Source organism: Halorubellus litoreus (assembly GCF_037081675.1).
Classification (GTDB): domain Archaea; phylum Halobacteriota; class Halobacteria; order Halobacteriales; family Natrialbaceae; genus Halorubellus; species Halorubellus litoreus.
The window spans coordinates 434012-489508 of the sequence record NZ_JAZAQL010000001.1; the positions used below are offsets into that span (position 1 = coordinate 434012).

Sequence of the window (55497 nt, forward strand, 5' to 3'; positions counted from 1 at the left end):
AGAGCCTGGAGGCGGAGGTCGGCGAGTACGACCCCGAGGACGTCCCGGAGCACGACGCCGTCGTGGAGATGGTGGAGTGCTTCGAGGCGGACATGGCGGCGATGGAGCCCGTGAACCAGCTCGCGATCGACGAGTACGACGAGGTCAAGGAAGCATTGGAGGAGTTGCTGTCGGGGAAGGAGACGCTCGTCGAGGAACGCGACGGCATCCGCGAACGCATCGAGTCCTACGAGGCCCAGAAGAAGCAGACGTTCATGGACTCCTACGAGGCGATCAACGAGCAGTTCACGGACATCTTCGAGCGGTTGTCCGCTGGGACGGGGACGCTGCACCTGGAGGACGAGGACGACCCGTTCGACGGCGGGTTGACGATGAAGGCGCAGCCGGGCGACAAACCCATCCAGCGCTTGGACGCGATGAGCGGCGGCGAGAAGTCCCTGACGGCGCTCGCCTTTATCTTCGCGATTCAGCGGCACAATCCGGCGCCGTTCTACGCGCTCGACGAGGTGGACGCGTTCCTGGACGCGGCGAACGCGGAGCGCGTCGGGCAGATGGTCGACGAGCTCGCGGGCGCCGCGCAGTTCGTCGTCGTCTCTCATCGGTCCGCGATGCTCGACCGCTCCGAGCGCGCGATCGGCGTGACGATGCAGGACAACAACGTGTCCGCGGTCACCGGCATCGACCTGGCGGGCGGCGAGGAGGTGCCCGCGGATGACTAACGAGGACCGCGAGCGAAGCGAGGGGTCCTCGGAGACGCGAGCGGGGAGCGAAGCGACCCGCGAGCGCGCGGACGAGGCGACTGACGCCGACGAGCGCGTCAGCGACGAGACGGCCGAGGAGACGCCTAGGGCTGACGGCGGGAACGACCCGGCGTCGATGCTCGACATCGCGGGCCACGAGGACCGTGAGCGTCCCGGCGACGCGGACGACCCGTTCGGGGACGGTGACGACGCCGAGGGGAACGCGGACGCGGCCGACGCCGAGAGCGACGACCCGTACGCTGACGCTGCCGATGCGGCGGACGCGGCCGCGGAGACGATGGACGAGGTGTTGCCGGACGAGGACGCGATGGCTGACGGCGACGAGGACGAGGTCGAGCCCGTCGAGGTGCTCGTGAACCTCGCGGAGAGCGGCGAGATCGACCCGTGGGACATCGACGTGGTCACGGTGACGGACAAGTTCCTGGACGCGCTCGACGACGCGGACCTGCGGACGTCGGGGCGGGCGTTGTTCTACGCGAGCGTCCTGGTGCGGATGAAGGGCGACGAGCTCTTGCACGGGAGCGACGAGGAGGACGAGGAGGAGCTCGCGCCGTGGGAGCAGCCGTTCGCGGACGACCCTGCTGCGGCAGGCGGTGAGGGTGGCGAGGCGCCGAGCGACTTCGACCCGGTCGCGGCACTCGAGGACGAGATGGAGCGCCGGCTGGACCGCAAGCACGCGCGCGGGACGCCCGAGACGCTCGACGAGCTGGTGCGCGAGCTCCGGGAGGCCGAGCGCGGGTCGTGGTGGAAGCGCCGGCGCGAGTACGACACGAGCGACTCGCCGTCGGGGTACGGGCGCGGCGAGCAGACGCTCGACTATCGGTCGGCGGACGACTTCCGCGTGGACGACGAGCCGACGGAGGCGGACGTGACTGGGACGACCCACGAGGAGGACATCGAGTCCGTCATCGAGGACGTGGAGGCGACGCTCCGCGAGCACTACGACGCGGGCCGCGACGAGGTCCTGTTCCGCGAGGTCGCGGCCGCGTACGGGTCGCGCGTGCAGACGTTCCTCGCGGTCCTGTTCATGAGTCACCGGGGGACCGTGCGGCTCCAGCAGGACGAGTTGTTCGGCGACCTGTGGGTGCAGGACCCGAACGCGGCGACGGTGAGTGAGAGCGCGACCGCGGACTGACGTAGACCGGGTTCTGTGGCTGCCGGTTCGGTGGTCGTGTGGCGCTGTTACTGGATCTCGGTGGCGGCGGCACGCACCCCGCTACAGTGCCATGTCAAGACATGGCATGACTTATTGCGGTGGGGGTCGTAGTTCGTTCGCATGTCCCGAAGCGCAGGCGGGTCGTCGCTCATCGACCGACTCAACGACCGCTACGAGGGGACCGATCTCACCTGCCCCGAGTGCGGGTACCACGACGAGGACGGCAGTTGGCGTGCGTCGACCAACGGCCGCCGGATCGACTACCGCCACCTCTGTCCGAGCTGCGGGAACAACCGCATCCGGACCGTCACCCTTCGCGACTGACGCTCTCGGCGGTGGACCGTCGCGTTCACGGATGGTAACCACCTGACGCCACCCGGCGGGTTCCGGTTCGAATCCCGTCGCGAGCTGGCGTGGAGCTGGGTGCGTCTCCGCCAGTAACCGTGTAGTGGCGATTTTTGCGCCAGCCCGACGTCTGGTATGGTGTATCATGCCAAGCGAATCAGTCCTGCGGTCGATGTACGAGGACATGGTGACGGCGCGCTACTACGAGGAGCGCCTCCAGGAGGAGTACATGGAGGGCAAACAGCCCGCGTTCGACATCTCCGCCGGTCCGATACCGGGTGAACTCCACCTCGCCGCCGGTCACGAGGCCTCGGGCGCCGGCGTCTGCGCGCACCTCCGCGACGACGACACCGTCACCGCGCCGCACCGACCGCACCACATCGCCATCGCGAAGGGCGTCGACCTGAAGCGGATGACCGCCGAGATATTCGGGCGCGAGACAGGGCTCTCGAAGGGGAAGGGCGGCCACATGCACCTGTTCGACCCGGACGTGAACTTCGCGTGCAGTGGCATCATCGCACAGGGCTGTCCGCCCGCGGTCGGCGCGGCACTGGCGGCGAAGAAGCGCAACACGGACGCAGTCGCGGTCGCGTTCCTCGGCGAGGGCGCCATCGACCAGGGCGGGTTCCTCGAGTCGCTGAACTTCGCGAGCGTCCAGAACCTCCCCGTCGTGTTCGTCGTCGAGGACAACGACTGGGCGATCAGCATGCCCAAGGAACGCGTCACGGACGTCCGCGACGGCTCGAAGCGCGCCGACGGCTTCGAGATGCACGGCGAGCGCGTCGACCACGACGACGCCATCGACGTCTACGAGGCCGCCGAGCGAGCGGTCGGGCGCGCTCGCGACGGGAACGGCCCGACGCTACTGGAGGTACAGGTGCATCGCCGCATGGGTCACTTCATGGGCGACGCCGAGGGGTACCGGCCCGAGGCCGACGTCGAACGCCACAAGGCGCGGGACTCCATCGAACGACTCGCCGAGGACCTCCGGAAGTACGGCGTGACCGGCGACGAGGTCGACGAGATACGCGAGGGGGCGGAGAATCGCGTCGACCACGCCATCGACTGGGCGAAGGAGCAGCCAGAGCCCGACCCGAGCGCAGCGCACGAGGACGTGTTCGCGAACCCACCGGCGGGCGCGGCCGGCGAGACGTCTACGACCGCGGCGACCGACGGAGGTGAGGAGTGATGGCCCAAACGCAGGAGGCCGCCGAGCGCGAACTCACGATGAGTCGCGCGATGGTCGAAGCGGTCGCGAGCGAGATGCGCGAGAACGACGAGGTGTTCCTCATGGGCGAGGACGTCGCGGACTACGGCGGCATCTTCAGTTCCGCAACCGACCTCGCCGACGAGTTCGGGCACGACCGCGTGATGGACGTCCCCATCTCGGAGACGAGTTACATCGGCGCGGGCGTCGGCGCCGCACAGGCCGGGATGCGCCCCATCGTGGAACTGATGTTCGTCGACTTCTTCGGCGTCGCGATGGACCAGATCTACAACAACATGGCGAAGAACACCTACATGTCCGGGGGGTCGGTGAACGTCCCGATGGTGCTCACCGCCGCCGTCGGCGGGACGTACAACGACGCCGCACAGCACTCCCAGACGCTGTACGGGACGTTCGCGCACCTCCCCGGCATGAAGGTGGTCGTCCCGAGCACGGCGTACGACGCGAAGGGCCTGATGCATTCCGCCATCAGGGACGACGACCCGGTCGTGTACATGTTCCACAAGCGCCTGATGGGCCTGGGCTGGATGCCGTCGCCGACCGGCCCGAAGACCGACGTCCCCGAGGATCCGTACGAGATTCCGTTCGGCGAGGCCGACGTGAAGCGCGAGGGCTCGGACGTGACCGTCGTGACGCTCGGCCTTCACGTCCACCGCGCGCTGGAGGCCGCGGACGCGCTCGCCGACGACGACATCGACGCCGAGGTGCTCGACTTGCGGACGCTCGTGCCGCTCGACACCGACGCCGTCCTCGACTCCGTCCGGAAGACGGGCCACCTGGTCGTCGTCGACGAGGACTACCGGTCGTTCGGCGTGACGAGCGAGATAGCGGCGCTCGCCGCCGAGCACGCGCTCGACGACCTCGAGTCCGTCCGGCGCGTCGCCGTCCCGGACGTCCCCATCCCGTACGCCCGACCGCTCGAGGACGAGGTCATCCCGGGCGTCGACGACATCGAAGCCGCGGTCCGCGACACCCAGGAATGAGCGGGACGAGCGACACCGAGTCGGCGGGCGAACGCGTCGCGGTCACGCTCGCGTCCGTGTGGCCCGAGGACGCCGACGACATCGACGAGGGCGTCGTCGCGAACTGGTTCGTCCGCGAGGGCGCGACCGTCGACGCGGGCGACACGCTCTGCGAGATACAGATAGAGAAGGTCAGCATCGACGTCCCCGCACCCGTCGCGGGCGTCGTCGACGAGGTCGTGCTCGGCGAGAACGACGAGTTCACGCGCGACGACACCCTCGCGTACGTCCGACCGGCCTGAGGACCGCGTCGCCGTCACTCACCAGCGACCGCGTCGGCGTCCCCACTCGCTTCGCACGCGGCGCAGTCCCGGCGGTACTGCCAGTAGAGCAGCCCCGCGAACAGCGCGACGCTCGCGACGCCGAGGTACGGCCGGAGCGGGTCGAAGTGCGTCATGAGCGCGGACGAACTGAACAGCGCCAGCAGGACGGCGTTACAGATCGGGCACCCGAACGCGAGGACGCCGGCGGCGACGCTCCCCGCGGCGTACCCGTCACCGAGCGGGTCGGCGACGCGCGAGCGCTGGTAGACGAACGCGCCCGCGAACGCGGCGGTCGCGACGAGGAACGCGTAGTCCGCGAGCGTTCGCTCGACCATGCGGACGTAGACGGGGTTCGGAATGAGGCCCGTCACGGTCCCGAAGACGAGGAACGCGCCGACGCCGACGGCCACGGCTCTCGCGACGCCGGAGCGAACGACCGCGGAGGGACGCGGCAGCGACGACATCGGCCGTCGCCTCAGAGGTAGTCGCCGGCGAGCAGTTCCACGCGCTCTCTGGTCTCCTCCGGAATCGCCTCGGTCGGCGTGTTGACCGTGCCCTCCAACGCGGACCAGGCGTCGCTCTCGAAGTCCTCTGGCATCGTCCGCACGGCCTCCTCGACGACGGCGTTGATGGACTCCTGGTTCGCGGCGGCGTTGTCCAGCACTTCCTGGAGCGTCACCTCGTTGTCCGCCTTCCAGACGTCGTAGTCCGTGACGCCCGTGACGGTCGCGTACGCGAGTTCGGCCTCCCGTGCGAGCTTCGCCTCCGGAATAGCGGTCATGCCGACGACGTCCCAGCCCTGCTCGCGGTAGAACTCGCTCTCGGCGCGCGTCGAGTACTGCGGGCCCTCGATGCAGACGTACGTCCCGTCCTCCTCGACGGTGGCGTCGTGGTCCGCGGACTCGGCGGCGTCCGCGAGGTGCGACTTGAGCGCGGGGTCGTAGGGGTCCGCGAACCCCATGTGGACGACCATGCCGTCGCCGAAGAACGTGTGCTCGCGCTGGCTCGTCCGGTCGAAGATCTGGTCGGGAACGAGGAGCGCGCGCGGCGGGAGGTCCTCGCGGAGGCTCCCGACGGCGTTCGTGGAGATGACGCGGTCGACGCCCGCGTCCTTGAGGGCATAGACGTTCGCTTTGTACGGCGCGTTCGTCGGTGTGTGCTGGTGGTCGGGGCCGTGCCGCGGCAGGAACACGACGTCCTTCCCGTGGAGCGTACCGACGGTGAGGTCGTCGCTCGGTTCGCCGAACGGCGTGGTCACGCTTCGCTTCTCGACGTCTTCCAGGGGGAGCGCCTCGTAGATGCCGCTCCCACCGATGATGCCGATGGACATACCACGGCGTTCCCTCGCCGCGGATTTAAGTGCGACGAGTCGGTGGCGTCGTGGGGTCAGTCCCTCGACCGGCCGCGCTCGACGGGGTCGACGAGCGCCCGGACGCGGGCTGGGACGTCGATGGACACGACGACGCCGGCGGCGAGGTACGCGAGGACGGCGGCACCGACGGTCCACGCCGTCGACGGCTCGCCGAGGGCGCCACCGGCCGCGGCCTGGGCCGCGAAGAACGACGAGACCGCCGCGAGCGAGAGCGCAGCGGTGGTGCGAACGGCGACGTCGCGGTCGACCGCCACGGCGGCCAGCCCGAGCGTCGTGCCGCCGACGAGCCACACGGGGCCGACGTCGAGTGCGTCGACGACGAACGCGAACGGGACGAGGCCGACCGACAGCGCGAGCCAGTGCGCGACGAACCGCGCCGCGGCGGCGAGTACCGACCGGCCACGGGGCGAACTTTCGGGGGACACGACCGGTCCGTCGAACGCCTCGGCGAAAAATCCCGTCGATGGACGAGAGAGCACGTCCTCGACGTTGCGACGCGCTAACAAGGGCTACGAGCCTTCTTACGGGCCGGAAGCGTTTCGGTTCGTATGACCGAGAATCGCGAGTTGACCAAGGGAGACCTCCTCGGACCGATGGTGGCGCTGGCGTGGCCGATGATCGTCATCCAGCTGCTGCAGGTGGCGTACAACGTCGCGGACACGTTCTGGCTCGGCGCGCTGTCGGCGGACGCGGTCGGCGCGCTCAGTCTCGCGTTCCCCATCATCTTCCTCCTCATCTCGGTCGGCGGCGGGTTCACCGCCGCGGGCGCCATCCTCGTCGCCCAGCACACGGGCGCGGGCGGCGACGACGCCGCCGGGAAGGTCGCCGGCCAGACGCTCACGTTCGTCCTCGGCGTCTCGGTCGTCCTCGCCGTCCTTGGCTTCCTCGTCACGGACGCGATGCTCGGCCTGTTCCCCGCGGACCCCGAGACGAAAGCCCGGGTCATCCCGCTCGCCGCGGACTACATGCGGCTGTTCTTCCTCGGCAGCCCCGCGCTCTTCGGGTTCTTCGTCTTCGTCAGCCTGCTACGCGGGTACGGGAACACCCGGACGCCGATGCGGATCATGTTCGTCTCGGTCGTCGTGAACGTCGTCATCGACCCGCTGCTCATCTTCGGGTTCCCGGCGCTCGGGATTCCCGCGATGGGCATCGAGGGCGCCGCGGTCGCGACCGTCCTCAGTCGCGCCATCGCCGCCGTGCTCGGGTTCTACGTCCTCTTCGGGACGACCGTCGGCCCGACAATCGAACGCGCGCACCTCGTCCCCGACCTCGACTCCATCGCGGAGATCGTGCGCGTCGGCGTCCCCTCGGCGCTCGAACAGTCGATGGCGTCGCTCGCGATGGTCACCCTCACCGCGATGATCGCGACGTTCCCGCCCGCCGTCGTCGCCGCGTACGGCCTCGGGAACCGCCTCATCTCGCTCGTGTTCCTCCCCGCGATGGGACTCGGGCAGGCGACGAACACGGTCGTCGGCCAGAACCTCGGCGCGGACAAACCCGAGCGCGCCGCACGAGCGACGTGGCTCGCCGCGAAACTCGTCGCCGTCGTCATGCTCGTCGTCGCCGTCGTCGCGCTCGCGTTCGCCGAACCCATCGTCTCCGTCTTCCTCCGCACCGAGTCCGCGACCGCGACCGAGACCATCCGTCTCGGCGCCGAGTACCTGCGCGTGATGGCGGTCGCGTTCTCGTTCGTCGGCGCGTTCCAGGTGTTCCTCGGCGCGTTCCGCGGCGCCGGCGACACGAAGACCGCGCTCGCGTTCAGCGCCGTCGCACTCTGGGCCGTCCGCGTCCCCGTGACGTTCGCGCTCGCCATCGCCGGCGACTTCGGCGCGACCGGCATCTGGATCGCGGTCGCCGTCGGCGACGTCGTCGGCTGCCTCGCCGCGATGGCGTGGTTCACGCGCGGCACGTGGAAGGACAGCGTCGTCGACCGCGACAGCGATACCGACGACTCGAGAACGAGCGAATCGACGACGACCGACGACGCGACCGGCTCCCCGAGCGACCCCGTCGCGACCGACGACTGACGAACCCCCGCACCTGTCACCCTCCCGCAATCGTCCGCGGACCCTCAGTCGTCCGCGGCCTCGTCGTCCACGAGACGCCACTCGCCGGGGCCGGCGTCCGCGACGACACCACGCCGCTCCATCTCAGTGAGTACCTCCGTCATCCGGTTCGGTTGCGCGATCTCCATCTCGATGCGCTCGACGTCGTGGTACTCCGAGAGATAGTGGCGGATGTCCGCCTTCGAGAACGCGTCCTCGTCGGCGCGCTCCATGACGCCCGAGATGACGTCGATCATGTCCTCGATGAAGTTCCACGGGTACACCATCCACGCCCACTCCTCCAAGTTCTCGCCGACGTAATCCGGCTCGAACTCGCTCGTATCCAGCAACTGGAGCGTTGCGGTCCGGACCTCGCCCGCGTCGCGCTCCATCACGTACTCCTCGGCGCGCCGGATGCTCCCCCCGGTGTCCGCGATGTCGTCGATGATGAGGACGTCCTTCCCGTCCACACTCCCCTCGGGCATCGGGTACCGGACCTGGGGCTCGTCTGCCTTCTGCGCGGTCCCGACGTAGTGCTCCATCTTCAGGCTCGTCAGGTCGTCCAGCCCGAGGAAGTCACAGATGCACCGGCCCGCGAACCAGCCGCCGCGAGCGAGCGCCACGACCACGTCCGGCTCGAACGCGTCCCGCTTCACGTCGTTCGAGACGTCCCGGCACAGCGAGTAGATGTACTCCCAGTTCGTGATGGTGCACTTGAAGTCCTCCGGCAGGTCGCTCATGTCCGCGAATCGGCCGCGTCGCCACTTAACCGTTTACTCACAGCGATGATTCACCGCGACGTCGGCGCGACGAGAACCCACGCCGGAACGTGGCACGCCGACGGGCGCTTCCGCTCGCGAGGAACTACTCTATGTTCGCGAGTGCACCGTCGGCGAGCCCGCGGGTGTCGGCGAGGTCGACGTCGGCCCACGCTTCGACGTCGTACGTGACGTCGACGACGTCGTGGAGGCGTTCGGCGTCGCCGCGAGCGGCGGCCCGTTCGACGGCAGCGCGGAGTTGCCTGCGGACGCGGACCGCCAACGCCTCCCGGTCGACGTCGCGGGCGTCGACGTCGAGGATGTGCGGGAGGTCCTCGCCGTGCTCGGGTTCCTCGGGCCACGCCCGCGGGCCGGGCACGTACGCGGCCTCGTCGCCGTCGAGTGCGGGGACGACGAGCGGCACGGCGTCGGGTTCGACGCGGACGACGTGGAACGACTCCGCGGCCGCGTTCACCCGGTCCGCGAGCGCGTCGTCGTCCACCTCGCGACCGGCGCGGAACGCCGCCTCGTTCACCGCCCGCACGAACTCCGACTCGCTGAGCGCCCCGAACAGCTCGAGGACGCCCGCGAGCTCGTCCGCCGACAGCACCTCCTCGCCCCCGTCCGCGGCGTCGGATTCGGTCACGTCAAGACCGGTTCGCGCGCGACACCAAAACCGTTCGGGCGACGGCGTCGCGGGTTGCCGACGGTTCGAGCGACGTCGGCGAGAACGGCACAAGACACTTTTCGGGGCTGGTCGTGGTCCCGACGATGCCTGCCCGTCGTCGCGTTCTCGCCGCGCTCGCCGCCAGCACCGCGACCGTCGTCGGCGGTTGTCAGTCGTTCGCGTCACGCGACTCGACCCGGGGGACGACCGTGGGGGACGCGACTGCGGCGGAAGCGACCACGTTCGCCGAGGGCGTCGCCGACCCGGCGACGTCCTGCGGCGAGCGCACCGAGCCCCGCGACCCGTACTGGACCGCGGCCGGCCCCGGTCCACGTGACGGGTTCCGGCTCACCGCGAGCGCCGACCGGGTCGCGCTCGGCGACGACGTCACGTTCGCGTTGACGAACGTCAGCGACGACGCGCAGACGACGGGCGTCAGCAAGAAGCTCGACGTCCAGCGCGCCACCGGCGACGGCTGGCGCAGCATCTTCGGAATCGCACCCGACAATTGGGGTATCATCGACAACGCGGTGCGGCACGAACCCGGGAGCGGCTTCGAATGGACGGTCACCGTCTCGAAGCGAGGACTCACGGACGCCTTCGAGTACACGCCGACGTACCGCGTCTGTGGCCCCCTTGAGCCGGGGTCGTACCGGTTCGTCTACTGGGGCACCGGGCGGAACGCGGCGCACGCGGTCGGGTTCGAGGTCGTCGGCGACGCCGCCGGTGTCGGCGACTGAACTCGCGAGTCAGTCCCGGACGCGCTCGATGGCGCGGTGGCTGGCGTCGAGGACGGTCTCGGGGTGGAGGGGAACGTCGTGCCACGCGGGGAGGCGGTCGTCGCGGTCGGGCGCTTTGACGGCGGGCGCGTAGGCTTCTATCTGGTCGCGTTCGTCGTGGGCGTCGTACGCGAAGTCGTTGAACGCGGCGTCGGCGGCGTACTGGTCGACGAGCGCGCTCGCGGTGTCCCGATAGGTGTCGCGGAGCGCGTCGTAGTCCACGGGGACGTCGTGGTCGGCGAGCGCGTTGAACAGCGCGCGCCCGACCTGCTGGCTCATGTCCGAGAGCCCTGTCGGCCCGGAGACGGCGCGGTGGTCGTGCTCGTGGCGGCCGAGATCCACCTGCGCGGAGCGCTCGAAGCCTGCGTGCGCGTACGCGTCGGCGAGCGTCCCGATCTCCAGGCCGAACTCGCGTTGTGCGCGGACCTCGCGGGCGAGGTCGCTCGTCATGGCGAACTCGCCGGCGAGCGCGTACCGGAACGCGTCGAGGTAGTCCACGAACGCGTGGTCGGTCGCGTCGTCGAGCGCCCTGACGAGCGGGCGGACGAACAGGCGGAAGAGCCGGCCGTAGAGCTGGTCGTTCTCGACCCTGGCGTAGTAGCCCTTCGAGAACGCGTACTCGCCGGCGAGCGGCGAGAGGAGCTTCGGGACGTGCCGGTCGGTGTACGTCTTCGCGTCCGCGTCGTGGCAGGCGACGAACTCGGCGACGTCGGCGGCGTGCCCGAGCGCGAGCCAGACGTCGCGGCCCTTGCCCGCGGCACCGCCGAGGTCGTGGTCGGCGAGGACGGCGTCGACCTCGTCGCTGTTGCACCAGAGGAGGTCCGCGTCGAGGTCGAAGGACGCGAGCCAGTCCGCGAAGTCGCCGACGTGCTCGGGCGACGCCGACAGCGGGACGACGACCTTCCCGGGGTCGACGGCTTCGAGCGCCGAGAGCGTGCGCTCGGGCGCCAGCCCGGCGTACTCGCGTTCGGTCATCGGCACCACGACCGCCGCGCGCTCCGTCGGCGCCACCGGGTCAGCGTCCCCGTAATCGTGGAGGGTCGTCACGCGCTCCTGGACGTACTCCATCACGTGAGAGTGAGGCCCGGAGTTGTATAATCGGCGCGATGACGGAACGTCGCACCCACCGAGCGCACCAATGGGCGAGTCCACCACCGAGCGCACCCGTCGGCGAATCGAACTGTTTTTCGTATGAGTGGAGCGTGTTCGAACGCATGGACCTGCTGGACGGCGTCCTCTGGGTGCTGCGCGGGCTCTACCACGGCGTCGCGTGGCTGTTCCGAGTCCTCTGGGTGTTCGACTTCGTCCTCGCGCCGGTCAACTACGTGCGACGGCCGTACACGTGCACCGAGTGCGGCGAGCACTACGGCGGGCCGCCCGCGCAGTGCCGGGAGTGCGGGAACACGCGGTTCGCGGAGCGCTCGTTCTGGTGACCGAGACCGGCGAGGGCGCGCCACGCTGCGCTCGACCGGGGCGCCGTCAGTTGACGGCGCGCGCTTTCGTCGGGAGGCGGCCGGCGACGTGGAGCGCGACGAGGACGACGACGAGGCCGGCGACGAGCGCGGCGTACCCCTGGAACGCCGCCGTGAACGTCACGTCGAGGTCGCGCATCGTACCGAGTGCGACGCTGCCCGTGGACTGCACGAGCATCATCGTCCCCGAGTAGAGCGCGTACGCGCTCCCTCGGTGTTCGTCGGGGAGCGCGTCCAGGAGGTAGATGTCCATCGCGGGGAACAGCGAGTGGATGACGTACCCGATGGCGAGCGAGACGGCGACGACCGCGTACAGACCGGAGACGACCGTGAGCGCCATCAGGAGCGTCGCGAACCCGCCGAGGATGGCGAGGATGACGGGGACGTGCGGGACGCGGTCCATGAGTCTCCCGGTCAGCCAGAACGCGGGGACGCCCGCGGCGAAGATCCCCGTGAGGAGGACGCGGCCGGTCGGGCGCGCGACGTCCTTCGCGACGTCGAGGTACTGGACGTAGAAGTTGAAGACGCCGTTCCAGACGAACCCCGTGAACCCGAGGAAGACGACGCCGGCGACGACGAGCGGCCACTGTGCGCGCGCCCCGGCGATGAGGTCTCGGTCGTCCGCGCCGGCGTCCGGGAGTTCGGCGCGACGCGCGACGAGGTAGAACGCGGTCGTGGTGACCGCGGCGAACACGGCGATGCTGGCGAACACGAGCCGCCAGCGCTCGAACGGAACCGATATCCACGCCGCGGCGAGCGCGACGCCGACGAACAGCGGCGCGGCGACCGCCGCGACCTGACTGGCGGTCCCGTGGATACCGAGCGCTCGCCCGACGCTCTCGGGGAACAGCTCGGAGACGAGCGGGTTCGCGGCGATGAAGTACGCGCCGCTGGCGACGCCCATGAGGAGCGAGCCGACGTACACGCTCGGGAGCGACCACGCGAACGTCGTGAACGTCGCCGCGCCCGTCAGGACGAGGCCGGTGCCGAGGACGACGTGATGCCGGGGGACGCGCGTGAGCAGCCAGCCGGTCGGGATGCGTGGGAGCGCGCTCCCGAGCCAGACGAGCGTCGCGATGAGACCGATCTTGCCCTGGGACGTGACGTCGAAGGATGCGGCGAGCGCGTCGAGCATCGGCGCGAACGCGACGCGCGGGAAGTTCACGAGGAACACCATCGCGCACATCGCACCGAACAGTTTCGTCCGTCCCTGTGTCACGCATCGGCCTTCGACGGTCGTCCGCTTACGTATTTCGAACCGAAACTGGCGTGCCGGTTCAGATTCGAACGTCTCGCGTCAACACCTGGAGGGGTCACCGCAGGGTTTTATTACGTGAGTTCGTAGGCCGGAGCATGAAATCTGTCAGGAAGGCGCTCCGCGACGGCTCGCTGTTCAAGGATACGTACGAGCGACTGAACTGCGCCGAGTGCGAGAAGAAGCTCGGGACGAAGAACGACCCGGACGAGATCGGGACGGTGCGCGTCTGCGAGGAGTGCGGCGGCGAGTGGAAGGAACTGTAGAGCCACAGCGCGCGCTCGACCGTCGCGTCGAACGCGCTGACTACTCGAACGCGCTGACTACTCGAACGTCGCGTCGAACGCGTCGGCGCCGAGGGGGTCGAACGCGCCGGCGGCGACGTTGTCAGCGACGTGCGCGGTCGAGGACGCGCCGACGAGCGCGCTGGTGACGCCGGGCGCGGACCGCGCGAAGTTGATCGCTCGCTGGGCGGGCGTGTCGCCGTCGAGTTTCGCGTCGACGGCGTCCGGGATGGCGTCGGCGGTGGCGAGGTCGCCCTGGTGGAGGGACGCGGACGTGAACACGTCGAGACCGGCGGTGTTCGCGAGTTCGAGGACGCTGACGTCGCCGTCGGCGCTCGACTGGCTCTTCTCGGTGAACGCGCCCGCCATGTGGACGTTGAACGGCAGTTGGACCGCGCGGAAGGACGTGGCGGCGTTCCCGACGCGGTCGGCCGCGGCACGGGCGCGCGAGACGACTTCGGCGAGCGAGAGGTACTTCGGGTGGTCGCGGGGGACGCGGAAGCACTCCCAGGTCGCGACGCCGTAGTGCCGGAGGTCGCCGGTCGCGACGCGTTCCTCCATCGCGACGAACGCGTCCTCGATGGCGTCGTACACCGTCTCCCGGTCGTGCTCGGCGAGCTGGACCTCGGGGTTGTGCAGGTAGTACAGGTCGATGACGTCGAGGTCGAGCGCGTCGAGCGACCGGTCGAGCTGGTCGTGGACGAACGCGGGCGTCATCGCGTGCTGGCCGGCGACGAGGTCCTCGCGCTCGAGGGGGCCGTCGTCGACGAACCGCTCGCGGACGTACCGCCCGGGGTCGTCGGGGCGGTCGCCGTCGAACGGCACGAACCCGCACTTGGAGGCGACGAGGAGCGCCTCCCGGTCGACGTCGACGTCCGCGATGGCGCGGCCGACGACGCGCTCGCTGCGTTGCGCACGATAGTTCCGCGCGGTATCGACCACGCTGATACCGCTCTCGACCGCCTCGACTATCGCGTCGTGGTACGCGTCGTCGACCGCGTCCGTCGCGTCGCCGAGGTACGTGCCGAGGCCGATACTGGAGACGACGCCGTCCCCGAACCGCCGGAAGTACGTCCGCCCGAAGTCGTCGGTGTGACGGTCTCGGTAGTCCCACGTCGCCGTCTGCGTGACCATACCGGTCGCTAGCGGTGGTGGCGACAAAAGACCCGCGTTCGACCCGGTTCGGACTTCACAACCGTCATGAGGTCGACCGTCGTAAGCCGGCCAGTGACGAGACTACAGCCCGGAGGACACCTGTGAGCGCGCCGCGTCGACTCGTCGACGGACTCGTGCGCCGGTTCGGCGCTCGCGTCGGCGGATCCGGCGACGGCGTCGTCGTCGCCGCGGTCATCGCGAGCACGTTCTTCATCGGGTTCGGCGGTGGCGTCATCTACCCGATCCTCCCGAACCTCGGGGAGGTCCTCGGGTTCTCGTCGTTCCTCGTCGGCCTCATCCTGAGCGCGAACCGGTTCTCGCGGCTGTTCGCGAACGCGCCGGCGGGCGCGCTCGTCGACCGCATCGGCACCCGGAAACCGTTCGTCGTCGGGATGGTCGTCCAGGGCGTCGCGACGCTGGGATACGTCGTCGCGATGCTCGCGCCGTTCCCCGAGGGCTGGTTCATGCTCGCTCGCATCCTCTGGGGCGTCGGGAGCGCGCTCGTGTTCGCGACCGCGTACACGATCGCCTCGGACGTCAGCGACGCCGGGTCCCGCGGCGCGAACATGGGCCTCATCCGCGGTGGCGTCCTGTTCGGGTTCCCGACGGGCGTCGTCGTCGGCGGCGTCGTCAGCGAACTCGCGAGCACCGTCACCGCGTTCGCCGTCGCGAGCGCGTTCGCGTTCCTCGCCAGCGTCGTCGCGTACGCGACCGTCCCCGAGACGCACGTCGACCCCGGCGAGTCGACGACCGCGAAGCCGTGGGACGTCGACACGAGCGTGCCCGCGCTCACCGTCGGCATCGTGAACTTCGCCGTCCTCTTCGTCTACATCGGTGCGCTGTTCGCGACGCTCGTCCTCTTCCTCGCCGAGAACACCATCACCGTCTTCGGGTTCGACGCGCAGGGGTCGTCGGGCATCTTCATGGGCGTCACGGTCGTCGCCGCCGGCCTGTCGATGTACGCCGGCGGGTACGTGAGCGACCGGCGCGCGTCACGCGTCCCCGTCCTCCTCGGGTTCCTCGCCGCGACGTCGCTCGGGTTCCTCGGGCTCGCCGCGGCCGACTCCGTCGGGACGCTCGCGCTCGCCTGCCTCTGCGTCGGCGTCGGCCAGGGCGGCACGAGCGGCCCGCTCATGGCGCTGCTCGCGGACCTCGTCCCCGAGGACCGCATGGGGCGCGCGGTCGGGACGAACAACGTCTTCGGTGACATCGGCGGCGGATTCGGGCCCATCGTCACGCTCCCGCTCGTCGACCGCCTCGGGTTCGCGCCCATCTACGTCGCCTGCGCGATACTCCCCGCCGCCGCCGCGGTCGTCCTCCTCGCCGGCGTCCACCGGGAGACCGGGCAGTTCGTCCCGATGGTCGGTTCTCACTCCGACGAATCCGTCGACTGATCGAACGGTCACCCAGCGAGGTCAGTAGTCGCCGGCCATCGCGGTGAACAATCGCTGCGAGAACTCCTCGCGGCTGACGCCGTCGCTCGGCCCGATACCGTTCATGTGGTCAAGCGAGAGCTGGCCGCCGCCCATGCGTGCGTGCCCGCCGGCCTCCGCCATCGGGATGCCCTCGACGGCGGCCTGGAGCGCCTCGCCCATGTGAACGCGGTCGTCGCGCGAGCGCCCGGAGACGTGCACGGTCCCGTCGTGGTTCCCGAACACGACGACGGCGGTGACGCCCTCGCGGTGCGTGAGCTCGTCCGCCGCCTGCGGGATGGCGTCCACGTTCGGGACGTCGTCGAGGTCGCAGACCGCGTACGACCCCTCGACCTCGTGATTCATGATGGCTTTCGCCTTCGTCTGCAGGACCTCCACGGGGACCTGCGGGTTCGCGATCCGGTCGAGCAAGTCCTCGTTGATCGCGGGGTAGAGGTACGCGCTCGCCTCGAACTCGTGCTCGCTACAGCCCTTCGTCAGGTGGTTCGTGTCCGACTGGATGCCGTACACGAGCCCGGTCGCGAGATGCGGGGAAATGGAGAGGCCGTCGTCCGCGCCGACGGTCGCGTCGAGCTCCTCGAAGTAATCGACGAACAGCGACGCGCACGCGCCGACGTCCGGCCGGACGTCCGTCACGCGGCCGGTGCCGTCGCCGGGGTGATGGTCGACGACCGCGAGCGGGTCGACGCCTTCGGCGCCCTGGAACCCGCGCGGTTCGTTGTGGTCGACGAGGACGACGTCGTCGTGGAGGTCGCCGCGGGTCTCGATACAGTCGAGCTCCAGGTCGAGGACGGTCCGGAACGCGCGGTTCTCCTGGTGTCGTATCGACCCCGGGTACTGGAGGACGGGGGTCGCGTCGGCGTTGCGAGCGATGGTCGCGGCAGCCATCGCCGACGCCATCGCGTCCGGGTCCGGGTTCGGGTGCATGAGGATGGAGACGTCGTCGACGCTCCCGAACGCACGCTTCAGTCGGCGTGCCGGATGCTGTCGTCGCTTCCACCACCAGGCGAGCGCGCCGAGCGCGCCGAGTGCGACGACGGCGACGGCGGCGAGCGCGGGCATCGAGAGCTCGTCACCGACGAACTGGAGAGGGACGTGCGCCGGCGACGCGTCGAACCGCAGTGCCATGACCGACCACATAGGGCCGGAGGCAAAGAAGGTTCCCCCATCGGGCGAATCGCCGCGTTATCGGTCGGTCGTGTCGGTGTACGCGTCGATAGCGGCGGTATAGCCCTCGCGGTACGTGGGGTACCGGAACTCGTAGCCGAGGTCGCGGAGCCGCGAGTTGTCGACGCGTTTCTCGGCGCGGATGCGGCGTTCGGCGGCGGCGGAGAGGTCGCCGTCGGCGAGGCGTTCGGTCGTCGTCTGCTTCTCGGGCGCGGGTTCGCCGCAGGCGTCGGCGAGGTGGTCGGCGAACGTCCACTTCGAGACGGGTTCGTCGTCGACGACGTGGACGACGTCGCCGCGAGCGCGGTCGGTCTCGAGGAGGAACCGGACGGCGCCGGCGGCGTCGTCGCGATGGATCATGTTCAGGTAGCCTTCGGTGACGGGGCCGTCGACGTACCGCTCCAGCCGGTACCGGTCGGGGCCGTAGAGCCCGGCGAAGCGCGCGACGGTGCCGTCGATGCCGTAGAGACGGTCGGCGGCGAGCGCGACGGCTTCGGCGCTCGCGAGCACCCGCGTCTTCGCGGTCGTCGGATCGATGGGCGTGGACTCGTCCACCCAGTCGCCGCCGTGGTCGCCGAACACGCCAGTGCTGGACGTGTAGACGAGGCGTCGCGGCGGGTCGTCCCGGGTCGCGTACTCGCCGAGCGCGGTCTGGAGGCCGTCGACGTACACCTCGCGGGCGACGTCGGCCCCACGCCCGCCCGAGGAGGCGGCGAACACTAGCGCGTCGGCGTCCGGGAGCGCCGCGACCGATTCGGCGTCCGTGACGTCCGCCTGCACGCCGTCGAAGCCCGCGCCCTCGATGGCGTCGAGCCCCGATTCGCTCCGGCGGACGCCGACGACGTCGTGCCCGCGGTCGACGAGCTGGCGGCCGAGTTCGATACCGACGTACCCACAGCCGAGGACGACCACTCGCATACGCGACGGTCGGGCGAGCACGAACTTGAACCCTCCCGTCTCGCGGCGGCGATGGCGACCGGCGGCCGGCGACCTCGCCGTGCGCGGTCAGCGCTGGCGGCTCGCGACCCCTGACCGCATCGGTCAGCGCTGGCGGCTGGCGATGACGTGCTGGATGTGGACGTACTCGTCGAACGACATGGGTGCGCGGCGCTCGATCTTCTGCTGGACCTCCTTCGCGTCCAGTTCGATGGCGAGGTCGCTCTCGACGGCGTCGACGTCCATGACGCCGGTGGTCATCCCGAGCAGGAGGTGATCGCACGCGATCTCGACGACGGTGTCGGGGTCGGCGACGCCGTCCTTCAGGGAGAGCACGGCCGCGGCGTCCGCGAGCGAGAGGCCCTCGGGGAGGTCGGCGTCGGCGAGCCGTTCGACGGCGTCGCGGTCGAGGCCGGTGGCGTCGACGACGGCGTCGACGCCGTGGCTCTCGACGACGGCGGCGAGGTCCTGGGCGTACTCGGCGCGGAGGTCGTCGACGGAGAGCCCGTCGACGTCGTGGCGCTGGTCGTGGAACATGGACGGTCGTTGCCGCCGCGGGTACAAATCTCCATCACACTCGCCGCGACGACAGCGAGTGGCGGTCGACGCGTTCGCGGTCTCGTTCCTCGCCGTTTCGTCGACGGCGTCGCTCGCGCCCGGTCTGGTGTCGGGGACTGGGTTCGGCCACCCGGGTGAGTCCTCGAACGCGACGAGGTTCCGGTCGCCGAGGCCGCCGCGACCGGGTGGGACGACGACGGCGACGGGGACGGTGGCGCGCGCGGTGACGCGGTCGGCGTACCCGAGGCGGTCGTCGACGCCGTCGCCGTCGACGTCCACGGCGACCGCCGCGCCGTCGCGGACGTACGTCGTCCCGCCGGCGCCACTGGCTGTGCCGTCGCGCGCTCGGACGGCGAACGTCGGGTACGTGGCGTTCGCGTCCACGACCCAGACGTTCGCGGTCGCGTACCAGTGTCCGGGGACGGGCGCGAGCGGGAGGCCGAGGAACGACGCGTTCGTCGAGTTCGTGGCGCCGCCGACGAACTCGCGCGTGGCGTTCTCGGCGACGCCGCCGGCGCGCGCGTCGAGGTACGACCGGAGTTCCGCGACGAGGTCGTCCGCGGGTCGGACGGTGCTGCTGGCGCGCGCTCGCCGGAGCGCCGCGGCGACGTGCGTTCGCGTCGCGTCCCGGAACTGCGCGTCGACGGTACTGACTCCTGCGGTGTCCGCGGCGCGCTCTGCGGTCGCGGCGACGATACGGGCGGTGGCGCTCTCGTTCACGATGGCGCGACCGCGAGCGGCGGTCGTCGAGTAGGTCGCGAACGCGTCCGCGACGGCGGCGCTCGCGACGTCTCGTTCGAGCGCGGTGCGTGCGGCGAGCGTCGACGCAACCCGCCCGCGGGTGGCGGCGACGGACGCGGCGACCGCGTCCCGCACGCGATTCTCGCGTCCGGTGAGCGCGTCCGTCCGGTCGGCTTCGGGGACGTCCCCGGCGCGCTCGAGCTGGCGGACGGCCGCGCGGAGCGTCGTCCCGCCGGCGCCGGGTGCGACCGCGTCGACGACGCGCGACGCGACGTCTCCCGAGGGCACGGTGAAGACGTTCACGTTCCGCGCGGCGAGCGGATGCACGCTGCTGGCGCGCGCGACCGACGGGACGCGCTCGGCGTCGACGCCGTCGACGACGAGGTACGACGGCGACCCCATGACGGCGACGTCGACGTCGCCGACGAGGTGGTTCGACGCCGCTGGCGGCGGGTCGTCGTCGGTATCCTGGATGGCGCGCTGGACGGCGGCGACGCCGCCGACGGCGCGGTCGGTCACGTCCGCGACCGTCCGGTCGACCGCACGGCGAGCACGGGAGAGGACGCGTTCGTCGGCGCGCACCCTCGCTTCGAGGCGCGCTTCGACGCGAGCGAGGTACGCGCGTTCGGCGGCGACGGTGGCGAGCGCCGCGACGGAGTCGTACTCGGCGCGCGCCGGTGCGAGCGCCGCTCGGCGGTCGCGGACGGCGTCGAGGAGGGCCGCTGTCGCCGGGTCGCCGGTGAGCGCGCTCTCGCGCTCGACGGCGACGGAGAGGTTCCGGACGTCCTCGCGGAGGGTGGCGACGGCATCATAGACGACCGCTCGGGTCCGGTTCGTCGTCCGGCCGCGTGCCGGAATCGTCCGCAGGCCGGGGTCGCCGACGGCAGCACGGCCGGCGATGCTGTCGACGCCGCCCTGGACGGCGAGCGCGCGGTCCGCGTCGCGCGCCACGTCCACGAGGTTCGGGTCGACGTCGGAGCGCTCGCGGAACGCCGACGGGACGGCGCCGGTGACCGCGTCGAGGTCGACGCGGTCGCTCGCGTTCGGCCGGTGACTGGCGTGCACGGCGACGCCCACGCGCACGCGACCCTGCGTGGTGTCGGTCGTCTCGGTTCTCTCGGTCCGCTCGGTCGTCTCGTTCCGTCGCGTCCACGTGGTCCGCGCCGTCCGCGTGACGGTCACCGACCGCGTCGCGGCGTGGACGCGCGTCTCGTCGGCTCGCGGCGCAGGGATGGGACCGGACCCGTCGGCGACGGCGACGTCCCGGCTCGTGGTCGTCGAGCCGGCGGTCCAGTTCGGGCCGGGCGACCGCGGGTCCGGCGTCGGCGCGCGCTCGACGGTTCGCGTGCGGACCGCCGGCCGGAGCGCGGCGTCGTAGCTCGCACCGACGACGGCGTCGAGTCCCGGCCCGTCCTCGCCGGCGAGGAACGCGGCGAACGCGTCGTCGGCGGTCGCACCCACCGACACCGAGAGCGCGCTCTCGGGGCCGGCGTCGGGTTCCGGTATCGCGGGGACGTCGGGCGAGGTGTACGCGAACGTCCCGCCGGGATGCGACCCGAGGACGGCGTCGAGGTAGCGTTCGGCGTTCGCGCCCGGGCGCTTCCACTGCTGGGTGAACTCGCGGACGCCGACGCGAGCGATGGCGCGCCGGTACGCGCGGACGCCGGCCGCGTCCGCCCTGCCGAACGTGCCGCGCTGGGTCGCGAGCGCCGCGCCGTTCGCGGCGAGCGCGACGTGCCGGGTCGCGAGGACGTTCCCGACCGGCCCGCCGGCGTACTGCGCGCCTCCGCGGAGCCACGCCAGCGCGTAGAGGCGCGCCGCGAACTGTCGACCGAACCCGTGGCCGGCGACCGCGCCACGCGAGAGGCGTTCGTCGTACGCCGCGACCTGGTCGTGGAGCGCGAGCGCGGGCGATGCGACCGTCACGGCGAACGACCGTTTTTCGCGGCGGACGACGCGGTCGTCGACGCGCACGGTCAGGGAGACGTTCCGGACGGCGACCGCGACGGTCGCGTTCCCCCGCCCGGACAGCGAGACGCGTCGCTTCGCGGCTCGGAGGTCGTCGGGGTCGTCGACGTCGGGGAGCGAGAGCGTGGCGGTCGCGTCGCCGACGCGGACGGTCGTCGCGGCGAGCGCACGCTCGACGCGAACGTATCCGCGGACGCTCAGCGCGTCACGGTACGGGCGACTGTCGTTCAGGACGCGCCCGTAAGGGGTGTCCGCCGGCGAGACGACGGGGTTCGCGGCGCCACGTGCGAGCGCCGTCGAGACCGCCGTCCTGAGCGCGGTGCGCGCGCCGGCGGTCGCTCGCTCCACCGCGACCGCGGCGTCGGGCCGCGCGGGCTCGGGCGTCGGCCGGGAGACGGTGGCGGCGACGCCCGCGGCGGCGACGAGCAGGAGCGCGCCGACGAGCGCGAACGGGACGCGACCGCGGTCGTCGTCGGCGAGCCTCACGGCGACCACGTCCTGACGGTGAGAACGACGACGCGCGGCCTGGCAGCGGCCGCGGCCTCCTCGGGGGTCTCGTACTCCGAGCGCACTGCGGCGACGTACCGGTCGGCGAGCGATCGCGAGAGGAGCGCGTTCGCGCGCTGGACGCGACCGCCGGCGAGCGCGCCCGTCGGCTCCACGTCCAGCGCTCCTCCGAGCGTCCGGTACCGCGAGACGACCGCGGACCGCGTCGCGGGGTCGCGGAGCGCCCAGCGCGTCCGCGACGGCGCCAGCACCGTGGGGACCGTCGCGTCCGCCACGGTGCGCGCAACCCCCTGAACGCCGTCCTCGGCCGCCGCACCTCGAACCTCGCCCGGGTTCGGACCGCTTCCGACGGGCACCCGGATGCGAGCGACCGAGACGTCCACGTCCCGCGGCACCGCCGGCCCAACCGTCGCCTCCCCCGACGCTTCGCTCCCAGGGAGTGGCGCGTACGACGCCGTGACGTTCACCACCGCGTCGAGACCCGCGAACGTGGTCCGCGTTCGGTTCGCGACACCTGCCCGGAACCGGTTCCCGGCGTCCGGCGAGCCGCTGGTGTCGACCGAGCCGCTCCCGGGAACACCGAAGTCCGCGACCGCTGCACGAGCGAGTAGCGCCGCGAGCGTCCCGTGGGTGCGTCGGTCGCCGGGAGCGTCGACCGTGGTGGTCGTCGTGGACAGCAGCGTCGTCGCGCGGTCAGCGGTCCGCGCGTCGTGAGCCTCTGGCGGCGGGGAGGCGGCCGCGAGAACGCCGACGGCGGCGGAGACGAGGAGGAGACAGCAGACGACGTCGAGCGTCGTGCTCGACGCACGGTCGCTCCGAGCGCGAGGGCGGTCGCCGCTGGATTCGCTGTCAGTCGAACTCATCGCCACACCACGACGCGGAGGCGGCCGGTGACGACGACGCCGGGGGCGACGCGAACGGCGACGGGTCGCGTTGCACTCGCAGCGTCGGGCGGGCTCGCCGGGCCGACGCGCCAGCGGTCGTCGTCGGTCGCGAGCACGAACGCGGCGTCGTAGCCGTCGGGCGCGGTCGAACGGGCGTCCGCGAGGTCGCCGGGGCGGACGACGCCGTCGGTCGCGAGCGCGTCCACGGCCCGCTGGAGCGTCGGCTCCGCGACGCGCGGGTCCGCGGGCTCGGGGAACGCACCGTAGAGCGAGCTCGCGTACAGCGCGAGCGCCGCGCCGACGACCATCGTCGCCGCGAGCGCCGGCAGCGGGCCGGTTTGCCCGCGTCCGTCCCGAGATGAACGAGTGCGGTCGGCCACCTCAGGCGAGGACGAGCGTGACACGAACCTCACCCCAGTTGACGCGGCGGACGCGGACCGAATCGCTCGCGGTCCGCCAGTCGGCGTCGCGTGCGTCACGCCGGGCGGTCTCGGCCGCGGCAGCGAGCGCTCGCGGCGACTCGAACCTCTCGCCGGGTGGGGCGCCGCGGGCGACCGCCGCGAGCGCGGACCCGGGCGGCGCGGGCGTCACCGGCGCGAACGCGAACGTGGCGTGGGACGAACCCGCCGACGACCGCAGCGAGAGCGAGCGAGCCGTCACCCGGACCGCGTTCGCCGAGACCGGGTGCGTGGCCGTTCCCTCGTACTCGCTCGCGGCGAGAGCATCCACGGTGTTCGCGGCCGCGGACGCGTCCGGCGGCGGTCGCGTCGGGAGGTCGGCTGCGACGCCGACGACGACGAGGCTCGCGGCCGCGAGCCCGAGGAACCAGTACGTCGCTCCGGGAGCTACGTCGAGCATGCCGACCGTCGCCGCCCAATCCGTCTTCAACCCTCGGCGGCCTCGAGCACCAGCACCTCGAAAGCGCCGGTCGCGCGCTCAGACGAGCGCGCCGGTGGCGACGACGCCGACGGTGAACGCGCTCGCGGCGGTCGGGAGTGCGGTCGCGAGTTCGCGGCCGACGGCGACGCGGTCCGGGCCCGCTTCGAGGACGACGGCGAGCGCGGCGAGGATGCCGGCGAGCGCGAGGACGTACGCGCCGACGGCGACCCCGAGTGCGCCCGGGTCGACGCCGGTGCCCGGTGCGTCGCCGAGGACGGCGTCGGGCGACGCCAGGCCGTCGGCGAGCGCGACGGTCGCCCCGCCGACGAGCGGCCCGAACAGGCGGCCCGTGGAGCGGAGCGTGCTCGTGACCGCCGCGAGGTCGTCGCGGCACGCACGCTCGACGTCCGCGAGGTCCTCCAGGTGGTCCGCGACCGCGACGACGGCCTGGCCGGCGGGCGCGCCCTGCGCGGCGGCGAGCGAGAGCAGGTCGACGACGGCGCGAGCGCGCTGACTCGGCACGTCGGCGAGCGCGCCGTGCTCGCCGAGGAACGCCTCGCGCGGGCCGACGCCGAGGCGCTCCCGGACGCCGATAGCGGTCTCGAACACCGCGCCGGTCTCGTCGCCGACGTCCGCGCCGGCGGCGAGCGCGTCCTCGACCGCGTCGCCGTTCGCGACCCGGCGGCCGACCGCGTACGCCGCGTCAACGAGCCCGTCCTCCACGGCGAGGGCACGCTCGCGGACGGACGCCGCGGCCGCCGTGAGCCGCCCGGCAGCGACCCCGCAGCCGACGCCGGCACCGAGGACGCCGGCGAGCCACGGCGGGACGAGCGCGGCGACCCCCGCAAGTGCGGGGACGCCGAATCCGCTCGTCGACGCGAGCGCGAACGCGCCACCGCCGACTGCGGTGCCGGCGAGGGCGCCGACGGCGAGCGCGGGCCAGCGTCGCGCCGGGACGGCGGGATGGTCGCGGTCGACGCGCGGCGGCGGGAACGCGACCGGGCGGTTCGCGAGCACCCACGCCGTCGCCGCGAGGAGCACGAGCGGCAGGAGCACGTCGTACACCACGACGACCACGGGGAGCGACGCCGGAAGGCCTGCGGCACCGGCGGCGGGGAGGACGGCGACGAGCGCGAGCGGGAGGAGGACGCCGAACGCGTACAGCGCGTTCACGGGCCCGGAGAGCGCGGTCGTGTAGGCTCGAAGGCGGTCGCGCGTCCCGTCGAGGACCGCCTGGAACGCGCGGTCGACGCGTCGCCCGCGGTCGCCCGCCGGGGCGTCCGGCGCGCTCGCGAGCAGATGGCAGGCCCTGCGGAGACCAGGTGCGTCGTCGGCGTGCGCATCAGCGAACGCGAGCAGCGCGTCGTCGAGCCGGTCGGTGCGCCGGCAGCGCGCGGCGAGCGCCGCGGCGAGCGCATCGTCGCTTGCGTCGACGGCGAACGCGACCGCGGGTTCGAGCGCCGGCTCGACGTGCAGTCGGAGCGCGAGTCGCGCGACCAGGTCCGGTGCGCGACCGAGCGCGCGCCGCCGATGGAGCGCCGCGAGCACGACGGGGAGTTCGTGGACGCCGTGTGCGACCGCGACCGCCGCCGCGAGCGCCACCGGCACGACCACGAACGGTGGAAGCCGAACGAACGACCCCGCGAGGACGACCCCCACGCCGACGACCGCCGCCGCACCGTAGCCCGCGCGCACAACCGTCTCGCCAGCGGTCGGCACGTCGAGCGTCGCGAGCGCGCCGCGGAGGTCGGCGCTCGCCTCGACGGCAAGCGGCGCGAGCGCTGCGAGCGCGTCGAGTGCTCGCGGAAGCAGTCCCGAACCGGGGTTGGCGGTCACGGCGACCGCCTCGTCGTCGTCCACGCGCTCGGACCGTGCGCGCCGCTCCGGGCGCGTCGCGCGAGCACGGCCTCGCGGTCCGCGAGTGCCTCCCTGACGTCCTCGTAGGACTCCGTCGCAGCGGCGAGCGACGCCACGAGCTCGCTCTCCCCGGCCTCGATGCGTCCCGTCGGTGCGAGGTCGCCATCGTCGTCGAGCGCGAACAGCGGTTCGAACGACGCCGACGCGCCGTCGCCGACGACCTCCTCGATGCGAGCGACGCGACGCTCGGCGCGACCATCCACCGCGACGCGCCGGCACGTCACCACGCAGTCCGTCACTGCGAACGACGACGCGGACACGCCGAGGTCCTCGACGACGCGCTCGCGTATCTCGCGCGCCCCGTCCCCGTGGATGGTTCCGAGCACCGCGTCGCTGCTCGCGCCGACGCGCATCGCCTCGTAGAGCACGCGCGCCTCCTCGCCGCGGACCTCGCCGACGACGAGCGCGCCCTCCCCGAGTCTGAGCGCGGTCCGGAGCGCCGCCGCCGCGTCCAGGCCGTCGCCGCGCTCGCTCGTCCGCAACGACTGCACGTCCCTGTCGTCCGCACGGAGCGCGTCGACGGGGAGTTCGGGCGTGTCCTCGACGAACACCGACCGGGTCGTCGGCGCGAACTCGAAGCAGAGCGCCCCCAGGAGCGTCGTCTTCCCGGCACCGCGAGCGCCCGCGACGAGCGACGCAGCAGCGCGACGGGCGGCGAGCGAGAGCAGCGCCGCCGCGTCACTCGGGACGGTTCCGTTCGCGACGAGCTCCGGGAGCGTGAACGCGTCGGCGTCCCCACGCCGGAACGCGAACCCGACGCCCTCCGCGACCGGTTCGCGGACGCCAGCCACGCGGACCGGCGTCCCGCCGATACTGGTCGCCGCGTCCACCGTCGGCGACGCCCGCGAGAACGCCCGGCCGCTCTCCGCGCGGACGCCCGACGCGAACGCGCTCGCGCCGTCGACGGTCACCCGCGCGTTCGTCGGCACCGAGTCCGCGTCCCGGAGGCCGACGTGCAGGGCCGGCCCCTCGTCCGCGCTCGGTGCGTACACGTCCGTCACCGCCGGGTCCGCGAACGCGTCCTCGAGGACGCCGTGCCCGGTCGTCTGCCGGCGGAGCGCGTCCACGACGACGTCGTCGGGGTCGCCGTCGACGACCGCCGCCGCCGCCCGTCGCGGTGCGCGCTCGCTCGCGCCGACGTCACCAGCGGCGAGGCGCTCGTACGCTCGACGGAACGTCTCCCGGCCCGACCGGTCGAGCGTCGCCCACGGCGGCCGGACGTGGTAGTGCGGGCGACCGCGGTCGTCGCGGTACCGGGTCGCGGTCGCGCCCGTCGAGAGCGACCGCTGCTCGACGACCGACCACGCCTCGGGCGCGTCGAGTCTGACGCGAGCCGGTGCGACCGTCGGGCCCTCGCGGACCACCATCGCGTCGTACGCCCCGAGGCCGTCCGTGGCACCGAGGCCCTCCGCGGCGACGAGGAGGCCGGACTCCGCCGCCCACGCCGAGACGGGCGGGGAGCGAGCGCGCGCCTGCCGTGCTGCCGCGAGCGGGTCGCGGCGCGCGGTCGACGCGAGCGGGTCGTCACGACCGGCGACGCGCGCGGCGAACGCACCCGCCGCGGCGAACAGCGCGCACGCACCGTCGCCGTACCGCCGCTCGAACCCGCGCGCTCGGACGGCTATCGACTCGACCGCCCGGTCGCGGCACGCGTCGACGACCGTCGCACGACACCCCGGCGCGGTCGTCAGGTCACCGTCGGCGTCGCACTCGCTCGCGTCGACGCGCAACGCATCGCCCTCGACGGTCGTCGTACACCCGCAGTCGCCACCACGTTCGAACATGCCGACGCTGGCCGCGTCCCGTCGTTTAGACCCTCGCCTTCGGCCCGCCGACCATCGTCGACCGCTCCGTCGGCCGGCGCACCGAGCGCGGCGACGCGGACGCCACAGGCCGTGGCCGTCACGACGACACGGTACGACCCCGGCGAGTCGAACACGAGCACGTCGCCCGCGCCGTCGTCGCGGTCACTGGCACCGCGGTCAGCGCCGACCGCTCTGACCGCGACAGGGAGTCGTCGGCCACCGCGACGCCCCGACGCGAGCCGATAGCGGACCGCGTGCGTCGTCACGCGAACGGCGGCGACCCGCGCCGTCCCGACGGTCGCCGCGGGAACCGAAACCGCGACCACGCGACGCGACCCCCGCGGCGCGGCCGCCATCGCAGCGACCGCCCCCCGAACGCGGTCCGCGTCCGCTTCCACCGCCGAGACGGCAGCGTGCTCGCGAGCGACCCCCATCCCTGGCGCGGCCACCGCGAGGAGTGCGACCGCGAGCGCGACCGCGACGACCACGCGAACCGTCACAGCGCGTCCCGGAGCCGCGCCACCAACCCGGGCTGCTCGCGGTCGTCGTCCGCGTCCGGCTCGCCGTACGGCGCCCGCGGCGACGACGGCGGCCACGGCACGTCCCCACCCGACCCACCACCAGCATCCCCTGCATTCCCGTCCCGGACCCGGGACTCATCGCCATCGCCAGTCCGCTCGTCGCGTCGTCCGATGGACGCACCACGCTCACCGTCCCGCACAGGACGCCGATCACCCGACGCACCCGCACGCTGATCACCCGACGCACCCGTACGCCGATCCCCCGACGCACCCGTACGCCGATCCCCCGACGCACCCGCACGCGAACCCCGGCCGCCACGGCCCGCCCCACCAGTCGACCCGTCGACCGCGCGTTCCAGCGCCGCGACGCGCTCCCGGCAGTCCTCCGCCGTCGCCACCGCCGCATCGGCGCGCTCCTCCACGCGGTCGTTCACCGCCCGCACGCTCCCCGCGTACCCCCTGAGCGCCTGCACCGCCGCCTCCAGCTCAGCCACCCGGTCCGCGAGCGCCGCCACCTCCGCGTCCGACGGCGCCCCGTCACGGCCCCCACCGGACCCCGAACCGTTCGCTCCAGCGTCCTCACTCGACTCGTCAACGAGCGCATCGTCGACCGCCGCAAGCCGATCCGCGAAATCACCTGCCATACCCCCTCATCGCCGCGGCCTGCCGTATCAAGCCTCGGCCACCCAACCACGCGCTCACGCACCCCCTCGAACCCGCGTCTTGCTGTCGACTATGGGGAAGGTCTATGTGCCCACCACGGCAACGACCGAAGCATGAAAGTGGTCCTCATCGGCGTCGGGCAAGCGGGTGGAAAGCTCACCCAGCGCCTGGCCGAGTTCGACCAAGAGATGGGCTTCGGCGCCGTCAAAGGCGCACTCGCCGTCAACACCGCCGAAGCCGACCTCCGGAACCTCGACATCGAGACGCAACTCGTCGGCCAAGACCGCGTGAACGGTCACGGCGTCGGCGGCGACAACGAACTCGGCGCCGAAGTCATGCAAGCGGACGCCATCGAAGTGATGGACGCCCTCGACGGCAAGATAACCGCCGAAGCCGAAGCCATCTTCGTCGTCGCCGGCCTCGGCGGCGGCACCGGCAGCGGCGGCGCACCCGTGCTCGCCAAAGAACTCCAGCGCGTCTACAGCGTCCCCGTCTACGGCCTCGGCATCCTCCCCGGCCGCGGCGAAGGCGCCATGTACCAAGCGAACGCCGGCCGCTCACTGAAGACCCTGGTGCGAGAAGCCGACTCCACGCTCCTCGTCGACAACGACGCCTGGCACGACTCCGGCGAAAGCGTCGAAGAAGCGTTCGCCAGCATCAACCAGAACATCGCCCAACGCGTCGGCCTCCTCTTCGCGAGCGGCGAGAACATCGACGGCGTCGCCGAAAGCGTCGTCGACTCCTCGGAGATCATCAACACCCTCCGCGAAGGCGGCATCGCGTGCCTCGGGTACGCCAGCGCTCTCGGCGGCGACACCGCCGAAGACAACATCAACGCCGTCACCACCATCACCCGGAACGCCCTCCTCACCGGCACCAGCCTCCCCGACGCCACCACCGCCGACAGCGCCCTCCTCATCGTCGCCGGCAAACCCGACCTCATCCCACGCAAAGGCGTCGAGAAAGCGCGAAAATGGGTCGAGGACGAAACCGGCAGCCTCCAGGTCCGCGGCGGCGACTTCCCCCTCGAAAGCGACCGGCTCGCCGCCCTCGTCCTCCTCGGCGGCGTCGAACGCTCCCGCCGCGTCGACGAGTTCATGGAACGCGCCAAAGAAGCACGCGAACGCCAACAACAAGACGAAGTCGACCACGTCGAACAATTCCAGAACGACGAACTCGACGACCTCTTCTAAACCAACCACCTTTTTGCTGCGTCGGGTCGCCTTCGGCGACCACTCCTTGCAAAAACGTGGGCGAAAAACTTCCCGAGCGACTCGCTCGCTGCTCACGGCTACGCCGTTCGCTTCTCGCGGGACTCGCTTCGCTCGCCCCGCGTAGCGCTCGCTCGCGCTCGGTGGGTGCGCTGGCGACGACCGGAACCGCAACCCACCGCGACCGCACCGCCACCGCGACCGCACCGCCACCGCGACCGCGACCGCAATCACACCGAGTTACTCGTGTTCGCGTTCGACCTCGCGGTACGCGTCGGTCGTCGACGCGTCGTCGCGGTCGTCACGGCGCGTCCGTTCGACGGTCTCGCGTGCGTCCTCGAGCGTCTCGGTCTCGAGGAGCCGTTCGAGTTTCCGCTCGAATTGTTCCTCGGAGAGTTCGCCCCGCGCGTAGCGTTCGCGGAGCGTCTCCATCGCGTCGCGCTTCGACGTGCGACCGTCAGTGGCGTCCGTGTTCGTGGTCGACGTGGCCGACTCAGTCGCCGCTTCTTCGTGCTCTGCATGGTTCTCTTCGGTGAGCATCCCGACGAGCGGGACGACGACGCCGTACCCGATGATGAACGTCACCCACCAGTTCTCGACGCCGAGGAACAGCCCGGCGAACGCGACGCCGAGCACGAGGAGCGAGACCACGCCCGTGTACGAGGTCGACGGGGAGTCCGCAGGCATACTGACACGTTCGTGGAACCATCGAAAAAGCGTTTTCTCTCGCTTGGCCGACCGAGCGCGTCCCTCAGACGAGGCTCGCGCCGTCGAACTCGGTGCGGTCGTAGTCGATCTCCATGAGGTCGAGGATGGTCGGGGAGATGTCGTAGAGGTCCGTGTCCGTGATGTTCGCGTCCGGGTCGTCGACGAACAAGCTCGCGTTCTCGAAGCTATGCATGCCGTTCCGCGGGCCGGTGCCGAACACGTCCTCGTGGCCTTTGAATCCAGCCTTGAGGTCGAATCCGTGGTTCGGGATGACGACGAGGTCGGGCGCGATGTCCTCGTGGTCGCCGCGGAACGCCTCCTCCTTCTTCACGACGCGCTGCGCGACCTTCTTCCCGTCCGGCCCCTCGAGCGCCTCCAGGTCCGCCTTCAACTCGTCCCGAACCGACTCGTACTCGTCCTGCGGGACGCTTCCGCGCGGCTCCCGACCCTCGAGGTTCACGTAGAACCGACCCGGGATGAGCGAGTACGCGCGCGTGTCGTCCGCGATGTCACCGAGCTCCTCGTGGTCGTCGTCCTCGTAGGACAACCAGCCCTCCTCCTCGAGCCACGCGTTCAGGTGAACCTCGTAATCCTGGCTCGTGAACCCGTGGTCCGACGCGACGAGCATCGTCACGTCCTCCGGAAGCTGGTCGCGGAGCTTCCCGAGGTACTCGTCGACCTTACTGTAGAACTCGAGGAACAACTCCTTGTTCTCGGTGTCCTGCTCGTAGTCCTTGAACAGGAAGTGATTCACGCGGTCGGTCGTCATGAACACGCCGAACAGGAGGTCCCAGTCGTCCTGCTCGACGTAATGACTGAACGCCTCGTAGCGCGCATCCACCGTCGCGTGGGCGTTCTCCATGAACTCGGACTTGTCCTCTTTGTGCCCGAGTTTCGCGTTCGCGTCGATCTTGTAGTCGATGGATTCGAGGTACTCGCGGAGTTCGTCGGGGTACGCAGCCTTGTCGATACTCGGCGACAGGAACCCGCTGACCATCCGCTGGACGTCGCGCTGCGGCGGGAACGTCACCGGGACGTTCATCACGGTCGCGTCCCGGCCGTCGTCACTCACGCGGTCCCAGACGCGGTCCACCTGGACGTCGCGCCCCATCGGGACGTACGTGTCGTACGACCCGACCTCGCGGTCCTGGAACCCGTAAACGCCCGTCTCGCCGGGGTTCCGGCCGGTCGTGAGTGCCGGCCAGCACGCCGAGGATTCCGGCGGGACGATGGAGTCGATGGCGCCGGCGCTTCCCTCGGTCGCGAGCTCGTTCAGGTTCGGGAAGACGTCGGGGTTGTCACGGATGAGACTGTACGGTACCCCGTCGATTCCGAAGAAGGCGACGCGGGGTGCGTCGTCGCCGCGAAGCCGGTCGAAGAGACCCATACCCGCCAGTTACAGGGAGGGATACAAGAACTTTCTTTTAGCACGGGACATCGCCGCTGTCGGGGACGTGCATCGCGAACGTCCATCGCGTGTACGTCGCGCGTTCCTGTGGCGGTCAGTCGTCGCGACCGAAGTTCGTCGGGACGACGGTGGTGTGCGCGATACCGACACCGGGGCGCTCCGGGGTGGTCTCGCGGGCGTCGTCCAGGTTGGCGTCGTCCGAGTCGGCGTCCTCCTGGTCGGCGTCGTCCGGGTCGATGGTGGGGTGACGTGCGGTGGCCATGACGGTTCGAACTACGGCCCGACACCACATATTATTACCCATGCTCATAACGCATGGGTTCGGGCGGGACGCATAACCAGGACGAATCACGCGCGACGACGACGCACAGCACGCCGCGAAAGCACGTACCGCATCACGCCGCGAGAGAAAGGACCGCGAACCGCCCGACCGGACTGTCCTCAGAAGTTCTCTTCGTAGAGGTCCATCGCGTGCTCGATCGCGTCCTTCGCCGCCGCCTTGTCCTCCCAACCGAGCGTCTCGACTTCCTTGCCCTCCTCGAGGTTCTTGTACGTCGCGAAGAACTCGTCGATCTCGTCGAGTTGCTGCTGGGGGATGTCCTCGAGGTCCTCGATGTGGTCGTAGCGCGGGTCCTCGGTCGGGACCGCGATGACCTTGTCGTCCTGCTCGCCGTCGTCGTCCATCTTCATGAGCGCGACGGGGCGAGCCTCGATGATGCACCCGGGGAACGTCTGGTCCTCGACGAGCACGAGCACGTCGAAGGGGTCCTCGTCGTCGTAGTACGACTGCGGGATGAACCCGTAGTCGCTCGGGTAGTGCACGTTCGAGTGGAGCACGCGGTCGAGGACGACGCCGGGGACGTCCTTGTCGTACTCGTACTTGTTCCGTTCGCCCTTGAGGCACTCCACGACTGCGTAGATCTCCTCGGGCGGGTTCGGGCCCGTCTCGAGGTCTTCCCAGAGGTTCGTCATTGCAGGCCGTGACTGCGAGAGAGAACGAAATAGGCCCTTCGGTTCGCTGGCACGACGGCGCGTGGATTCCCGCTCGAGGCCGAACTCCCCGGAGTCAGACAGGTCAGCACGCGTGGACGAGCGTGCGTCGGTAACTGAGAAGGAGTCGAGAGGGCATGAATATGAAGGCCCAATCTGTCGGTCAGCAACCCGATGGCCATCGGCAATTACTGGGACTAACGCGCCGAGGAGGAGCCGTTTTCGCCCGACAGAGCGCCGAAGCGGCCGTCCGAACTTCGAACAGTTGAGAACTGTTAAATAGCTTGATGACATTTACCTAGGCATGTCAGAGGCGCAATCCGTGACCGGCAAACAGGGCATCGCACGCGAACTTACCGCATTCCAGCACAACATCCTCGTCATCCTCGGGAAGGAACCGATGTACGGGCTCGCCATCAAGCGAGAACTCGAGGACTACTACGGGACCGAGGTCAACCACGGCCGCCTGTACCCGAACCTCGACGAACTCGTCGGCATGGGCCTCGTCGAGAAGTCCGAGCTCGACAAGCGCACGAACCAGTACGAGCTCACCGACGACGGCTACGCCGCCGTCATGGACCAGATCGAGTGGTCGCTCTCGAAGCTCGTCACCGACGACGAGCGCGCCGAGGAGCTCCGCGACCTCGTCGACGAACAACAGTAAGCGTTCGCAGACGACCGACAGGCACCTCGACCGCGCGAGCGGTCACCAATCGGGCACTCGTTCTTTCGCAGCGTCGAACGCGTAGCGCACGCTCTCGCGCAGGACCGCGGTCCCCTCGTCGTCCAGCCACGCGTTCCGCGGGACGTACTCGGTCTCGAACTCGCGGAGTTCCGTCGCGGTCAGGTCCTCGATGGGTTTCGCGTAGTGGTTCCCGGCGAAGTCAGCGAGCACGCTCGCGTTCGCCGCGTGCACGTCGCCGTGATTCTCGCGGACTGCTTCGACGAGCGCGCGGTTGTGGTCGTCGACGTCCTGCCAGTCGTCGGGGTCGCCCGCGCCCGACAGCGACACCTCGACCGCGCGGTTCGTGTCGTCGATGCGGTCGGGGCGGATGGTGCCGTCGTCGAGCCATTCGTCGGGATGGAGAACGAGCGTCTCGCCGGTGTCGTCCTCGCGGACGCGCGCCGTGAATCCGTGTTCGGCGAGCGTCTCCTCGCGGTCCGTGCGGTACGCCGCGGCCTCGCCCTCGTCGACCGCCTCGCGCGCGAGCCGCGTCAGGCGTTCCGCGTGGTCGACGACTGACCCGGGAAGCTCCTCGTCTTCGACGTGCTCGGGTTCGGCCGTGGCGTCCTCGGCGATTGCGGGCTCGGCCGTGGCGTCCTCGGCGCTCGCGGCCTCCTCGGTCTCGCGTCGGTCTCGCGTCGGAGTTTGGTCCTCAGGCATTGTCGAGTGCGTCGTTCGCTAGTTCGTCGGCGCGGTCGTTTATCTCCCGCGGAACGTGCGATATCGTCCAGTCGTCGAACGCGCGGAGGAGTTCGTGAACGCGGACGCGGTACTCGCGGAGGTCCGGGTCGTTGACGCCGTACTCCCCGGTCACCTGCTTCACGATGAGTTCGGAGTCGCCGCGGATCTGGACCTCGTCGTACCCGTAGTCGCGCGCGGCTTCGAGGACGGCGACGAGCGCCTCGTACTCGGCCTGGTTGTTCGTCGCGCGCCCGATGGTGTCGCTGCCTTCGGCGACGATACCGGCGTCGGTGACGATGACCCACCCGACGCTCGCTGGACCGGGGTTGCCGCGGCACGCGCCGTCGAAGTACAGGTGCGCGCGACCGCCCTCGTCGTCGCGGACGACGGCTTCGATGTCTCGTGGGTTCGAGCCTTGCACGACGAGTTTGTCGTCGTACGCGACGGCGGTGGCGTCGCCGTGGTGCGCCCGATAGTGCTCGTGCTCGGTGTTACCTTCCTCGATGGTCGCTCCGGCGTCGGCGAGCGCCTCGCGGGCGGCGTCGACGTCGCACTCGATGACCGGCATTGACCCTTGGTCACCCGTTCTCAGTGATAACGGTTCTGATTCCGTTCCAATGTCAGTCGAATTAAAACCGGCGCCGTCTTCCGATTCGGCTGCTCCCCTGTCAAATTCTGTCGTTCAGGAGCGGTCAGATACCGGCCGAAGCTTTAAGTTAGCTGGAACTACTACTATAAAAGTGCGATGACACGGTCCACCCGCCAGCGGGAGCGAGACCTCGAGGCCGACGAGTCGGAGGAGCAGGAAGGGGTTCGGGAGTGCCCCGAGTGCGAATCCGACAACCTGGTCAAGAGTTCGGACAGGGGAGAACTCGTCTGCGACGACTGCGGGCTCGTCGTCGAGGAGGAGCAGATCGACCCCGGTCCGGAGTGGCGCGCGTTCAACCATCAAGAGCGACAGGAGAAGTCCAGGGTCGGCGCCCCGACCACGCAGACGATGCACGACAAGGGGCTCACGACCACCATCGACTGGAAGGACAAGGACGCCTACGGGCGCTCGATCTCCTCGAAGAAACGCAGCCAGATGCATCGGCTGCGCAAGTGGCAGGAGCGCATCCGGACGAAGGACGCGGGCGAACGCAACCTCCAGTTCGCGCTCAGCGAGATCGACCGGATGGCGAGCGCGCTCGGCGTCCCACGGTCGGTCCGGGAAGTCGCGTCCGTCATCTATCGACGCGCACTCAAGGAGGACCTCATCCGCGGGCGCTCCATCGAGGGCGTCGCCACCTCGGCGCTCTACGCCGCCTGCCGGAAGGAGGGGATTCCGCGCAGTCTCGAGGAGATCAGCGAGGTATCGCGCGTCGAACGCAAGGAGATCGGGCGGACGTACCGCTACATCAGCCAGGAGCTCGGCCTGGAGATGAAGCCCGTCGACCCGAAGAAGTACGTCCCGCGGTTCTGCTCGGAACTCGAACTATCCGAGGAGGTACAGACGAAGGCGAACGAGATCATCGAGACGACCGCGGAGAAGGGGTTGCTTTCGGGGAAGTCGCCGACCGGCTACGCCGCCGCAGCGATCTACGCCGCGAGCCTGCTCTGTAACGAGAAGAAGACCCAGCGCGAGGTTGCCGACGTCGCGCAGGTCACCGAGGTCACGATCCGGAACCGCTACCAGGAGCAGATCGAAGCGATGGGCATCCACAGCTAGCCCGTCACCTGCAGTCCCGAGCCCACTTCTTTCGCAGTCTCGCCCCGCGAGCGACTGTGGAGTACCCACGTCGCGAGCGTACCGGATGCGAACGCACTTCCATCCGCGCGAAGATGTACGGAACGAACGCATGAACGACGACGAGACCGATCCGGAACCGTGGCTGCCGCTCCCGGTCATCGCGGTGTTGGTGCTCGCGAGCATCGTCGCGGGCGCCGTCGGATTCGTCGCGCTCGTCGACTCGCCCGCGGCGGCGATGGCGGCACTGCGCGACCCGGTGTTCTACGTGTTCCTCGCCGTCGGCGGTGGCACCGCAGTCGCAGCCCTGTTCGCGCAGAATCGGTGAGGGTGCTGCGACCCAACGCCTTACGGTCCCGCGCCGTGGACGTGTGGGCATGTCGTACGATATCGAGCGGTATCTGAACGTGCGGTCGGCGAGCGGGGCGTCGTTCGGCCCCGAGGGCGACCGGTTGTCGTTCCTGATGGATACGACGGGGACGTCGCAGGTGTGGACGATGGACGCGCCGAAGGAGTGGCCGGTTCAGCGGACGTTCTACGAGGAGCGCGTGACGTTCGCGTCCTGGTCGCCCGAGCGCGACGAACTGGCGTTCGGGATGGACGAGGGCGGGAACGAGCGCGCGCAACTCTACCGGCTCAGTGGCGACGGGAGCGAGGTGGTGAACCTCACGGGGCGTCCGGACGCGAAGCACCGGTGGGGCGGGTGGAGTCACGACGGCGAGCGGTTCGCGTTCACGTCGAACCGGCGCGACGAGAGCGTGTTCGACGTGTACGTGCAGGGCCGCGACGAGACGGGGAACGAGGCCGAACTCGTGCACGAGGGCGACGGCTGGTTGACGCCCGCGGGCTGGTCGCCGAGCGACGACCGGTTGCTCGTCCACGAGGCGTACTCGAACGTCGACCAGGACGTGTACGTGCTCGACCTCGAGACCGGCGACTTCGAGTGCATCACGCCCCACGAGGACGAGATACGCTTCTCCAGTCCGTCGTTCGGGCCCAACGGCGATGCGGTGTACTGCTGTACGGGCGACGGGAGCGACACGCTGTACCTCGCGCGCATCGACCTCGACACGCTGGAGCGCGAGGTCGTCGAGGACGGCGGCGACTGGAACGTCGACGGCGTCAGCGTCGACCACGAGTCCGGGCGGTTCGCGTTCTCGCGGAACGTCGACGGCTACACCGACCTCACCGTCGCCGAGTTCACTGGGCCGACGGAGTACGACGCGTTCCCGAGCCCGGATCTCCCCGGCGGCATCGCCGGCGGCGTCTCCTGGGGGCCGGACGCCGAGCAGTACGCCATCACGGCGACGGGTGCGGCCGTGAACACGAACGTGTACGTCGTCGAGACCGAGACGGGCGACACCGAGCGGTGGACGTACGCCGCGACCGCAGGCATCCCCGAGGACTCCTTCAGGGAGCCAGAGCTCGTGCACGTCGAGAGCTTCGACGGCGTGGAGGTCCCCGGATTTCTGACGCTCCCCGAGGACGCCGCGGACGGTGACGCCGCGTCCGGCGACGGCGACACGCCGGTCGTCGTGAGCATCCACGGCGGCCCGGAGAGCCAGCGGCGCCCGTCGTTCAACCCGGTGAAGCAGTACTTCCTGAATCGCGGGTACGCGTACTTCGAGCCGAACGTCCGCGGGTCCACGGGGTACGGCGAGACCTACACGCGGCTGGACGACGTCGAGAAGCGGATGGATTCGGTCGCGGACGTGAAGGCGTGCGTCGAGTGGCTCCACGACCACCCGGCGGTCGACCCGGACCGCATCGCGTGCATGGGCGGGTCCTACGGCGGGTTCATGGTGCTCGCGTGCATGACCGAGTACCCCGACCTGTGGGCGGCGGGCGTCGACGTCGTCGGCATCGCGAACTTCGTCTCGTTCCTCGAGAACACCGGCGAGTGGCGGCGGAAGCTCCGCGAGGCCGAGTACGGGAGCCTCGAGCACGACCGCGAGTTCCTGGAGTCCATCAGCCCGATCAACAACGTCGAGTCCATCGCGGCGCCGCTGTTCGTGCTCCACGGCGAGAACGACCCGCGCGTCCCCGTCGGCGAAGCCGAACAGATCGCCGAAGGGGTTCGCGAGCAGGGCGTCCCCGTCCGAAAATTGATATTCGACGACGAGGGACACGGGTTCAGCAAGCTCGAGAACCGCGTGGAGGCGTACTCGGCGGTCGCGGACTTCCTCGACGAACACGTGTAGGCCGCTGAACCCGGTGTAGGAATCCGCTCTGGCGTTCTACGTCTCCTTCCGCCCTCTTCGGCACGGAACCAACCATTATGGTTGGGAAGCTGGCACTATTTCGCGTATGTTGAACCTCCGAAGTTACCTGTTGGACGTCAGGTCTGCGTTCGACACCTACTGGTGGCTCCCGACGCTCGCCCTCCCCATCGCCTTCTTCGCCATCCCCGTCTACCTCTACGCGAGCAAGGCGTTCGGGACGACGTTCGCGCAGATGCTGCTGTCGTGGTACGCTATCGTCGGTTCGGGCATCGTCATCGCCGCCGCGCTCGGCCACCTGCTCTGGTCGCGGGTCGCCGGAAACGACGACGACCATCCCGTTCCGTGACGCCGGTCCCACCGGTTCGTCCGCCCAGTGCACGCCACGGAACCGACGTCGAGTGAGAAAATTTACAATACCTGATAGTCGTTGGCGAGACATGGCCCCCGCCATACGAACAGAGAACCTGACGAAGCGATTCGGCAGCCTCACGGCCGTCGACGCGCTCGACCTGCACGTCGAGGAAGGCGAGATATTCGGGTTCCTCGGCCCGAACGGCGCCGGGAAGTCCACGACGATCAACGTCCTCTTGGACTTCCTCCGGCCGACCGAAGGTCGTGCGGAGGTCCTCGGGTACGACACGCACAGCGACCCGATCGCCATCCGGCAGCGCACGGGCGTCCTCCCGGAGGGATTCTCCGTCTACGACCGCCTGACGGCGATGGAGCACGTCGAGTACGCCATCGAGACGAAGCGCGCCAGCGACGCCCCTCGCGACCTCCTCTCTCGCGTCCACCTCCAGGAGGAGGCGTGGGAGCGCAAGGCCGGCGAGTTCTCGAAGGGGATGACCCAGCGCCTCGCGCTCGCGATGGCGCTCGTCGACGACCCCGACCTCCTCATCCTCGACGAACCCTCCTCGGGACTGGACCCGACGGGCATCCAGGAGATGCGCGACATCATCCGCGAGGAGGCCGACCGCGGCACGACCGTGTTCTTCTCCAGTCACCAGCTCCCGCAGGTCGAAGCGGTCTGCGACCGCGTCGGCATCATGCGCGACGGCTCGATGGCCGCGGTCGACACCATCGACAACCTCCGCGACGACGTCGGCGGTGCGACCACCATCGAACTCGAGGTCGACCCGATGCCGGACGCGGACGCGCTCGACCTCCCCGCCGTCGACGGCGTCGAGCACGCGACCGGACGCGGGGACGCCATCGAGGTGACGTGTAGCGACCCGCGAGCGAAGGTCGACGTCGTGAAGCGCGTCGACGCGGAGACGACGGTCACGGACATCGTGAGCGACGAGACCGACCTCGAGGAGCTGTTCAACCAGTACACGTCCGGCGACGCCGTGGAACGCGACGACCGCGAGCAGGAGGCGGAGGTGACCGCCTGATGGAGAACCTCACCGCGATCGCACGCCGGGACTTCCTGGACGCCCGCCGGTCGAAGCTCGTCTGGGGCGTCTTCAGTCTCTACGGTATCATCGCGCTCCTCATCTTCGTCGGCCCGACGCTCGTCGCCGACAACGTCGAGTCGTTCGGTATCATCAGTATCGTCTCCTCGGTCGGCCTGTTCCTCCTGCCGTTCATCGCGCTCGTCGCGGGCTACCTCGCGATCGCCGGTGAACGAGAGAGCGGGACCGTGAACTTCCTACTCGGGCTCCCGAACACCCGCAAGGAGGTCGTGCTCGCGAAGTTCCTCTCGCGCGGTGGCCTGATGCTCGCCGCGACGATGCTCGTGTTCCTCATCGGCGTCGTCGTCGCCGCCACCCAGTACGCCGACCCCCAGCTCGTGCTGTTCGCGCCGACGCTCGCGTTCACCGCACTCCTCGTGCTCGTCATGGTCTCGGTCGCGGTCGGCATCTCCGCAATGACGGGGTCGCGGTCGAGCGCGATGGCTGGCGCCGTCGGGTTCTACTTCGTCACCATCCCGTTCAACCTCATCCCCACCATCTCCATCCCCGGCCTCATCCGGTACGTCACGAACGACCTCCTCGGGATGGCACTGGAGGGCGACATCTTCCAGTTCATCCAGGCTGCGATATCGCCCGCGATGGCGTACCAGCAGGGACTGAACGTCGTCACCACTCGGCTGTACTTCGACCGCTTCGAGTCGAACCTTCCGCCGGAAGCCCAGGAGCAGGCGCTCGCGCGACTCAACGACCAGGCGTGGTACCTCGCGCCCGAGGTCATGGTCGCCATCATGCTCGTCTGGCTCGTCGTCCCCCTCGCGCTCGGCTACTGGCGGTTCAAGGACGCGGAACTCGGGTGACGGTCCTCGGACTCGTCGCCGGAGTCGTGCTCGCCCCCACCTGAACCCTCGAAAGGCATGCTTCTCTCGGCGGTAACGGAGTGAAAGGAACTATCGGTGGCGCGTCAGATGACGCCGGTCTTCCGTGCGACCTCGCGCGCCGCGTCCTCGTTCATGCCGTCGCCGAGGATGGTGTAGCGGTCGCGGATCGCGTGACAGGTCGTGAGCGACTCGATGACGACCCCGGGGTCGATGCCGAGTTCGTCCGCGGTCGTCGGTGCGTCGATGGCGGCGAGCGCGTCGCGGATGTCCCGCCAGATGCCGCGGTCGCCACCGTGGAGGTACGCGGTCATGATGGAGCCGACGCCGACCTGATGGCCGTGGAGCGCGGCGTTCGGCGCGAGCCGGTCGAGCTGGTGACTGAACAGGTGCTCGGCGCCCGACGCGGGACGGGACGACCCGGCGATACTCATCGCGACGCCCGAGGACATCAACGCCTTCGTGACGACCCACGCGGACTCTTCGAGGCCCGGGCGGACCATGCTGGCGTTGTCGACGAGGATCTCCGCGGTCATCTCGCTGAGCGCGGCGGCGTACTCGCTGTACTCGACGTCCTGGAGGCGGTTCGCGAGCCGCCAGTCCATCACGGCGGTGTAGTTCGAGATGATGTCCGCACAGCCCGCGGTCGTCAGGTCCCACGGCGCGTTCGCGAGCACGCCCGTGTCGGCGACGACCGCGAGCGGCGGGTCCGCCGCGACGGAATGGCGCGTGTCGCCTTCCGGAATCGAGGAGCGCCCGGAGACGATGCCGTCGTGACTCGCCGCCGTCGGGACGCTCACGAAGCCCTTGTCGCAGTGGTCGCTCGCCATCTTCGCGATGTCGATTGGTTTCCCGCCGCCGACGCCGACGACGTACCCGATGTCGTCGTTCCCGGCGGCTTCCGCGACCTCCTCGACGGTCTCGAAGCTCGCTTTCTCGACGGTGACGACCTCGGGGTCGATGCCGCGTTCCTCGTACTGCGCGACGATGGGTGCGGCGGCGACGTCGCGCGGCGTCGGACTCGTGACGATGAGCGGTCGGCCCGTCAGGTGGATGTCGTCAACGACCTCGACGGTCTGGGAGAGCACGTCGTGGCCCACGACGACGTTCCGCGGGAGTCGAATCCACGTCGACTTGTCGAACATACCCGCAACGACGCCCGTAGCGCGGAGAAACCTTTCGCCTCGACGACCCGCGCTCGCGGCGCGTCGCGCGGCCTCGAGCACGCGCGAGTTCCCACTCGATGGGTTCGAGACCAGTGATTAAGGCGGACGGTCGTGTACGCGAGGAACGAATGGCACAGCACGAAGAGCGGTCGCCGTCGGCGAGTCTCGGGTTGCTGGACGCGACGATGGTCGGGATGGGCGCGATGATCGGCGCAGGCATCTTCGTCCTCACGGGCCTGGCGGCGGACATCGCGGGCCCCGCAGCGATCCTCGTGTTCGGACTGAACGGCGTCGTCACGTCGTTCACGGCGCTGTCGTACGCCGAACTCGCGTCCGCGATACCGAAGAGCGGCGGCGGCTACGCGTTCGTCGAGGAGGTGTTCAGGGACTCGATCGCGTTCCAGATGGGGTGGATGCTCTGGTTCGCGTACATGATCGCCGGGGCGCTGTACGCGCTCGGGTTCGCGGGGAACTTCCTCGAGTTCGTGCACTTCTACTGGGAGGGGCTGCCGTCGGGCGCGCTCCTCGGCCCGGTCACCTGGAAGGTCCTGTACGCTATCGGGCTCGTCGGGTTCCTCGTCGTCCTGAACGCGGTGTCGACCGCCGCCAGCGGCGGCGCGGAGACCGTCGTGACGATAGTCAAGATCGTCATCCTCGTCGTGTTCTCGGCGTACGGCGCGAACGCGGTGGACCTCGCGGAGTTCGACCCGTTCTTCACGAACGGGACGGTGAACGCGATACTGCCGGCGATGGGGTTGACGTTCATCGCGTTCGAGGGGTACGACCTCATCGCGACCGTCACCGAGGAGGTGAAGAACCCGCGGAAGAACATCCCGCGAGCGATCTTCCTGTCGCTCGCGGCGACGATCGTCATCTACCTCGTCGTCGTCCTCGTCGCTATCGGGACGCTCGGCGCGGGCGGCCTCGCCGGCGCCGGGGAGCGCGGTATCGCGGAGGCGGCGAAGGGCTTCATGCCGGCTGACATCCCGATACTGCAGAACGGCGCCTCGGTCATCGCGTTCGGCGCGGTGTTCTCGACGGTGTCGGCGCTGAACGCGGTCGTGCTCGCCTCCAGTCGGGTGGCGTTCGCGATGGGACGCGACCGGTTGCTGCCCGCGGGAATCGGCCGCATCCATCATCGCTTCGGGACGCCGCTGATCGCGGTGGTGGCGAGCGCGGTCGTGATGCTCGTCTCCGTCGCGTTCGTCCCGATCCGGCAGGTCGGGTCGCTCTCGAGCCTGTTCTTCCTGCTGTCGTTCGTCGTCGTGAACGCGAGCGTCATCAAACTCCGGCGGGAGCGCCCGGACATGCGTCGGCCCTACGAGATGCCGTTCTATCCGCTGCCGGCGGTCGCGGGCATCGTCGGGAACCTCGTCCTCGGGTACTACCTCGTCACGGCGAACCTGACGACGGCGGGGCTCGCGTTCGGGTGGCTCGTCCTCGGCGGGGTCGCGTACGTCGCGCTCGGCCGCGTCGGCCTGCGGCGCGAACCGGCCGGTGGCGCGAGCGAGGGCATCGACGTCGATACCGGTGGTGGGTCCGACGCCGCGGGCGACGCGGACGCCGGGAGCGCGGGCGACGAGTCCGGTGTCGGTGCGAGCACGCGCGGGGAGGCGACCGCGCATCGGTCGCTCGACCACGTCGACGCTGACGCCGAACTCGCGACGCGGGACGCCGCCGGCTACGACCGGACGGACGCGGGCGACTCGCGTGGTTCCGACGAGGTGGGAACCGACCCGGAACGTGAAGGCGATGGCGAGTCGAGGGGTGAACGATGACGAACGGACCGCTGCGCGTGGTCGTCGTGGGGAGTGGCCCGGTCGCGCTCCGCGCGATAAAGCAACTGGACGACCACGGGCACGACGTCGTGGTGGTGGAGCGAGACCCGGAGCAACTCGCGGAGCTCGAGGCGGCGTACGTCGCGACGGCGATCGAGGGCGACGCGACGCGACCGAGCGTGCTCGCGCAGGCGGACGTGGAGCGCGCGGACGTCGTCGCGGCGCTCACGGACACGATGGGGACGAACGTCGCGGTGTGTACGACCGCGAAGCGAATCGACCCGGGGACGCGGACGATACTCCGGTCGACGTACCCGGATATCGAGGAGTTCGCGCCGTACGCCGATCAGGTGGTGTTCCCGGAGCGCGCCGGCGGCCGCGTCGCCGTCACCGCCATCGAGGAGGACTTCGGGGCGCTCACGGGCCTCTCTGGTGACCTGGAGGTGTACGAGCTACGCGTCGCCGAGGACGCGCCGGTCGCGGGGAAGCGACTGTCGAGCGTGTCGCTGCCCCAGGGGAGTCTCGTCGTGAGCGACGAGAACGGCGACACGGTCGCGAGCGCCGACACCGTCCTCCAAGCGGGCCACACGTACGTCGTCGCCGTCGAGGGCCGGGTCGCGGACGAAGTGATGAACCTCTTCCGCGGGTGACGATGCCGGACGCTCCGAGCGACGACGCGGCGAGTGCGCCAGAGTGCGAGCACGACCCGGCTGTCGCGTACGAGGTCGGGTTCGGGTTCGCTGACGGCGTCGACGGCGTCGAGGACGTCGATTCGGCGTGCGCGATGCGCGCCACCGTCCACGAGGTGCCCGTCGGGAGCGCTGACGCCGACGCCGTCGGCTGCGCGGACGAATCCTGCGAGCACTACCACGAGCACGTCGCGGCGGACCTGCGCGCGACCGCGGCACGCCACAGCGGGAACGTCGGCGCGGACGGGTCGTGTCGCGTCGACCGCGACGCCGGGACTGACTTCGACGCCGGGACTGACCGCGACGCCGGAACTGACCGCGACGCCGGGACTGACCGCGACGCCGGTTAGCGGCTCGCGCTCGACCCGAAGGCCGTGCCCGTCGATGCGGTCGTCGCGACGAACACACCGATACGTGCCCGGCGACCGATTCCTTATACCGTTCGCGGCGCACTCACCGGTATGGTCGAGGTCCTCCTCCTGGTCGGCGTCGCGGTGGCTGTCTTCGTCGGGTTCAACATCGGCGGGTCGACGACGGGGCCGGCGTTCGGCCCGGCCGTCGGCGCGAACGCCATCTCGAAGACGGTCGCCGCCGCCCTCATGTCCGGGTTCTTCTTCGTCGGCGCGTGGACGCTCGGGCGGCGCGTCGTCGCGACGCTCGGCGAGGAACTCGTCACCGACCCGGGCGTGTTCACGATCGAATCCAGTATCGTCGTCCTGTTCTTCATCGGCGGCGCGCTCTTCGTCGGGAACTACTTCGGCGTGCCGGCGTCCACGTCGATGACCGCGGTCGGCGCCATCGCGGGCCTCGGCGTCGCCAGCGGCGCACTCGACTGGACGGTCATGGGCGAGATCGCGGTCTGGTGGATCGTCGCGCCCGTCATCGGGTTCTGGACGTCCGCGGTCATCGGTCGGTACTGGTACCCGCGCATCGACGCGTGGGTCGACATCGAGAGCACGCCCGGCGCGCTGTTCGAGGTGAACCGCGACGGCCTGATTCCGCGACCGGCCGCCGGCCCGAACACGACGCGGCGCGAACTCACCGGCGGCGTCGTCGTCGTCGCCATCGGATGCCTGATGGGGTTCTCCTCGGGGACGTCGAACATCGCGAACGCCATCGCGCCGCTCGTCGGCGCGGGCGTCGACCTGAACATGATGATACTCCTCGGCGGCGTCGCGGTCGCGGTCGGCGCGTTCACCATCGCCCGCCGGACGCTCGACACGCTCGGGAACGACATCACGGACCTCCCGTTGACCGCCGCGATCGTCGTCGCCATGGTCTCCTCGACGATCGTCGTCGGCCTCTCCGCGATCGGCATCCCGGCGTCGTTCGTCATCATCGCGACGACGTCCATCGTCGGCCTCGGCTGGGGGCGCGCCACCCGGACCGCGACGGTGTCCGGGGCGGTGTCGGGCGAGGAGTCGCCGGCCGTGTCCGTCGGCGCGCTCGCCGCGGACAACCCCGACGACGAGCCGCCAGCGATCGGCGAGGAGTCCAGCGAGGACATTCCCTCCGCCGCGGACCTCTTCGACCCCGAGACCACGGGTCGCGTGCTCGCGATGCAGAACGTCGTCCCGGTCCTCGCGACCGCCGGCGCGTACGCGACCTTCCTCCTCCTCTACGCCGTCTGGTGGTAACCGCGGTCCCGCTACGGGCCGACCACTCGCGAGCGCTCAGAGCGTGTCGAGGACGTCGAGCAGCGTCTCCTCGCGCTCGCGTCCGGGGTCCTCGTCGCTGCCGTCGCGGTCGGTCGCGAGGTGGTCGTCGACGCTGCGCTGCATCGCTTCGCGGAGCGGCGTGGCCTCCCAGCCGAGCGCGGCGAGCTTCTTGGTGTCGAGGACGTGCGGGTAGTCCCGGTAGAGGACGTAGTCGTCCGTGGAGAGGTCCGCGATGGAGAGCTCGCGTTCGCTCGCGTGCACGACCTCGACGTCGCCGGCGTCCTCGGGTGCGCTCTCGGGGGCGTCGGCGGCGTCGCCGAGGCAGTCCGCGATGAGGTCGACCATCTCCTCGAGCGTCACGAGGCGGCGGTCGCCGACGTTGTACGCGTGGCCCGCGCTGCCTTCCTCGGCGACGACGCGGAGTGCGCTCGCGACGTCCTCGACGTACGCGCGATGCCAGACGTTCGTCCCGTCACCGGGGACGACGACGCGCTCGTAGTTCGCGACGCGGTCGATCCAGTAGTCGAGTCGCTCCGTGTAGTCGTCGGGCCCGTACACGATACAGGGTCGGACCGCCATCGCGCGCAGCCCGCGTTCCTCGGCGGCGGCGAACACCGCACGGTCGCCCTCGGCCTTCCGGTTCCCGTACGTCTCACCGCTCTCGTCGACCGCCTGGTCGCCCGTGCACGATTCGAGCGCGGTCGCCTCGTCGCGCCCCTGGAGCGCGCCCTCCCGCTTCGGAATCTCCTCCTCGCCGTACGCCGCGCCCGAGGACACGTACACGTACGCGTCGGCGTCGTCGAACACGCGCGTCGCCGTCCGGACCTCCCGGGGCTGGTACGCGACCATGTCGAAGACCGCGTCGTACGCGCTCTCCCGGGCCGCCGTCGCGAGGTCCGCGTCGTCCGTCCGGTCGCCCTCGACGTGCGTGACGCGGTCGTCGTCCGCGAACGGGTTCTCGTGGTTCCCGCGGTTGAATATCGTGACGTCGTAGTCGTGCGCGAGCAGGTCCGCGACGAGGTGTCGCCCGATGAATCGCGTCCCGCCGATGACGAATGCGCTGTCCATGCCAGTAGCGACTCGACGCCGCGAAAAGAGCGTGGCGTTCGCGGTACCAGCGTTCGGCCACCAGCAAAAAATACTCAAGTAACCGAGGCGTCGGTCGGGATATGTCGCCCTCCACTGACAGCGGCTGCCCGAAGTGTGGCCACACGGACGCGATCACGGACAACATCTCGACCACCGGCGGTGGCCTCTCGAAGATGTTCGACATCCAGTCGAAGAACTTCGACGTCATCTCGTGCGCGAACTGCGGGTACTCCGAGCTCTACCGTTCGGACCGCCGGAGCGGGAGCGACATCGCGGACATCTTCTTCGGATAGATGGCCGCCGTCGGCTTCGCGTTCCTCTTCGTCCTGTTCGCGCTCGTCCTCCCGCTCGCACTCTACTGGTTCGTGAAAGGCGAGGACCCCGACCCGAGCGAGACGACGTCCTGGAACGACGCCCGCGACCGGGCGAGCAGCGACACGTTCGGCGGCGGTCGACGGGACCGCGACGGGCGTGACGGAGACGACCGCGAAGACCGCGGGTCGCGCGGGTCCGACGACGACCGCGGCGTCGACGGCAACCACTGGAACTGACCGCGGCAGTCAGTCGTCGCTGCTCGCGTACCCCTGCGCACTCCCGGCGTTGTCCGCGGTGGCGCTCGCGGGCGGGCTGTCGCGGACGTCGAAGCCCTCGCGCTCGCTGAGCACCTTCTCGTACGCGTCGGGGAGGACCTTCGCGAACGCGGCGAGCGCAGCCTCCCAGTTCTCCAGCAACGCGGCGGCGCGCTCGCTCCCGGTGTACGCGTGGTGGTTCTCGACGAGGCGCCGGAGGACGGTCGCGTCGCGCTCGTCGAGGTCGTGCTCGACGTGCACCATCCCCTCGTTCACGCGGTCCTCGAACGCGACCGCGGGCGCGTCGACGTCGTCGAAGAACGCGCTCTCGTCGAGGACGTACGCGAGCCCGCCGCTCATCCCGGCGGCGAAGTTCGCGCCGGTGTCGCCGAGGACCGCGACGACGCCACCGGTCATGTACTCGCAGCCGTGGTCGCCGACGCCCTCGACGACCGCGTGCGCGCCGGAGTTCCGGACCGCGAACCGCTCGCCGGCGCGCCCGTTCACGTACGCCTCGCCGTCGGTCGCGCCGTAGAGCGCGACGTTCCCGGCGACGACGTTCTCCGTCGGCTCGAATCCGGCGCGGTCGGGCGTGTCGACGACGACGCGCCCGCCGCTGAGACCCTTGCCGACGTAGTCGTTCGCGCCGCCGCGCAGGTGGAGCGCGACGCCCGAGGCGAGGAACGCCCCGAAGGACTGCCCGGCGGTCCCCTCCAGGTCGACGGTGAGCGTGCCCGCGGGCAGGCCGGCCTCGCCGTACCGGCTCGTGACCTCGTGACTGAGCGTCGCACCGACCGCGCGGTCCGTGTTCGAGATGTCGGCGGAGACGCCGACCGGCTGTCGGTCCTCGACCGCTTCGCGCGCCTCGTCGAGGACGTCCCAGTCGAGTTGGGCGTCGACCTCGTGGGTCTGCTCGCGGACCTTCGTGTGCGGGCCGTCGCCGACCTCGGCGAGGACGCCAGAGAGGTCGAGCTTGCTCGCGCGCTCGTGGGCGACGTCGCGCTGCTCGAGGCAGTCGACGCGCCCGATCATGTCCTCGACCGTCGAGAAGCCGAGTTCGGCCATGTACTCGCGGAGGTCCTGCGCGAGGAACGTCATGTAGTTGATGACGTGCTCGGGCTCGCCCGGGAAGCGCTTCCGGAGGTCCTCGCGCTGGGTCGCGACGCCCACGGGGCAGGTGTTCTTGTGGCACTGGCGCGCCATCACGCACCCCGAGGAGACGAGGCTCGCGGTCCCGAACACGTACTCCTCGCCACCGAGGAGCGCGGCGACCGCGACGTCGCGACCGGTCTTCATGCCGCCGTCGACGGTGACGCGGATGCGGTCCCGGAGGCCAGTCCTGCGGAGGGTCTGCACGGCCTCGGCGAGCCCGAGCTCCCACGGCAGGCCCGCGTGCTTGATGCTCGTCTTCGGGCTCGCACCCGTCCCGCCCGAGTGCCCCGAGATGTGGACGACGTCCGCGTTCGCCTTCGCCACGCCCGCCGCGACCGTCCCGATGCCCGCCTCGGACACGAGCTTCACGTTGATGTCCGCGTCGGGACTCGCCGCCTTCAGGTCGTGGATGAGCTGTTTGAGGTCCTCGATGCTGTAGATGTCGTGCAGTGGCGGCGGCGAGATGAGGCCCACACCGGGCGTGGACTTCCGGACGTGCGCGATCATCTCGTTCACCTTCTCACCCGGCAGATGGCCGCCCTCGCCGGGCTTGGAGCCCTGGGCCATCTTGATCTGGATCTCGTCCGCGTTCGAGAGGTACGTCGACGTGACGCCGAAGCGCCCGGACGCGACCTGCTTGACGTTGCACTCCTTCTCCGTGTCGAAGCGCTCCGGGGGTTCACCGCCCTCGCCCGTGTTCGCCTTCCCGCCGATGCGGTTCATCGCCACCGCGTTGTTCTCGTGCGCCTCCGGGCTGAGGCTCCCGAGACTCATCGCGGCCGTCGAGAACCGCTCGACGATCTCGTGCACCGGCTGGACGTCCTCGACGGGGATGGACTCGCGCGAGTCCGTGTCGAAGTCGAGCAGGCCCCGGAGCGTCTCGGGAGCCTCCTCGTCGGGGGTGTCGTTCGTCGCGCTCGCGAAGTTCTGGTACTCCTCGTAGTCACCCGTCCGCACGGAGCGCTGGAGCGCGCCGACCGTCTCGGGGTTCCACGAGTGCCGGCGCCCGCCGTTCCGGTGCTCGAACTCGCCCTGCCGTTCGAGTTCGACGTCGTCGCCGAACGCGAACGCGTGGCGCTTCGCGACGTCCGCGCCGACATCGTCGACGCCGATACCGCCCGTTCGGTTCTCCGTGCCCTCGAAGTACTCGTCGACGAACTCGGGAGCGAGGCCGACGGCCTCGAACACCTGCGCGCCCTGGTAGGACTCCACCGTGGAGATACCCATCTTCGCCATGATCTTCAGCAGGCCCCCTTCGAGCGCCTCGCGGTACGCCGCGCACGCCCTCGCGGTGTTCGCGCCGTCGCTCCCCGCGGTCAGGTCCGCGAGCGTCTCGTACGCGAGGTACGGGCAGACCGCGTCCGCGCCGTACCCGACGAGCGTCGCGTGCTGGTGGACGGTGCGCGGGTCCGCGGAGTCGACGACCAGGCCCGCGCGGTTCCGCGCGCCGGTGCGGACGAGGTGATGGTGGACGCCACCGGTCGCGAGGAGGCTCGGAACGGCCGCGCGCTCCGGCCCGCTCGCGCGGTCCGAGAGCACGACCACGTCCGCGCCGTCCTCGATGACCGCGAACGCGTCCTCGCGGACCGCCTCCACTGCCTCCTCGAGCGTCGCGTCGTCGGGGTCGTACGTCGTGTCGACCACGGCCGACTCGAGGCCGTTCGCGTCGGCGCTCCCGTCGAGCGCGCGGATGGCGTCGACCTCGGAGAGCGAGAGCACGGGCGAGTCGGCGACGAGCTGGCGGGCGTGCGCGGGCGTCTCGTCGAGGAGGTTCCGCTGGAACCCCATCCGGGTCTCCAGGCTCGTCACGCGCTCCTCGCGGATGTAGTCCAGCGGCGGGTTCGTCACCTGCGCGAACAGCTGCTTGAAGTACGACGCGAGCGGGCGGTCGTGGTCCGAGAGCACCGACAGCGGCGTGTCGTCGCCCATCGAGCCGACGGGGTCCTTGCCCTTCTGACTCATCGGCTCGACGAGGTTGTCGATCTCGTCGTGCGTGTACCCGAACGCCGCCTGCTGCGCGCGGAGGTCGTCGACCGCGTCCACGATACCGCCGCCGTCCGCGTCGACCTCGCGCTCGTCCTCGACGTCGACGTCGCGCTCGGCGTCCAGTTCGTCGCCCTCGTCGGTGACGTCGTCGAGCGCGACCTGTTCGTCGGCGACCCACTCGCCGTACTTCGAGTCGGTGAGGTCGTCGAACACCTCGTCGTCCGTGAGTACACCCTGTTCGGGGTCGGCGACGAAACACTGGCCGGGTTCGAGGCGGCCGCGTTCCTCGACCTCGCTCTCGTCGACGTCGAGCGCGCCCGCCTCGCTCGCCATCACGAGCCGGCCGTCGGTCGTCACGTCGTACCGGCACGGCCGGAGGCCGTTCCGGTCGAGGACCGCGCCGACGCGCTCGCCGTCGGTCGCGGCGACGAGCGCCGGGCCGTCCCACGGCTCGACGAGGCTCGCGTGGTAGTCGTAGAACTCGCGGCGCTCGGCGCTCATCGCGTCGTCGCCGCGCCACGCCTCCGGGACGAGCGTCCGGAGCGCGTGCGGGAGGTCGCGGCCGGACTCGAGGAGGAGTTCGAGCGTGTTGTCGATGCTCGCGGTGTCGGACTGCTCGGGGTCGTCGATGACCGGGCGGACGTCGGCGACGTCGAACGCGTCCGCTTCCATCTCGGTCTCGCGAGCACGCATCCAGTTGACGTTCCCGCGGAGCGTGTTGAACTCGCCGTTGTGGATGATGTTCCGATAGGGGTGCGCGAGGTGCCAGGCGCCGAGCGTGTTCGTCGAGAAGCGCTCGTGCACCATCACGAACGTCGACCGGATGCGTTCGTCGGTGAGGTCCTGGTAGTACGACCGGACCTGTTCGCCCTTCAGCAGTCCCTTGTAGACGAGCGTCTGTCGGTCGAGCGAGCACACGTAGAACCGTTCGGCGTCCGCGTCGTCGACGTCGGGATGGGAGAAGTCGGGCGCGTCCTCGGCGGACTGGCCGGAGGTATCGGCGTCGTCGGCAGTCGGATGGGCGACGCCGTCGACGCGATGCTCGATGCGCTTCCGGGCGACGAACAGGTCGGTGTCGAAGGCGTCTCGGTCCTGGCCGTCGGCGGGCGCGACCGCGACCTGCCAGACGTCCGGTTCGGCGTCGCGCGCGGTCGCGCCGAGGTCGCTCGCGTCCGTCGGCACGTCCCGCCATTCGAGGACGTCGACGCCGCGAGCGTCGAGTTCCGCCGTGACGAGGTCCTGGAGTGCCTCGCGTGCAGCAGCGTCCTGCGGGAAGTACAGCGACCCGACGGCGTACACGTCGGGGAGGTCAGTGTCGAGGACGCCGTCGAAGAACGCGTCGGGCCGGCGGAGGAGGATGCCGGCGCCGTCGCCGGTGTCGGGTTCCGCGCCGGTGGTGCCGCGGTGTTCGAGGTTCACGAGGAGGTCGAGGCCGTCGCTGACGACGTCGTGACTGGGTTCGGCGTCGAAGTCCATGACGACGCCGACCCCGCAGTTCGCACGCGCATCCGTGGGGTCCGCGAGGCCGCTCGTTCGCTGAGAGTCCATCGTATCGCCCAGTCCGGGGTCTCCGGACTGGTCGTGTGGCTGAGTCATGCTACGTCCTCCCACAAGCACCTACAAGAGGCTACTCCTGAATCACTAAGGGTCTCTTAATCCCCCACTAGGAGATATAAGGGATTCGGCGCCGATTCCCATACAGGAAGCAGTCTCGAGGGGCGCCATACGTTCACAAACCATCTTCGAGAAATCCTGGACGAACGGTCGGAGAAAATATTATTCCGCGCTCCCCAGGCCTGTAACTTCCTCGGCGCGAGCGGAGGCTTGCCGACCCGTCGACGCACCCCGAAGAACGACCGCCCGAGTCAGTTCACGTGAAACTCGAAACGCGCGCCGCCCTGCTCGCTCGCCGCGACCGCCGGCTCCCAGCCGTGCGCTCGCGCGATCCGTGACACGATACCGAGCCCGAGCCCCGTCCCGTCGTCGCTCGTCGAGTACCCCGCCTCGAACACCTGGTCGCGCTCCCCGGACGGGATACCGACGCCGTCGTCCGCGACGAAGAACCCATCGGCGTCCGCGAGCGCATCCACCACCACGGTCACGCCTTCGTGTCCACCGTCCGTCTCGCCCGACACCGCCCCATCCACCTCGCGCTCGGGCATCGCGTGCTCCTGCGCGTTCCGGAACAGGTTCTCGAACACCTGCAGGAGCCGGTCGCGGTCCGCCGCCACCACGCCCGGCTCCCGAACCACGAGCGACGACGTGGACGCACTCACGCTCGCCCACGCCTCCCGCGCGACCGCCGCAACCTCGACGTCCGTCGTTTCGTCCACGTCCTCGCCCTCGCGAGCGAGCGTCAACACCTCCTCGATGATCGACTCCATGCGCTCGAACGCGTACTCCACGTCCTCGGCCGTCTCCGGATCGCCCGTCTCCTTGTACAGCTCGAACGACCCACGGCCGAGACTCAACGGGTTCCGGAGGTCGTGCGCGACCACGCTCGCGAACTCGTCCAACCGCTCGTTCTGGCGCTCCAACGCCTCGCGCTGCGCGTGGAGCTGCTCGCGCTGACGCGCTTGCTGGATCGCCGCCGCCGTGTTCTCCGCGAGAATCTCCGCGAACCGCCGGTCCGAATCGTCGAACTGGTCGCCGAACTTCCCGAGCGACAACACGCCGAACTCGCCGATCGGGACGTACATCGCGAACGCGAACACGTCCCGGTCGTAGGGGTCGTCCGGCCCGATCTCGTCGACGACCGTCGTCCCGTTCCGGAACGCACGCCCGTGCGGCGAATCGTCCACCGGGTACGGCGGCCGAGAATCGATATCGTCGACGCGCCCCCCGAACGTCACGTGCCGCAGCACGTCCTCCTCCGCGTCGAACTCGCGGACCGCCGTCCCCGGGAACCCGAGCACGTCGTTCGCCGCCTCCCCGCAGAGCTCGTACGCCTCCGCCGGCGAATCCGCCGTCATCAACCCGCGGGTCGCGTCGTGCAACGCCTCGACGGTCTCGTCGTACCGCTCGCTCGTCCCCAGGTCCGTCAACGACCACACGAACCCCCGCGTCTCACCGTCCCGCTGGAACGGCGTCACCGTCGCCTCGTAGAGATACCACGACCCCTCCCCGGCGCGTCGAGCGCGCGCCTCGAACGTCACCTCCGACACGGACTCCGCCGACAGCGACGCCGCCGCGTCCTGGTACGCCTCGAACGTCCGGCTCGCGAGCAACCCCTCCTCGACGAGGTCGCGGAGATGCTCGCCGACGAGGTCGTCGAAGTCCCGCCCGAACAGGACCGAGCACCGGTCGTTCCCCAGGGAGACGCGACCGCCGCGCGTCACGACGAACACGGCACCGGGGAACGACTCCAGGACGGAGGACGTCGTATCGTCGAACATGAAAACGAACCAGTAATCGTCCGACACTTTCGGCCGCTGCGATAAGAGCGTATCGGCAGATTCGAGCCTCGAAAAGCGACCACGAGCGCGCCCCGTCGACCCGTCACCAACGGTCGAACCGCCCGTTTGGGCGGGTACACCCGGCGTAAGACGGCTCAGTACGTCTTCGCGAAGTACGCGACCTCGGTCGCGTCCTCACCGCACATCGTGCACTCGTCGCCCTCGACCGCGACTTCCTCACCACCCTCGACGGCCGCCTCCGGCGCCTCGCCGTCCTCCAAGGGCAGCATCGCGATCTCCGCGGCGACCTTCTCCTTGATGACCTCCTCGCACGCCTCGTCACCGCACCACGGCGTCTTCACGAACCCACCGTGCTGGCCGATGGTCCCCATGATCTCCTCGGGCTCGGTGGCGGTTCGGACGTTCTCCGCGAGGTTCTCCGCGGCCTTCGCGTACAGCTCGTCGAACACGGTGTCGAGCTGGTCGTCGACCTCGTCGACGAGCTCGGTCCGGTCGAGCTCGCGCTTCGTGTTCTGGTTGTCCGACCGACGGACCGCGGTGACGACCTCGTCCTCGACCTCGTTCGGGCCGATCTCGATGCGGAGCGGGACGCCCTTGAGCTCCCACTCGTTGAACTTGAACCCGGGGTTGCGCTGGTCGCGGTCGTCGAGGTGCACGCGCACGTCGCCCGCCTCTTCGAGTTCCGCCGCGACCTCGGTCGCGTACTGGAGGACGTCGTCCTTCGTGTCCTCCTGCCAGATGGGGACGATGACGACCTGCTCGGGCGCCACAGCGGGCGGGAGCACGAGCCCCTGGTCGTCGCTGTGGGTCATGATGAGCGCACCGAGTGCGCGCCAGGACAGCCCCCACGACGTCGTCCACGCCGTCCGCTCCTCCTCGTCCTCGTCCGTGTACGTCACGTCGTACGCCTCCGCGAACGACTGGCCGAGCGCGTGACTCGTCCCACCCTGCACGGACTTCCCATCGGGCATGAGCGCCTCGACGGTCGTCGTCATGTCCGCGCCCGGGAACTTGTCGTGCTCGGGCTTCTTCCCGCGGAGCACCGGGATGGCGAGCACGTCCTCGTACAGGCGCTCGTACTGGCCGAGACGCATCATGACCTCGTCGAGCGCGCCGTCCTCGGTCGCGTGCGCCGTGTGGCCCTCCTGCCAGAGGAACTCCTTCGTCCGGAAGAACGGCTTCGTCTCCGTCGCCTCCCACCGGATCACCGAACACCACTGGTTGAGCCGCATCGGGAGGTCGCGGTGACTGCGCGTCCACTCGCTCATGAACGGCGTGATGATGGACTCGCTCGTCGGCCGGACCGCGAGGCGCTCCTCGAGTTCCTCGTACCCGCCGTGGGTGACCCACGCGACCTCCGGGTCGAACCCTTCGACGATGTCCGCCTCGCGCTCGAGGAACGACTCCGGGATGAGTACGGGGAAGTACGCGTTCCGCGCACCGGTCTCCTTGAACCAGCCGTCGAGGTGATTCTGGAGGCGCTCCCAGAGCTC

Annotated in this window: 53 protein-coding genes and 2 pseudogenes (2 of these 55 only partly in view); 25 read left to right on the forward strand and 30 right to left on the reverse strand. The window is 70.2% G+C overall.

Annotated features, from left to right (window positions below; all coding sequences use genetic code 11):
* The 6 genes from smc to VYJ16_RS02265 form a co-directional block, all read left to right on the forward strand.
* Nucleotides 1-719, forward strand: the final stretch of a protein-coding gene (gene smc, locus VYJ16_RS02240; RefSeq protein ID WP_336348692.1) for a chromosome segregation protein SMC. It extends 2857 nt beyond the left edge of the window; only the last 719 of its 3576 coding nucleotides appear in the window; the start codon falls outside the window, past its left edge; it ends in the stop codon at nt 717-719.
* Nucleotides 712-1896: a ScpA family protein gene (locus tag VYJ16_RS02245; protein WP_336348693.1), complete on the forward strand. Its 1185-nt coding sequence runs from the start codon at nt 712-714 to the stop codon at nt 1894-1896. The genes smc and VYJ16_RS02245 overlap by 8 nt, the downstream gene beginning before the upstream one ends.
* Nucleotides 1897-2037: 141 nt before the next feature.
* A complete protein-coding gene (locus VYJ16_RS02250) occupies nt 2038-2241 on the forward strand; it encodes an HVO_0649 family zinc finger protein (RefSeq protein WP_336348694.1) in 204 nt (67 codons plus the stop codon).
* Between the two features lie 193 nt (nt 2242-2434).
* Nucleotides 2435-3451 carry a thiamine pyrophosphate-dependent dehydrogenase E1 component subunit alpha gene (locus VYJ16_RS02255; RefSeq protein WP_379761987.1) on the forward strand — a complete coding sequence of 339 codons (1017 nt, stop codon included), beginning with the start codon at nt 2435-2437 and terminating at the stop codon, nt 3449-3451.
* The gene (locus VYJ16_RS02260) at nt 3451-4473 is read left to right on the forward strand and encodes an alpha-ketoacid dehydrogenase subunit beta (protein WP_336348696.1); all 1023 of its coding nucleotides are present in this window, start codon (nt 3451-3453) and stop codon (nt 4471-4473) included. Before VYJ16_RS02255 ends, VYJ16_RS02260 begins: the two co-directional genes overlap by 1 nt.
* Nucleotides 4470-4754, forward strand: a complete 285-nt coding sequence (locus VYJ16_RS02265; protein WP_336348697.1) for a lipoyl domain-containing protein — start codon at nt 4470-4472, stop codon at nt 4752-4754. Before VYJ16_RS02260 ends, VYJ16_RS02265 begins: the two co-directional genes overlap by 4 nt.
* A gap of 14 nt (nt 4755-4768) precedes the next feature.
* Here VYJ16_RS02265 and VYJ16_RS02270 read toward each other — a convergent pair whose 3' ends face one another.
* The 3 genes from VYJ16_RS02270 to VYJ16_RS02280 are packed head-to-tail and all read right to left on the reverse strand — an operon-like array spanning nt 4769 to nt 6572.
* Entirely contained in the window at nt 4769-5239 is a 471-nt protein-coding gene (locus VYJ16_RS02270) for a hypothetical protein (protein WP_336348698.1), read from the reverse strand.
* Between the two features lie 11 nt (nt 5240-5250).
* Complete coding sequence (mtnP, locus tag VYJ16_RS02275; RefSeq protein WP_336348699.1) at nt 5251-6105, reverse strand: S-methyl-5'-thioadenosine phosphorylase; 855 nt, start codon at nt 6103-6105, stop codon at nt 5251-5253.
* A 56-nt stretch (nt 6106-6161) separates the two neighbouring features.
* A complete protein-coding gene (locus tag VYJ16_RS02280; RefSeq protein WP_336348700.1) occupies nt 6162-6572 on the reverse strand; it encodes a hypothetical protein in 411 nt (136 codons plus the stop codon).
* Nucleotides 6573-6695: 123 nt separating this feature from the next.
* On the opposite strand from VYJ16_RS02280, the gene VYJ16_RS02285 reads away from it, so the two are divergent.
* On the forward strand, nt 6696-8174 hold the full coding sequence (locus VYJ16_RS02285; protein WP_336348701.1) for an MATE family efflux transporter: 1479 nt from the start codon (nt 6696-6698) through the stop codon (nt 8172-8174).
* 44 nt (nt 8175-8218) lie between these two features.
* On the opposite strand, the gene VYJ16_RS02290 is transcribed toward VYJ16_RS02285, so the two are convergent.
* Entirely contained in the window at nt 8219-8932 is a 714-nt protein-coding gene (locus VYJ16_RS02290; RefSeq protein WP_336348702.1) for a phosphoribosyltransferase, read from the reverse strand.
* A gap of 124 nt (nt 8933-9056) precedes the next feature.
* Nucleotides 9057-9596 carry a DUF7109 family protein gene (locus VYJ16_RS02295; protein ID WP_336348703.1) on the reverse strand — a complete coding sequence of 180 codons (540 nt, stop codon included), beginning with the start codon at nt 9594-9596 and terminating at the stop codon, nt 9057-9059.
* A gap of 125 nt (nt 9597-9721) precedes the next feature.
* Here VYJ16_RS02295 and VYJ16_RS02300 point away from each other — a divergent pair, with 125 nt between their 5' ends.
* Complete coding sequence (locus tag VYJ16_RS02300) at nt 9722-10357, forward strand: hypothetical protein (protein ID WP_336348704.1); 636 nt, start codon at nt 9722-9724, stop codon at nt 10355-10357.
* Nucleotides 10358-10366: 9 nt separating this feature from the next.
* Here VYJ16_RS02300 and VYJ16_RS02305 read toward each other — a convergent pair whose 3' ends face one another.
* A complete protein-coding gene (locus VYJ16_RS02305) occupies nt 10367-11464 on the reverse strand; it encodes a glycosyltransferase family protein (protein ID WP_336348705.1) in 1098 nt (365 codons plus the stop codon).
* Between the two features lie 146 nt (nt 11465-11610).
* On the opposite strand from VYJ16_RS02305, the gene VYJ16_RS02310 reads away from it, so the two are divergent.
* A complete protein-coding gene (locus VYJ16_RS02310) occupies nt 11611-11829 on the forward strand; it encodes a hypothetical protein (protein WP_336348706.1) in 219 nt (72 codons plus the stop codon).
* A 46-nt stretch (nt 11830-11875) separates the two neighbouring features.
* Here the strand turns inward: VYJ16_RS02310 and VYJ16_RS02315 are convergent, their stop codons facing one another.
* Nucleotides 11876-13045: an MFS transporter gene (locus tag VYJ16_RS02315; RefSeq protein ID WP_379761990.1), complete on the reverse strand. Its 1170-nt coding sequence runs from the start codon at nt 13043-13045 to the stop codon at nt 11876-11878.
* 176 nt (nt 13046-13221) lie between these two features.
* On the opposite strand from VYJ16_RS02315, the gene VYJ16_RS02320 reads away from it, so the two are divergent.
* Nucleotides 13222-13389 carry an HVO_0758 family zinc finger protein gene (locus VYJ16_RS02320; RefSeq protein ID WP_227131882.1) on the forward strand — a complete coding sequence of 56 codons (168 nt, stop codon included), beginning with the start codon at nt 13222-13224 and terminating at the stop codon, nt 13387-13389.
* Between the two features lie 57 nt (nt 13390-13446).
* Here the strand turns inward: VYJ16_RS02320 and VYJ16_RS02325 are convergent, their stop codons facing one another.
* The gene (locus VYJ16_RS02325) at nt 13447-14541 is read right to left on the reverse strand and encodes an aldo/keto reductase (RefSeq protein WP_336348708.1); all 1095 of its coding nucleotides are present in this window, start codon (nt 14539-14541) and stop codon (nt 13447-13449) included.
* Between the two features lie 155 nt (nt 14542-14696).
* Here VYJ16_RS02325 and VYJ16_RS02330 point away from each other — a divergent pair, with 155 nt between their 5' ends.
* Nucleotides 14697-15956: an MFS transporter gene (locus VYJ16_RS02330; RefSeq protein ID WP_379761992.1), complete on the forward strand. Its 1260-nt coding sequence runs from the start codon at nt 14697-14699 to the stop codon at nt 15954-15956.
* Nucleotides 15957-15977: 21 nt separating this feature from the next.
* On the opposite strand, the gene VYJ16_RS02335 is transcribed toward VYJ16_RS02330, so the two are convergent.
* From VYJ16_RS02335 to VYJ16_RS02380, 11 genes and pseudogenes are all read right to left on the reverse strand, one after another.
* Entirely contained in the window at nt 15978-17123 is a 1146-nt protein-coding gene (locus tag VYJ16_RS02335; RefSeq protein WP_379761781.1) for a DHH family phosphoesterase, read from the reverse strand.
* 57 nt (nt 17124-17180) lie between these two features.
* The gene (locus VYJ16_RS02340) at nt 17181-18080 is read right to left on the reverse strand and encodes an NAD-dependent epimerase/dehydratase family protein (protein ID WP_336348711.1); all 900 of its coding nucleotides are present in this window, start codon (nt 18078-18080) and stop codon (nt 17181-17183) included.
* Nucleotides 18081-18203: 123 nt separating this feature from the next.
* Nucleotides 18204-18635, reverse strand: a complete 432-nt coding sequence (locus VYJ16_RS22145) for a DUF5791 family protein (RefSeq protein ID WP_379761994.1) — start codon at nt 18633-18635, stop codon at nt 18204-18206.
* Between the two features lie 159 nt (nt 18636-18794).
* Nucleotides 18795-21860 (reverse strand): annotated as a pseudogene (locus VYJ16_RS02345) (DUF7286 family protein); the annotation flags it as partial.
* Nucleotides 21848-22735: a DUF7284 family protein gene (locus tag VYJ16_RS02350; RefSeq protein ID WP_336348713.1), complete on the reverse strand. Its 888-nt coding sequence runs from the start codon at nt 22733-22735 to the stop codon at nt 21848-21850. The gene VYJ16_RS02350 and the pseudogene VYJ16_RS02345, both read right to left, overlap by 13 nt.
* The gene (locus VYJ16_RS02355) at nt 22732-23136 is read right to left on the reverse strand and encodes a DUF7285 family protein (protein ID WP_336348714.1); all 405 of its coding nucleotides are present in this window, start codon (nt 23134-23136) and stop codon (nt 22732-22734) included. Before VYJ16_RS02355 ends, VYJ16_RS02350 begins: the two co-directional genes overlap by 4 nt.
* Before the next feature lies 1 nt (nt 23137).
* Nucleotides 23138-23614, reverse strand: a complete 477-nt coding sequence (locus VYJ16_RS02360) for a DUF7283 family protein (RefSeq protein ID WP_336348715.1) — start codon at nt 23612-23614, stop codon at nt 23138-23140.
* A 78-nt stretch (nt 23615-23692) separates the two neighbouring features.
* The gene (locus VYJ16_RS02365) at nt 23693-25495 is read right to left on the reverse strand and encodes a type II secretion system protein (RefSeq protein ID WP_336348716.1); all 1803 of its coding nucleotides are present in this window, start codon (nt 25493-25495) and stop codon (nt 23693-23695) included.
* The gene (locus tag VYJ16_RS02370; RefSeq protein WP_336348717.1) at nt 25468-27336 is read right to left on the reverse strand and encodes an ATPase, T2SS/T4P/T4SS family; all 1869 of its coding nucleotides are present in this window, start codon (nt 27334-27336) and stop codon (nt 25468-25470) included. The genes VYJ16_RS02365 and VYJ16_RS02370 overlap by 28 nt, the downstream gene beginning before the upstream one ends.
* A complete protein-coding gene (locus tag VYJ16_RS02375) occupies nt 27240-27857 on the reverse strand; it encodes a DUF7311 family protein (protein WP_336348718.1) in 618 nt (205 codons plus the stop codon). Before VYJ16_RS02375 ends, VYJ16_RS02370 begins: the two co-directional genes overlap by 97 nt.
* Nucleotides 27854-28522 carry a DUF7310 family coiled-coil domain-containing protein gene (locus tag VYJ16_RS02380; RefSeq protein WP_336348719.1) on the reverse strand — a complete coding sequence of 223 codons (669 nt, stop codon included), beginning with the start codon at nt 28520-28522 and terminating at the stop codon, nt 27854-27856. The genes VYJ16_RS02375 and VYJ16_RS02380 overlap by 4 nt, the downstream gene beginning before the upstream one ends.
* Before the next feature lie 132 nt (nt 28523-28654).
* On the opposite strand from VYJ16_RS02380, the gene VYJ16_RS02385 reads away from it, so the two are divergent.
* Complete coding sequence (locus VYJ16_RS02385; protein WP_336348720.1) at nt 28655-29734, forward strand: tubulin/FtsZ family protein; 1080 nt, start codon at nt 28655-28657, stop codon at nt 29732-29734.
* A gap of 258 nt (nt 29735-29992) precedes the next feature.
* Here the strand turns inward: VYJ16_RS02385 and VYJ16_RS02390 are convergent, their stop codons facing one another.
* The 4 genes from VYJ16_RS02390 to VYJ16_RS02405 form a co-directional block, all read right to left on the reverse strand.
* Nucleotides 29993-30439 (reverse strand): SHOCT domain-containing protein, encoded by a 447-nt coding sequence (locus VYJ16_RS02390; protein WP_336348721.1) that lies wholly within the window; start codon nt 30437-30439, stop codon nt 29993-29995.
* A 64-nt stretch (nt 30440-30503) separates the two neighbouring features.
* Nucleotides 30504-31847 (reverse strand): alkaline phosphatase family protein, encoded by a 1344-nt coding sequence (locus VYJ16_RS02395; protein ID WP_336348722.1) that lies wholly within the window; start codon nt 31845-31847, stop codon nt 30504-30506.
* A 115-nt stretch (nt 31848-31962) separates the two neighbouring features.
* On the reverse strand, nt 31963-32130 hold the full coding sequence (locus VYJ16_RS02400; RefSeq protein ID WP_336348723.1) for a hypothetical protein: 168 nt from the start codon (nt 32128-32130) through the stop codon (nt 31963-31965).
* 179 nt (nt 32131-32309) lie between these two features.
* Nucleotides 32310-32840: an inorganic diphosphatase gene (locus tag VYJ16_RS02405; protein WP_227131913.1), complete on the reverse strand. Its 531-nt coding sequence runs from the start codon at nt 32838-32840 to the stop codon at nt 32310-32312.
* 322 nt (nt 32841-33162) lie between these two features.
* Between VYJ16_RS02405 and VYJ16_RS02410 the strand changes: the two genes are divergently transcribed.
* On the forward strand, nt 33163-33522 hold the full coding sequence (locus VYJ16_RS02410) for a PadR family transcriptional regulator (RefSeq protein ID WP_227131914.1): 360 nt from the start codon (nt 33163-33165) through the stop codon (nt 33520-33522).
* Nucleotides 33523-33564: 42 nt separating this feature from the next.
* On the opposite strand, the gene VYJ16_RS02415 is transcribed toward VYJ16_RS02410, so the two are convergent.
* Nucleotides 33565-34242 (reverse strand): DUF7108 domain-containing protein, encoded by a 678-nt coding sequence (locus tag VYJ16_RS02415; protein ID WP_336348724.1) that lies wholly within the window; start codon nt 34240-34242, stop codon nt 33565-33567.
* Nucleotides 34235-34831: a ribonuclease HI gene (gene rnhA, locus VYJ16_RS02420; protein WP_336348725.1), complete on the reverse strand. Its 597-nt coding sequence runs from the start codon at nt 34829-34831 to the stop codon at nt 34235-34237. The genes VYJ16_RS02415 and rnhA overlap by 8 nt, the downstream gene beginning before the upstream one ends.
* 177 nt (nt 34832-35008) lie before the next feature.
* On the opposite strand from rnhA, the gene VYJ16_RS02425 reads away from it, so the two are divergent.
* From VYJ16_RS02425 to VYJ16_RS02450, 6 genes are all read left to right on the forward strand, one after another.
* Nucleotides 35009-35971, forward strand: a complete 963-nt coding sequence (locus VYJ16_RS02425; protein WP_166040059.1) for a transcription initiation factor IIB — start codon at nt 35009-35011, stop codon at nt 35969-35971.
* Nucleotides 35972-36056: 85 nt separating this feature from the next.
* On the forward strand, nt 36057-36317 hold the full coding sequence (locus VYJ16_RS02430; RefSeq protein ID WP_336348726.1) for a hypothetical protein: 261 nt from the start codon (nt 36057-36059) through the stop codon (nt 36315-36317).
* A 49-nt stretch (nt 36318-36366) separates the two neighbouring features.
* On the forward strand, nt 36367-38190 hold the full coding sequence (locus VYJ16_RS02435) for a S9 family peptidase (RefSeq protein WP_336348727.1): 1824 nt from the start codon (nt 36367-36369) through the stop codon (nt 38188-38190).
* Between the two features lie 106 nt (nt 38191-38296).
* Complete coding sequence (locus VYJ16_RS02440; RefSeq protein ID WP_336348728.1) at nt 38297-38557, forward strand: hypothetical protein; 261 nt, start codon at nt 38297-38299, stop codon at nt 38555-38557.
* A 91-nt stretch (nt 38558-38648) separates the two neighbouring features.
* Nucleotides 38649-39605, forward strand: a complete 957-nt coding sequence (locus VYJ16_RS02445) for an ABC transporter ATP-binding protein (protein WP_336348729.1) — start codon at nt 38649-38651, stop codon at nt 39603-39605.
* Nucleotides 39605-40483, forward strand: coding sequence for an ABC transporter permease (locus VYJ16_RS02450; protein WP_336348730.1), 879 nt, complete (start codon nt 39605-39607; stop codon nt 40481-40483). The genes VYJ16_RS02445 and VYJ16_RS02450 overlap by 1 nt, the downstream gene beginning before the upstream one ends.
* Before the next feature lie 104 nt (nt 40484-40587).
* On the opposite strand, the gene VYJ16_RS02455 is transcribed toward VYJ16_RS02450, so the two are convergent.
* On the reverse strand, nt 40588-41646 hold the full coding sequence (locus tag VYJ16_RS02455; protein ID WP_336348731.1) for an NAD(P)-dependent glycerol-1-phosphate dehydrogenase: 1059 nt from the start codon (nt 41644-41646) through the stop codon (nt 40588-40590).
* Between the two features lie 149 nt (nt 41647-41795).
* Between VYJ16_RS02455 and VYJ16_RS02460 the strand changes: the two are divergent.
* The 4 genes and pseudogenes from VYJ16_RS02460 to VYJ16_RS02475 all read left to right on the forward strand — a co-directional run.
* Nucleotides 41796-43169 (forward strand): annotated as a pseudogene (locus VYJ16_RS02460) (APC family permease); the annotation flags it as partial.
* A gap of 272 nt (nt 43170-43441) precedes the next feature.
* Nucleotides 43442-44095 carry a potassium channel family protein gene (locus tag VYJ16_RS02465; protein ID WP_336348733.1) on the forward strand — a complete coding sequence of 218 codons (654 nt, stop codon included), beginning with the start codon at nt 43442-43444 and terminating at the stop codon, nt 44093-44095.
* 2 nt (nt 44096-44097) lie between these two features.
* The gene (locus VYJ16_RS02470; RefSeq protein ID WP_336348734.1) at nt 44098-44484 is read left to right on the forward strand and encodes a hypothetical protein; all 387 of its coding nucleotides are present in this window, start codon (nt 44098-44100) and stop codon (nt 44482-44484) included.
* A 111-nt stretch (nt 44485-44595) separates the two neighbouring features.
* Nucleotides 44596-45771 carry an inorganic phosphate transporter gene (locus VYJ16_RS02475; RefSeq protein WP_336348735.1) on the forward strand — a complete coding sequence of 392 codons (1176 nt, stop codon included), beginning with the start codon at nt 44596-44598 and terminating at the stop codon, nt 45769-45771.
* 36 nt (nt 45772-45807) lie between these two features.
* Here VYJ16_RS02475 and VYJ16_RS02480 read toward each other — a convergent pair whose 3' ends face one another.
* The gene (locus tag VYJ16_RS02480; RefSeq protein WP_336348736.1) at nt 45808-46860 is read right to left on the reverse strand and encodes an NAD-dependent epimerase/dehydratase family protein; all 1053 of its coding nucleotides are present in this window, start codon (nt 46858-46860) and stop codon (nt 45808-45810) included.
* A 101-nt stretch (nt 46861-46961) separates the two neighbouring features.
* Here VYJ16_RS02480 and VYJ16_RS02485 point away from each other — a divergent pair, with 101 nt between their 5' ends.
* Both VYJ16_RS02485 and VYJ16_RS02490 read left to right on the forward strand, forming a co-directional pair.
* Nucleotides 46962-47174: a zinc ribbon domain-containing protein gene (locus tag VYJ16_RS02485; protein ID WP_336348737.1), complete on the forward strand. Its 213-nt coding sequence runs from the start codon at nt 46962-46964 to the stop codon at nt 47172-47174.
* Complete coding sequence (locus VYJ16_RS02490; protein ID WP_336348738.1) at nt 47175-47432, forward strand: DUF8143 family protein; 258 nt, start codon at nt 47175-47177, stop codon at nt 47430-47432.
* 9 nt (nt 47433-47441) lie between these two features.
* On the opposite strand, the gene gltB is transcribed toward VYJ16_RS02490, so the two are convergent.
* The 3 genes from gltB to proS form a co-directional block, all read right to left on the reverse strand.
* Nucleotides 47442-52184 (reverse strand): glutamate synthase large subunit, encoded by a 4743-nt coding sequence (gene gltB / locus VYJ16_RS02495; RefSeq protein WP_379761782.1) that lies wholly within the window; start codon nt 52182-52184, stop codon nt 47442-47444.
* A 269-nt stretch (nt 52185-52453) separates the two neighbouring features.
* Entirely contained in the window at nt 52454-53983 is a 1530-nt protein-coding gene (locus VYJ16_RS02500) for an ATP-binding protein (protein ID WP_336348739.1), read from the reverse strand.
* Nucleotides 53984-54138: 155 nt separating this feature from the next.
* A protein-coding gene (proS, locus tag VYJ16_RS02505) for a proline--tRNA ligase (RefSeq protein ID WP_336348740.1) crosses the window boundary here: on the reverse strand, nt 54139-55497 show its 3' portion. It continues 141 nt past the right edge of the window; 1359 of the gene's 1500 nt are visible here — the last part of the coding sequence; its start codon lies beyond the right edge, outside the window; it ends in the stop codon at nt 54139-54141.

Excerpts from the sequence above, each read along its gene's own strand:
- VYJ16_RS02245 (WP_336348693.1), top strand. The coding sequence starts at position 712 with ATGACTAACGAGGACCGCGAGCGAAGCGAGGGGTCCTCGGAGACGCGA.
- VYJ16_RS02250 (WP_336348694.1), top strand. The coding sequence starts at position 2,038 with ATGTCCCGAAGCGCAGGCGGGTCGTCGCTCATCGACCGACTCAACGAC.
- VYJ16_RS02255 (WP_379761987.1), top strand. The coding sequence starts at position 2,435 with ATGTACGAGGACATGGTGACGGCGCGCTACTACGAGGAGCGCCTCCAG.
- VYJ16_RS02260 (WP_336348696.1), top strand. The coding sequence starts at position 3,451 with ATGGCCCAAACGCAGGAGGCCGCCGAGCGCGAACTCACGATGAGTCGC.
- VYJ16_RS02265 (WP_336348697.1), top strand. The coding sequence starts at position 4,470 with ATGAGCGGGACGAGCGACACCGAGTCGGCGGGCGAACGCGTCGCGGTC.
- VYJ16_RS02270 (WP_336348698.1), bottom strand. The coding sequence starts at position 5,239 with ATGTCGTCGCTGCCGCGTCCCTCCGCGGTCGTTCGCTCCGGCGTCGCG.
- mtnP (WP_336348699.1), bottom strand. The coding sequence starts at position 6,105 with ATGTCCATCGGCATCATCGGTGGGAGCGGCATCTACGAGGCGCTCCCC.
- VYJ16_RS02285 (WP_336348701.1), top strand. The coding sequence starts at position 6,696 with ATGACCGAGAATCGCGAGTTGACCAAGGGAGACCTCCTCGGACCGATG.
- VYJ16_RS02290 (WP_336348702.1), bottom strand. The coding sequence starts at position 8,932 with ATGAGCGACCTGCCGGAGGACTTCAAGTGCACCATCACGAACTGGGAG.
- VYJ16_RS02300 (WP_336348704.1), top strand. The coding sequence starts at position 9,722 with ATGCCTGCCCGTCGTCGCGTTCTCGCCGCGCTCGCCGCCAGCACCGCG.
- VYJ16_RS02305 (WP_336348705.1), bottom strand. The coding sequence starts at position 11,464 with ATGGAGTACGTCCAGGAGCGCGTGACGACCCTCCACGATTACGGGGAC.
- VYJ16_RS02310 (WP_336348706.1), top strand. The coding sequence starts at position 11,611 with ATGGACCTGCTGGACGGCGTCCTCTGGGTGCTGCGCGGGCTCTACCAC.
- VYJ16_RS02315 (WP_379761990.1), bottom strand. The coding sequence starts at position 13,045 with ATGGTGTTCCTCGTGAACTTCCCGCGCGTCGCGTTCGCGCCGATGCTC.
- VYJ16_RS02320 (WP_227131882.1), top strand. The coding sequence starts at position 13,222 with ATGAAATCTGTCAGGAAGGCGCTCCGCGACGGCTCGCTGTTCAAGGAT.
- VYJ16_RS02325 (WP_336348708.1), bottom strand. The coding sequence starts at position 14,541 with ATGGTCACGCAGACGGCGACGTGGGACTACCGAGACCGTCACACCGAC.
- VYJ16_RS02335 (WP_379761781.1), bottom strand. The coding sequence starts at position 17,123 with ATGGCACTGCGGTTCGACGCGTCGCCGGCGCACGTCCCTCTCCAGTTC.
- VYJ16_RS02340 (WP_336348711.1), bottom strand. The coding sequence starts at position 18,080 with ATGCGAGTGGTCGTCCTCGGCTGTGGGTACGTCGGTATCGAACTCGGC.
- VYJ16_RS22145 (WP_379761994.1), bottom strand. The coding sequence starts at position 18,635 with ATGTTCCACGACCAGCGCCACGACGTCGACGGGCTCTCCGTCGACGAC.
- VYJ16_RS02350 (WP_336348713.1), bottom strand. The coding sequence starts at position 22,735 with ATGAGTTCGACTGACAGCGAATCCAGCGGCGACCGCCCTCGCGCTCGG.
- VYJ16_RS02360 (WP_336348715.1), bottom strand. The coding sequence starts at position 23,614 with ATGCTCGACGTAGCTCCCGGAGCGACGTACTGGTTCCTCGGGCTCGCG.
- VYJ16_RS02370 (WP_336348717.1), bottom strand. The coding sequence starts at position 27,336 with ATGTTCGAACGTGGTGGCGACTGCGGGTGTACGACGACCGTCGAGGGC.
- VYJ16_RS02380 (WP_336348719.1), bottom strand. The coding sequence starts at position 28,522 with ATGGCAGGTGATTTCGCGGATCGGCTTGCGGCGGTCGACGATGCGCTC.
- VYJ16_RS02385 (WP_336348720.1), top strand. The coding sequence starts at position 28,655 with ATGAAAGTGGTCCTCATCGGCGTCGGGCAAGCGGGTGGAAAGCTCACC.
- VYJ16_RS02390 (WP_336348721.1), bottom strand. The coding sequence starts at position 30,439 with ATGCCTGCGGACTCCCCGTCGACCTCGTACACGGGCGTGGTCTCGCTC.
- VYJ16_RS02395 (WP_336348722.1), bottom strand. The coding sequence starts at position 31,847 with ATGGGTCTCTTCGACCGGCTTCGCGGCGACGACGCACCCCGCGTCGCC.
- VYJ16_RS02400 (WP_336348723.1), bottom strand. The coding sequence starts at position 32,130 with ATGGCCACCGCACGTCACCCCACCATCGACCCGGACGACGCCGACCAG.
- VYJ16_RS02405 (WP_227131913.1), bottom strand. The coding sequence starts at position 32,840 with ATGACGAACCTCTGGGAAGACCTCGAGACGGGCCCGAACCCGCCCGAG.
- VYJ16_RS02410 (WP_227131914.1), top strand. The coding sequence starts at position 33,163 with ATGTCAGAGGCGCAATCCGTGACCGGCAAACAGGGCATCGCACGCGAA.
- VYJ16_RS02415 (WP_336348724.1), bottom strand. The coding sequence starts at position 34,242 with ATGCCTGAGGACCAAACTCCGACGCGAGACCGACGCGAGACCGAGGAG.
- rnhA (WP_336348725.1), bottom strand. The coding sequence starts at position 34,831 with ATGCCGGTCATCGAGTGCGACGTCGACGCCGCCCGCGAGGCGCTCGCC.
- VYJ16_RS02425 (WP_166040059.1), top strand. The coding sequence starts at position 35,009 with ATGACACGGTCCACCCGCCAGCGGGAGCGAGACCTCGAGGCCGACGAG.
- VYJ16_RS02430 (WP_336348726.1), top strand. The coding sequence starts at position 36,057 with ATGCGAACGCACTTCCATCCGCGCGAAGATGTACGGAACGAACGCATG.
- VYJ16_RS02435 (WP_336348727.1), top strand. The coding sequence starts at position 36,367 with ATGTCGTACGATATCGAGCGGTATCTGAACGTGCGGTCGGCGAGCGGG.
- VYJ16_RS02440 (WP_336348728.1), top strand. The coding sequence starts at position 38,297 with ATGTTGAACCTCCGAAGTTACCTGTTGGACGTCAGGTCTGCGTTCGAC.
- VYJ16_RS02445 (WP_336348729.1), top strand. The coding sequence starts at position 38,649 with ATGGCCCCCGCCATACGAACAGAGAACCTGACGAAGCGATTCGGCAGC.
- VYJ16_RS02450 (WP_336348730.1), top strand. The coding sequence starts at position 39,605 with ATGGAGAACCTCACCGCGATCGCACGCCGGGACTTCCTGGACGCCCGC.
- VYJ16_RS02455 (WP_336348731.1), bottom strand. The coding sequence starts at position 41,646 with ATGTTCGACAAGTCGACGTGGATTCGACTCCCGCGGAACGTCGTCGTG.
- VYJ16_RS02465 (WP_336348733.1), top strand. The coding sequence starts at position 43,442 with ATGACGAACGGACCGCTGCGCGTGGTCGTCGTGGGGAGTGGCCCGGTC.
- VYJ16_RS02470 (WP_336348734.1), top strand. The coding sequence starts at position 44,098 with ATGCCGGACGCTCCGAGCGACGACGCGGCGAGTGCGCCAGAGTGCGAG.
- VYJ16_RS02475 (WP_336348735.1), top strand. The coding sequence starts at position 44,596 with ATGGTCGAGGTCCTCCTCCTGGTCGGCGTCGCGGTGGCTGTCTTCGTC.
- VYJ16_RS02480 (WP_336348736.1), bottom strand. The coding sequence starts at position 46,860 with ATGGACAGCGCATTCGTCATCGGCGGGACGCGATTCATCGGGCGACAC.
- VYJ16_RS02485 (WP_336348737.1), top strand. The coding sequence starts at position 46,962 with ATGTCGCCCTCCACTGACAGCGGCTGCCCGAAGTGTGGCCACACGGAC.
- VYJ16_RS02490 (WP_336348738.1), top strand. The coding sequence starts at position 47,175 with ATGGCCGCCGTCGGCTTCGCGTTCCTCTTCGTCCTGTTCGCGCTCGTC.
- gltB (WP_379761782.1), bottom strand. The coding sequence starts at position 52,184 with ATGACTCAGCCACACGACCAGTCCGGAGACCCCGGACTGGGCGATACG.
- VYJ16_RS02500 (WP_336348739.1), bottom strand. The coding sequence starts at position 53,983 with ATGTTCGACGATACGACGTCCTCCGTCCTGGAGTCGTTCCCCGGTGCC.